This is a genomic window from Cohnella yongneupensis, assembly GCF_042655785.1.
Classification (GTDB): Bacteria; Bacillota; Bacilli; order Paenibacillales; family Paenibacillaceae; genus Cohnella; species Cohnella yongneupensis.
In genome coordinates, this window is sequence record NZ_JBHSNC010000010.1 from 112,148 (window position 1) to 169,818 (window position 57,671).

At 54.4% G+C, this 57,671-nt stretch carries 51 protein-coding genes and 1 pseudogene (1 of these 52 cut by a window edge); 12 read left to right on the forward strand and 40 right to left on the reverse strand.

The annotated features are described in order from the left end of the window. Positions 1-1,177: 1,177 nt before the first annotated feature. Both ACFPQ4_RS03325 and ACFPQ4_RS03330 read right to left on the reverse strand, forming a co-directional pair. Entirely contained in the window at positions 1,178-1,390 is a 213-nt protein-coding gene (locus ACFPQ4_RS03325) for an Acb2/Tad1 domain-containing protein (protein WP_378110324.1), read from the reverse strand. Between the two features lie 296 nt (positions 1,391-1,686). After that, complete coding sequence (locus ACFPQ4_RS03330) at positions 1,687-1,998, reverse strand: hypothetical protein (RefSeq protein ID WP_378110325.1); 312 nt, start codon at positions 1,996-1,998, stop codon at positions 1,687-1,689. 96 nt (positions 1,999-2,094) lie between these two features. On the opposite strand from ACFPQ4_RS03330, the gene ACFPQ4_RS03335 reads away from it, so the two are divergent. Beyond that, complete coding sequence (locus ACFPQ4_RS03335) at positions 2,095-2,292, forward strand: hypothetical protein (RefSeq protein ID WP_378110326.1); 198 nt, start codon at positions 2,095-2,097, stop codon at positions 2,290-2,292. A 33-nt stretch (positions 2,293-2,325) separates the two neighbouring features. On the opposite strand, the gene ACFPQ4_RS03340 is transcribed toward ACFPQ4_RS03335, so the two are convergent. Both ACFPQ4_RS03340 and ACFPQ4_RS03345 read right to left on the reverse strand, forming a co-directional pair. Next, the gene (locus ACFPQ4_RS03340) at positions 2,326-2,616 is read right to left on the reverse strand and encodes a YolD-like family protein (protein WP_378110327.1); all 291 of its coding nucleotides are present in this window, start codon (positions 2,614-2,616) and stop codon (positions 2,326-2,328) included. Positions 2,617-3,055: 439 nt separating this feature from the next. Then, entirely contained in the window at positions 3,056-3,409 is a 354-nt protein-coding gene (locus tag ACFPQ4_RS03345; RefSeq protein ID WP_378110328.1) for a hypothetical protein, read from the reverse strand. An 878-nt stretch (positions 3,410-4,287) separates the two neighbouring features. Here ACFPQ4_RS03345 and ACFPQ4_RS03350 point away from each other — a divergent pair. Next, on the forward strand, positions 4,288-5,934 hold the full coding sequence (locus ACFPQ4_RS03350; protein ID WP_378110329.1) for a recombinase family protein: 1,647 nt from the start codon (positions 4,288-4,290) through the stop codon (positions 5,932-5,934). Between the two features lie 3 nt (positions 5,935-5,937). Here ACFPQ4_RS03350 and ACFPQ4_RS03355 read toward each other — a convergent pair. The 9 genes and pseudogenes from ACFPQ4_RS03355 to ACFPQ4_RS03395 all read right to left on the reverse strand — a co-directional run. Then, a pseudogene (locus tag ACFPQ4_RS03355) lies at positions 5,938-6,027 on the reverse strand (helix-turn-helix domain-containing protein); the annotation flags it as partial. Positions 6,028-6,224: 197 nt separating this feature from the next. Further along, positions 6,225-6,824 carry a YhcN/YlaJ family sporulation lipoprotein gene (locus ACFPQ4_RS03360; protein WP_378110330.1) on the reverse strand — a complete coding sequence of 200 codons (600 nt, stop codon included), beginning with the start codon at positions 6,822-6,824 and terminating at the stop codon, positions 6,225-6,227. A 113-nt stretch (positions 6,825-6,937) separates the two neighbouring features. Then, the gene (locus ACFPQ4_RS03365) at positions 6,938-7,669 is read right to left on the reverse strand and encodes an SDR family oxidoreductase (protein ID WP_378110331.1); all 732 of its coding nucleotides are present in this window, start codon (positions 7,667-7,669) and stop codon (positions 6,938-6,940) included. 139 nt (positions 7,670-7,808) lie between these two features. Further along, positions 7,809-8,306 carry an SRPBCC family protein gene (locus tag ACFPQ4_RS03370; protein ID WP_378110332.1) on the reverse strand — a complete coding sequence of 166 codons (498 nt, stop codon included), beginning with the start codon at positions 8,304-8,306 and terminating at the stop codon, positions 7,809-7,811. 208 nt (positions 8,307-8,514) lie between these two features. Beyond that, a complete protein-coding gene (locus tag ACFPQ4_RS03375) occupies positions 8,515-10,587 on the reverse strand; it encodes a LuxR C-terminal-related transcriptional regulator (RefSeq protein ID WP_378110333.1) in 2,073 nt (690 codons plus the stop codon). Positions 10,588-10,780: 193 nt separating this feature from the next. Further along, positions 10,781-11,251 carry a DUF2269 family protein gene (locus tag ACFPQ4_RS03380; RefSeq protein WP_378110334.1) on the reverse strand — a complete coding sequence of 157 codons (471 nt, stop codon included), beginning with the start codon at positions 11,249-11,251 and terminating at the stop codon, positions 10,781-10,783. Between the two features lie 56 nt (positions 11,252-11,307). After that, positions 11,308-11,730 (reverse strand): beta-xylosidase family glycoside hydrolase, encoded by a 423-nt coding sequence (locus ACFPQ4_RS03385; protein ID WP_378110335.1) that lies wholly within the window; start codon positions 11,728-11,730, stop codon positions 11,308-11,310. Positions 11,731-11,807: 77 nt separating this feature from the next. Next, positions 11,808-13,265, reverse strand: coding sequence for an alpha-L-fucosidase (locus ACFPQ4_RS03390; RefSeq protein WP_378110336.1), 1,458 nt, complete (start codon positions 13,263-13,265; stop codon positions 11,808-11,810). A gap of 79 nt (positions 13,266-13,344) precedes the next feature. Beyond that, a complete protein-coding gene (locus tag ACFPQ4_RS03395; RefSeq protein ID WP_378110337.1) occupies positions 13,345-14,199 on the reverse strand; it encodes an AraC family transcriptional regulator in 855 nt (284 codons plus the stop codon). Positions 14,200-14,430: 231 nt separating this feature from the next. Here ACFPQ4_RS03395 and ACFPQ4_RS03400 point away from each other — a divergent pair, with 231 nt between their 5' ends. Next, the gene (locus ACFPQ4_RS03400) at positions 14,431-15,456 is read left to right on the forward strand and encodes a ketoacyl-ACP synthase III (RefSeq protein ID WP_378110338.1); all 1,026 of its coding nucleotides are present in this window, start codon (positions 14,431-14,433) and stop codon (positions 15,454-15,456) included. A gap of 46 nt (positions 15,457-15,502) precedes the next feature. Here ACFPQ4_RS03400 and ACFPQ4_RS03405 read toward each other — a convergent pair whose 3' ends face one another. The 14 genes from ACFPQ4_RS03405 to ACFPQ4_RS03470 form a co-directional block, all read right to left on the reverse strand. Then, positions 15,503-16,957, reverse strand: a complete 1,455-nt coding sequence (locus ACFPQ4_RS03405; RefSeq protein ID WP_378110339.1) for a glycosyltransferase family 4 protein — start codon at positions 16,955-16,957, stop codon at positions 15,503-15,505. Beyond that, a complete protein-coding gene (locus ACFPQ4_RS03410; RefSeq protein ID WP_378110340.1) occupies positions 16,954-18,054 on the reverse strand; it encodes a CgeB family protein in 1,101 nt (366 codons plus the stop codon). The genes ACFPQ4_RS03405 and ACFPQ4_RS03410 overlap by 4 nt, the downstream gene beginning before the upstream one ends. A gap of 36 nt (positions 18,055-18,090) precedes the next feature. After that, complete coding sequence (locus ACFPQ4_RS03415; protein ID WP_378110341.1) at positions 18,091-19,194, reverse strand: CgeB family protein; 1,104 nt, start codon at positions 19,192-19,194, stop codon at positions 18,091-18,093. Positions 19,195-19,380: 186 nt separating this feature from the next. After that, positions 19,381-19,668 (reverse strand): hypothetical protein, encoded by a 288-nt coding sequence (locus ACFPQ4_RS03420; RefSeq protein ID WP_378110342.1) that lies wholly within the window; start codon positions 19,666-19,668, stop codon positions 19,381-19,383. A gap of 33 nt (positions 19,669-19,701) precedes the next feature. Further along, positions 19,702-19,998, reverse strand: coding sequence for a hypothetical protein (locus ACFPQ4_RS03425; RefSeq protein WP_378110343.1), 297 nt, complete (start codon positions 19,996-19,998; stop codon positions 19,702-19,704). Next, positions 19,995-20,330, reverse strand: coding sequence for an alpha-helical endospore appendage domain-containing protein (locus ACFPQ4_RS03430; protein ID WP_378110344.1), 336 nt, complete (start codon positions 20,328-20,330; stop codon positions 19,995-19,997). The genes ACFPQ4_RS03425 and ACFPQ4_RS03430 overlap by 4 nt, the downstream gene beginning before the upstream one ends. 28 nt (positions 20,331-20,358) lie before the next feature. Beyond that, positions 20,359-20,661: a nucleoside-diphosphate sugar epimerase gene (locus ACFPQ4_RS03435; protein WP_378110345.1), complete on the reverse strand. Its 303-nt coding sequence runs from the start codon at positions 20,659-20,661 to the stop codon at positions 20,359-20,361. A 127-nt stretch (positions 20,662-20,788) separates the two neighbouring features. Then, positions 20,789-22,210 (reverse strand): glycosyltransferase family 2 protein, encoded by a 1,422-nt coding sequence (locus tag ACFPQ4_RS03440; protein ID WP_378110346.1) that lies wholly within the window; start codon positions 22,208-22,210, stop codon positions 20,789-20,791. A gap of 14 nt (positions 22,211-22,224) precedes the next feature. After that, a complete protein-coding gene (locus ACFPQ4_RS03445) occupies positions 22,225-23,232 on the reverse strand; it encodes a GT-D fold domain-containing protein (protein ID WP_378110347.1) in 1,008 nt (335 codons plus the stop codon). Positions 23,233-23,243: 11 nt separating this feature from the next. Further along, positions 23,244-23,969 carry a sugar phosphate nucleotidyltransferase gene (locus ACFPQ4_RS03450; RefSeq protein WP_378110348.1) on the reverse strand — a complete coding sequence of 242 codons (726 nt, stop codon included), beginning with the start codon at positions 23,967-23,969 and terminating at the stop codon, positions 23,244-23,246. Between the two features lie 27 nt (positions 23,970-23,996). Further along, entirely contained in the window at positions 23,997-25,031 is a 1,035-nt protein-coding gene (locus ACFPQ4_RS03455; protein ID WP_378110349.1) for a hypothetical protein, read from the reverse strand. Between the two features lie 45 nt (positions 25,032-25,076). Next, positions 25,077-25,955, reverse strand: coding sequence for a glycosyltransferase family 2 protein (locus ACFPQ4_RS03460; protein WP_378110350.1), 879 nt, complete (start codon positions 25,953-25,955; stop codon positions 25,077-25,079). 336 nt (positions 25,956-26,291) lie between these two features. Beyond that, entirely contained in the window at positions 26,292-32,615 is a 6,324-nt protein-coding gene (locus ACFPQ4_RS03465) for a WIAG-tail domain (RefSeq protein WP_378110351.1), read from the reverse strand. A 98-nt stretch (positions 32,616-32,713) separates the two neighbouring features. Next, positions 32,714-33,859, reverse strand: coding sequence for a glycosyltransferase family 4 protein (locus tag ACFPQ4_RS03470; RefSeq protein ID WP_378110353.1), 1,146 nt, complete (start codon positions 33,857-33,859; stop codon positions 32,714-32,716). 166 nt (positions 33,860-34,025) lie between these two features. On the opposite strand from ACFPQ4_RS03470, the gene asd reads away from it, so the two are divergent. Continuing rightward, positions 34,026-34,817: an archaetidylserine decarboxylase gene (gene asd, locus ACFPQ4_RS03475; protein WP_378110354.1), complete on the forward strand. Its 792-nt coding sequence runs from the start codon at positions 34,026-34,028 to the stop codon at positions 34,815-34,817. Positions 34,818-34,891: 74 nt separating this feature from the next. Here the strand turns inward: asd and ACFPQ4_RS03480 are convergent, their stop codons facing one another. Next, positions 34,892-35,677, reverse strand: coding sequence for a helix-turn-helix domain-containing protein (locus tag ACFPQ4_RS03480; RefSeq protein ID WP_378110355.1), 786 nt, complete (start codon positions 35,675-35,677; stop codon positions 34,892-34,894). A 168-nt stretch (positions 35,678-35,845) separates the two neighbouring features. On the opposite strand from ACFPQ4_RS03480, the gene ACFPQ4_RS03485 reads away from it, so the two are divergent. Then, positions 35,846-37,147 (forward strand): aminotransferase class I/II-fold pyridoxal phosphate-dependent enzyme, encoded by a 1,302-nt coding sequence (locus ACFPQ4_RS03485; protein ID WP_378110356.1) that lies wholly within the window; start codon positions 35,846-35,848, stop codon positions 37,145-37,147. A 500-nt stretch (positions 37,148-37,647) separates the two neighbouring features. On the opposite strand, the gene ACFPQ4_RS03490 is transcribed toward ACFPQ4_RS03485, so the two are convergent. The 6 genes from ACFPQ4_RS03490 to ACFPQ4_RS03515 all read right to left on the reverse strand — a co-directional run bounded on the left by ACFPQ4_RS03490 (position 37,648) and on the right by ACFPQ4_RS03515 (position 44,172). Beyond that, on the reverse strand, positions 37,648-38,913 hold the full coding sequence (locus tag ACFPQ4_RS03490) for an ABC transporter permease (RefSeq protein ID WP_378110357.1): 1,266 nt from the start codon (positions 38,911-38,913) through the stop codon (positions 37,648-37,650). Next, positions 38,906-39,682: an ABC transporter ATP-binding protein gene (locus ACFPQ4_RS03495; RefSeq protein ID WP_378110358.1), complete on the reverse strand. Its 777-nt coding sequence runs from the start codon at positions 39,680-39,682 to the stop codon at positions 38,906-38,908. The genes ACFPQ4_RS03490 and ACFPQ4_RS03495 overlap by 8 nt, the downstream gene beginning before the upstream one ends. Before the next feature lie 133 nt (positions 39,683-39,815). Further along, complete coding sequence (locus tag ACFPQ4_RS03500; RefSeq protein ID WP_378110359.1) at positions 39,816-41,126, reverse strand: S-layer homology domain-containing protein; 1,311 nt, start codon at positions 41,124-41,126, stop codon at positions 39,816-39,818. A 167-nt stretch (positions 41,127-41,293) separates the two neighbouring features. Next, positions 41,294-42,817: a DEAD/DEAH box helicase gene (locus ACFPQ4_RS03505; RefSeq protein ID WP_378110360.1), complete on the reverse strand. Its 1,524-nt coding sequence runs from the start codon at positions 42,815-42,817 to the stop codon at positions 41,294-41,296. A gap of 21 nt (positions 42,818-42,838) precedes the next feature. Next, complete coding sequence (locus ACFPQ4_RS03510; protein ID WP_378110529.1) at positions 42,839-43,615, reverse strand: SDR family NAD(P)-dependent oxidoreductase; 777 nt, start codon at positions 43,613-43,615, stop codon at positions 42,839-42,841. Positions 43,616-43,725: 110 nt separating this feature from the next. Next, complete coding sequence (locus ACFPQ4_RS03515; RefSeq protein WP_378110361.1) at positions 43,726-44,172, reverse strand: chemotaxis protein CheX; 447 nt, start codon at positions 44,170-44,172, stop codon at positions 43,726-43,728. Between the two features lie 244 nt (positions 44,173-44,416). On the opposite strand from ACFPQ4_RS03515, the gene ACFPQ4_RS03520 reads away from it, so the two are divergent. Together ACFPQ4_RS03520 and ACFPQ4_RS03525 are read left to right on the forward strand one after the other, a co-directional pair. After that, a complete protein-coding gene (locus tag ACFPQ4_RS03520; protein ID WP_378110362.1) occupies positions 44,417-45,361 on the forward strand; it encodes a zinc dependent phospholipase C family protein in 945 nt (314 codons plus the stop codon). A gap of 73 nt (positions 45,362-45,434) precedes the next feature. Continuing rightward, positions 45,435-45,704, forward strand: coding sequence for a hypothetical protein (locus ACFPQ4_RS03525; RefSeq protein ID WP_378110363.1), 270 nt, complete (start codon positions 45,435-45,437; stop codon positions 45,702-45,704). Between the two features lie 230 nt (positions 45,705-45,934). On the opposite strand, the gene ACFPQ4_RS03530 is transcribed toward ACFPQ4_RS03525, so the two are convergent. The 3 genes from ACFPQ4_RS03530 to ACFPQ4_RS03540 form a co-directional block, all read right to left on the reverse strand. Next, positions 45,935-47,191: an MFS transporter gene (locus tag ACFPQ4_RS03530; RefSeq protein WP_378110364.1), complete on the reverse strand. Its 1,257-nt coding sequence runs from the start codon at positions 47,189-47,191 to the stop codon at positions 45,935-45,937. Positions 47,192-47,310: 119 nt separating this feature from the next. Next, on the reverse strand, positions 47,311-47,898 hold the full coding sequence (locus tag ACFPQ4_RS03535) for a PadR family transcriptional regulator (protein ID WP_378110365.1): 588 nt from the start codon (positions 47,896-47,898) through the stop codon (positions 47,311-47,313). 5 nt (positions 47,899-47,903) lie between these two features. Further along, the gene (locus ACFPQ4_RS03540; protein ID WP_378110366.1) at positions 47,904-49,493 is read right to left on the reverse strand and encodes an MDR family MFS transporter; all 1,590 of its coding nucleotides are present in this window, start codon (positions 49,491-49,493) and stop codon (positions 47,904-47,906) included. 201 nt (positions 49,494-49,694) lie between these two features. Between ACFPQ4_RS03540 and ACFPQ4_RS03545 the strand changes: the two genes are divergently transcribed. From ACFPQ4_RS03545 to ACFPQ4_RS03560, 4 genes are all read left to right on the forward strand, one after another. Then, positions 49,695-50,597, forward strand: coding sequence for a LysR family transcriptional regulator (locus ACFPQ4_RS03545; protein WP_378110367.1), 903 nt, complete (start codon positions 49,695-49,697; stop codon positions 50,595-50,597). 19 nt (positions 50,598-50,616) lie between these two features. Then, positions 50,617-51,429, forward strand: coding sequence for a histidinol-phosphatase (locus ACFPQ4_RS03550; protein ID WP_378110369.1), 813 nt, complete (start codon positions 50,617-50,619; stop codon positions 51,427-51,429). A 298-nt stretch (positions 51,430-51,727) separates the two neighbouring features. Next, complete coding sequence (locus ACFPQ4_RS03555; RefSeq protein WP_378110370.1) at positions 51,728-52,696, forward strand: cation diffusion facilitator family transporter; 969 nt, start codon at positions 51,728-51,730, stop codon at positions 52,694-52,696. A gap of 117 nt (positions 52,697-52,813) precedes the next feature. After that, entirely contained in the window at positions 52,814-53,122 is a 309-nt protein-coding gene (locus tag ACFPQ4_RS03560; protein ID WP_378110372.1) for a winged helix-turn-helix transcriptional regulator, read from the forward strand. Positions 53,123-53,182: 60 nt separating this feature from the next. On the opposite strand, the gene ACFPQ4_RS03565 is transcribed toward ACFPQ4_RS03560, so the two are convergent. Then, the gene (locus ACFPQ4_RS03565; protein WP_378110373.1) at positions 53,183-55,174 is read right to left on the reverse strand and encodes a methyl-accepting chemotaxis protein; all 1,992 of its coding nucleotides are present in this window, start codon (positions 55,172-55,174) and stop codon (positions 53,183-53,185) included. Positions 55,175-55,341: 167 nt separating this feature from the next. On the opposite strand from ACFPQ4_RS03565, the gene ACFPQ4_RS03570 reads away from it, so the two are divergent. Further along, positions 55,342-56,193 carry a M15 family metallopeptidase gene (locus ACFPQ4_RS03570; RefSeq protein WP_378110374.1) on the forward strand — a complete coding sequence of 284 codons (852 nt, stop codon included), beginning with the start codon at positions 55,342-55,344 and terminating at the stop codon, positions 56,191-56,193. Between the two features lie 288 nt (positions 56,194-56,481). Here ACFPQ4_RS03570 and sdhB read toward each other — a convergent pair whose 3' ends face one another. After that, positions 56,482-57,246: a succinate dehydrogenase iron-sulfur subunit gene (gene sdhB, locus ACFPQ4_RS03575; protein ID WP_378110375.1), complete on the reverse strand. Its 765-nt coding sequence runs from the start codon at positions 57,244-57,246 to the stop codon at positions 56,482-56,484. A 3-nt stretch (positions 57,247-57,249) separates the two neighbouring features. Then, on the reverse strand, positions 57,250-57,671 hold the final stretch of the coding sequence (sdhA, locus tag ACFPQ4_RS03580) for a succinate dehydrogenase flavoprotein subunit (RefSeq protein WP_378110376.1). It continues 1,336 nt past the right edge of the window; the window shows 422 of its 1,758 coding nt (coding positions 1,337-1,758); its start codon lies beyond the right edge, outside the window; it ends in the stop codon at positions 57,250-57,252.

Genomic DNA, 57,671 nt, shown 5'->3' on the forward strand with positions numbered 1-57,671 from the left:
GATCACCACCTTTCAAATTTTTCACTAAAGGCTAGGGCAATTTCCCGTATTTTTCACGCACGTGAGGCGGCGCCGGTCTAGAGCCGATTTTCGCTTGAGGATTTGCACCCCCCTGCCCCTCCGCACTTGTCCGAGTGGGTTCGCACTGGGTTGGACTAACGCGCCTCTACACGGCTCACAGCGCGTCAAAATGAGCAAAGAAAAAAGCCGCTCAGTTGAGCGACTTGTGTCAAATGGTAACTTGCGCTGCGTTCTCTGGGTCTGTGCTTAACGCCGCACGTTTTCGGGGACCGGAGTTATCGCGCAAGTTTTATTCATAGTGGGCAAGGATTTGCACCTTGCATAGTAACGACTCGACCGCACACCTGTGTCGTTTACCGCGCCAGCCGTTTTTAAGCAGGTGCGTATGTCTACCTATTCCACCACCACTATCCTTAATTATCTCACTTTATTGCCAAACCCTCCATCCTCAGTCGCAGTCTTCCGATCGTGACATCGCTTAGCCATCGGTTGATGGTTCATCGGATCCCAGAACAGAACAGGATCTCCTCGATGCGGTACGATATGGTCTGTCACATTAGCCGCCAGCGGTACGACCAACAACTTGCAGTCAGCGCATGCACACAGCGGGTTCTTCTTTAGGTACCGTCTGCTGTACTGCTGCCACTTATAGTTGTAGCCCCGGTCGTTAGCCGTTCCACGTTGCCTCTCTTGCTTCTTCTGAACCAATGCCGCGCATTCGGTACAATAGCGCTCAACAGTTAGGTTGGGGCAGCCGGCTTTACCGCATGGCCGTGGGTTTCTTGCTGGCATTCGATCACGTCCCTATACATTGTTCGATCGCTTACGTTTGCAAGATCGACTCCAATAAACAAACCGTAGTCACATGCGCTTATACTTGATCCTCCAGGATTTGAACACCATCGCTGTCCTATTGAATTACCTAGCAATGTAGCTCCACATTTAGGACATCGTTCGGTCGTCCATTCCCCGCGTAGATCCTCATTAGGTTCACTCATGCGCATTCTCCTTTCAACGTCGTACCTTATCGAAAGCCTTCTCGATCCTATCCAATAACCAATAAAGCGCTCGATGTATCCTCGTTGCTTTTATCAGCGCCTTTACCGCTTTCCGCAGCTCTTCTTGTCGAGCGATAAAGCTGTCATGGTCCATATGATCACTCATTCCTAGCAATAGCTGCATTAGCCCAGAATACCGACTGTTCGAGATTGGTGATCGACAATGCTCTTTCTCGAGAGTCAGGCGCTAGATCGGCAATGAGATAAGCGAGCTCCTTTGCCTTATCACGAATAGCCTCGTACTTCAGCGGTTGCCCTTCCTTTGGAGCGTGATAACTGAAATTATTCTCGATTACCAGATTCGGTTTCATTGAACATTCCTCCTAATGGGATATTTGTATATGAAAAAAGCCGCCCTTAGAGGACGACTCGAATTATCGCTTTTTGCACGTATTATCAGACATATATATAAAGTTATCTTTTAAATATCTTTATAGTATATATCTTTGTCCTACAATTGCAGTACAAAGTGTCCTACAAATACAGGACGCAAACTGTACTACAAATACAGGACAGACTGTCCTACAATTACAGTACACCTCTACTGTCCTACAATTGCAGGACAGATGCGGTTAAAATGATCAAAATAAAAAGCACCCGAAGGTGCCTAGAATGATCCATTAATTCTTCCCAAGAGAAGAGTTATATTCTTAATATCAGAAAAATTAGCAGATTCAATTTCATTTTTCTTTTCGTTCAAAAAAGTAATTCTCTCTCGCAACTTCGCCAAATATCCACTATATTCTTCATACACTGGACCTTCTTTGGCGCCTTCACTTTCAATAATCGAGTATAAGTCTTTATGTTGCTCGAGATTCTGCAATTCTTCTCGAATATCAAAGGACTTCCCATCTGCAAACGTGTATATACTTTTTAATCTCGCATTAAGTTGCTCCTGTACCCTACTCAGTTGACTCAATCGTCTCACCTCCCACCACAACTATACAACATCTTCCAATTTTCTGCATAGTGTGATATTTTCAGGGAGAAATAACAAGATGACTGGAGGTCAATAATGTTACGTCTCGTCGGTAAGATCCTTAAGACAAATGAGCAGATCCAAGATGCGATCGATAACCAGATTGCGGTTAACGTCTGGCAGAACGGCAGCTATATTGATCAAGGTGGTCTTATCCAGCGTCAAACAGATGATGTTGTAGTAATCGATGGAGATTTCTTTTTAAAAGCCACTTGCGAGTTTCGTACTCGCTAAGTGGTTCTTTTTTTGCAAAGAAAAAGCGCCCGGTTAGGCGCCAATGATAGATGCTCCGATTATGTCATCCACCTTAAACCGCTCGCCATCAATCAGGAATGTGCGAGTGTACGGATCCACCTTATCGACTACACCGATCGCCAAGCAATCCTCGTATTCATGGTATAGCTTAAACTCTGCTACCGAACGCAGCCCGAGCGACTCCATGAGAACCCTCATAAACTCCTCGAGCTCTTGATCATCAAGTGTCGGGCGAGTGCGTCGCGGCTTCAAGTCCGCATTGTTCAGCGCGATGATCCGCTCCTTGTGCTCCGGCAGCATCATTCGCGATGACTCCCAGAATCCATTACCTTCGAGTTTGTGTCCCATGAGATCACCCTTTAGAGATTTGGTGTTCTCATTATACACGAACAAACGTTCTTGTATCCAATCTTATTTTTCGATACATCGAAACCGTCAAAAAGCACTCAGCTGCATTGGCTTAATCAGGCCGCCGCCTTGATGCGAACCTTCCGGATTGGTTGTCGTTTAACGGCTTCGATCTAAGAACGACCATTACCCCAGCAACCATTACCAGTGGCGGCCAGAGCCTCAGAAAGGAGTGTGCACCTCGCGCTCTGGTTTTCCCCTATCCAGAAACGTCATGTCGTCGAGGTGTCTTGGGGCAGGTGTGGAGTAACGAATATACGAGAGGTGCATGACGCCGGCTCAACGCCCGGTCAGGATCTCTCAGGGATAAGCAATGGAGCGGCCGGCGGGAACCCTAGCCTGAAATTCTTTCTTTCCAGTGCAGTTTTCTATGGCAATTAGAACAGAGCACACAGCACTTTTCAATCTCAGCTAAGATTGATTCTCTTCCCTTGCCAAGCCTGAGGCACTGAGCTATGTCAAAACTTTTTGTTGTAGGATCTCGGTGGTGAAAATCCAAGGCAGCGGGATGATTCTCGGAGCATAACTCACATTTTAGCTTAGACTTATATTCCTCAAGCCACCGTTTAATTTCATTTTTATATTCCTTCGCCTTGCGCATCACTTCGCGTTTATTCTTTTCGTAGTGTTTTCTCTTGTATTCGATTTGTTTTTCTTTATTAGCTTCCTTCCATTCCCTAGAAGACATAAAGTATCTCCTGCTAGTACCTCTGTAATAAGCCGACAGCGTTCCATCGTGGGCCGCAGCCCTCCGGTATACGCTGCCGACCTAAAGCCTCGTATGCCCTCCTCTCATGGATCGTCGCACACAATACATTGACAAGTTACATACGAGATCAGGAAACCGCCGTCGGAGCTTTCACCGCAATAGAAAAAGCCGACCTATTGGCCGGCTCGGTTCGTGCGCCGCGGATCGTGTCCGCGAGTCGCAACCAGTATGAACGGGGCATGCATGCCCCCGCGGTGTCCTCTGTTCGGTTTCCCGATGATATAAATATAACAGGTTAAAAGTCCAACAACACGCAAGTAACCCGAATTAATTCAACAAAAAAGCATCACGAAAAAAAATTATATTATAGGGTACTGCGGAGAATTGTTGTTGCCATTGATTTTGAATAATCGTTTTGCTTCGATATTAAAGCATCGACGGCACAACTTGAATTCCCGTCTAGAATGATGATCCCTATGGAACCCGACTGCTGCCTCGATTGCAGAAAAGCCAATCCAAGCTGTATCGTATATGTAATCCATCGGATCGTTGTTCTCGTCATACTCCTCGTAACTCTTCGCAAGAACCACTAAGGAGCAGCTATCCTTATGTAATGTAAGACGATTGGTCCGTTGCTCGTATTTAAGCCAACAATTGATCGTCATGGGAATAATCACTCCTCATGTCGAATGGTACCACAAATTTAGATTTCAAAGAACAATATATGTAAAGGGGAGCGTTCGACGGCCTGTTCTGCTTGCATGGGAATAATAGGAATTGATACCGTTTGTTTGGTTGTCTATAATATCAGTTATCAACCCAAAGATCGAAAACCAAATGCAAGCGGAGGTATTGAATTGTTAAACCCAGACTATCTCTCGAAGCTCGGCATCGAAAACATCGTCAACTACAATCGCAAATCACGCCAAGATGAAGAACTAGAGAAGCGCACAGGTGAGGACACGCTCAAATCGATTCGCGATTTGATGGATCGCGTTCTTGCACCTCTGGGGATCCCATACGACCAAGAAGATGAGATCGGATCTGGTGATAAAATCTCGAGCCGCCCGGTCTTTCAAGATGTGCTTGTTAAGCTGCGGGAAGGTAAATATCAAGCGATCGCGGTAAAAGAAATTACCCGGATGGGCCGCGGCAGCTACACCGATATGGGTGTGATTTACGATCTTATCGTCGATAAATGCATTTTCATCATCACACCTTGGAAGGTGTACGATCCGAGGAATAATGCCGATCTACGTCAAATCCGCTTCGAACTGTTCCTGTCTCGTGAGGAGTTTGAGACTACTCGGGAGCGCCTAACAGGCGGACGCTATAATAAGGCTCTGGAAGGACGTTGGATGGCCGGCAAGCCTCCGTTCGGCTATGACCTGAACAAGAAGACACGAAAGCTTACAGTCAACCAAGACGAAGCAACAATCGTCCGTTTGGTCTATGACCTGTACGTGAATGGAATAGCTGAACAGGATGGAACTCGGCGCGACGTCGGTCACAGGGCTTTATGCACTTACCTGACCAGGAACGGTGTACCTTCCCCTTCTGGCAGCTACAAGTGGTATACTTCCGTTCTCCGATACATGCTCGTAAATGAGGTATATCTCGGTACGATGATCTACGGCGCCACCAAAGGTGGAAATCGGAAACAAACGAAGCCTATCGAAGAGCAGATTATCGTTGAGCATGCTCATCCGGCAATCATCGATGCAGAAACGTGGGCTGCATCTAAAGAAAAAGATGATGCATCGAAAGTTCCAGAATCTCAGAAGTCTAAGGTTAAGCTGGACTTTGTGCCAAGCGAACTCACCGGCTTGATTGTCTGCAAAGTATGTGGAAACCGAATGTTGAAGCAGTTCACGAAACAGCGCTATACGCGCAAAAAAGATAACGTCCAGATGGAATACACCAAAGAATTTCTATGGTGTCGCAATCCCGGATGCACATTCGTGAAGTACAGAGCGATCGAAGAAGATCTCCTGTTTACCATGCGTCATCTGGTATCACTGGACAAAGCCAGCATGGAGACGACATTGCAGCAGCTCGCTGACCAGGAGACTAAGAAGCGATCGAATGAAGATGATCTGAAGGTATTGCATGAAAAGAAGCTTCAGGATCTCATGACCAGACGATCATTCATTTTGGAGAAATACGAGAGCGGCATGTATTCGGATGAGCTTTATCGCGAACGTATGGAAGAGGTCGAAAAGCGGATCAGTGAGTTGAATAAATCTGCTCAAGAAACTGAGATCAGCTACGTGAAGAGCGAAGCCCGACCAGATATATCACTGATTCAAGGTCAAATCAGCAGCCTTGTTGACACATATACTAATGCGACGAACACAGCACTTAAGAATGAGATCCTACGTAAGGTATTCAGCTATGTGGTCGTCGAAGTAATTGAAAAAGGGCGCGGCTCAATCCCCGCGAAACACAAGGTTTATCCAGCCCTGAACCCTCAAATAGCATCCTTCGATTTCTTAGTTGTATGAATACCTAATCGTTTTGTCCTGCACAAGCAGTTCAAAGACTTCGCGTTCCCGAATGGTTAGGAGAAACTTACTTTTGTGGTCGCTGCCTTTCAACGTGTGTCACCCCTCCTTGCCCGGGAATGTAGTGAATACAAGGTATAGGGATACAGTCAACTTTATCATATGAAAGGGCTTTTCGGTCGGTGCGGAGGACGAGGAAAATGGGCGGTTAAAACGATGGGGACCTCGTTGAAACGCGTAAAAGCCGGCCCATCTGGACGATGGACCGGCTTGATTAAGGTTATTCGCGGTTAGCGGTTGCTTCTGCTGGATTCAGCAGGGAAGATCCGTTCGACTAGCGCGTTGAACTCCGTAATGAAGCCTTGAACCGGATGGCCGCTCCGAACGTCTTGGGCGAAGCCCTGCATCCGGCTCATGAAATCCGGATTTTGCGTGACGTAGACGTTCTCGGTCGACGGCGACATCGATTTGACTTTGTCGGCGATCTTCGTCTTCGTCGCGCCGGACAATTCAGTCGCGCTGTGGGCGTGCATGCCTCCGCCTTGTTCCTTAACCGCCACGTACGCGTTGCGGTCCGTCATCATGACGTAAGCGGAATCGATGCCGGGCAATGCTGCCACCTTGTCGGCGATTATATCGCTCATCTGCATATGGGCGTTGCCGTGCATGCCTACGACGTTATTGTTTGCCCGACGTTCGCCGTTGATTCTGTTCATTGCGTTCCGTTGATCGTTAGCGAATCGCATTTTGTTCGTGCCGATGATCCCGTCGTTGCTCACGGCGTTCGGTCTTATGTTTTTATTGCCGAGATCGCCGGTTTTCTGCAAACATCCTGTAACCGTCAGCGCAGTCGATAACAGCAACGTACCCATGACCAATCCTTTGCGCATTTGCTGAATCCCCCTCTTGGTGTAATAGGCATATGCCATTACACGTTAAGATTCGCAAGTTGGCGAAACGGTATTCATGGGGGACGATTACGATATATCGCTCGCGAGTACTCTTACCACGGAACAGGGCCATCCTCGTTATAGAATACGCCGGTAGGGCCGTCAGGCGGGAGTGTGGCCAACCGTACCGCTGCGATCGCCCCTTGTGCAGGACTTCTCGAACCGGCATGGCCGGTCATATCCGTTGCGCAATAGCCGGGATCGGCAGAATTGACTTTAATCCTGGTGTTCTTTAATTCATTCGCGAAGAATACGGTTAGAGCGTTGACGGCCGTCTTGGAGGAGTTATACCCGAGAACCAAGAAAGAAGCGAGCTCGAAGCCGGGGTCGCTGTTCAGAGTCAGGGACCCTAGGGAGCTGGACAGGTTGACGACCCGGCCGTTGTCGGATTTCCGCAGCAATGGCAGCATTGCTTTCGTGGTCCGAAATACGCCGAATACGTTCGTGTCGTAAACTTGCAACAAGGTGGCGACGTCGTTCTCGCTCGGCTCTTTCTCCTGTAAGAAAATACCCGCGTTGTTAACCAGAATGTCTAGCTTACCGTACTTTCCTTCGATAAATCCTGCCGCCTGATCGATCGACTGATGGTTAATGACATCCAGCCGAATGAACTCGGCCGAGATTCCCTCCGCTCGCAGCCGGTTCGCCGCCTCTTGGCCCCGCGCCTCATCCCTTGCTCCCAATAACACCGTGACGCCTTCCTGTTGACCAAGCTGCCTGGCGATTTCCAAGCCAATGCCTTTATTCGCCCCGGTGATTAAGGCTATACGTTCGAATCTAGCCATTTCTCATTCGACCTCCGCAGCCACATAATTTACAAGCTCCAACCGAGTTGATTTTGTATGATGCCGTTAGCAGTTCAGCCTTATTTAACCATCTAAATTGTCATCGCGGACAGTGACCCCAGTCACCATAACTGTCACATTATGCCATGGCTTCATTGCCGAGCATTTGCCCTTTCTTCGCGTCGGCTTCGGCTACTTTCTTTAACAGCTTCAGGCTTTGCTCCGTCGTCCGCGCTAGATAAGACTGGTACATGAATCGGTCGGCGATTCGTCCGAGCAAGGTGTCTTTCGGGGTGAAATTCTGCGTGGCCCGGAACCGACACCGCGAATCGCCGAGCTCTTCGTACTTCCACGTGCCTCCGCCTTTCACGAAAGGCATTCCCTTCGAACCGACCAATACGACAGCGCATTTGCTGCCGGGTTCGAAGACGACCGTCTCCAGATCGAAGTAGAACGGTCTGCCCCACGCCTTACCGAGCGTTCGCATAATCGTTCCTTTCTTCTGCGTCTTCGCGTTCAACAGCTCCACCCGATTCACCCGGCCGTCCCACTCCGGCCTGCGCTCGGCGCTTTGCGTGAGCGCCCATACGATTTCGATGGGGGCATCGATATCGATGGACGTATCGTATTTTGCCATGCGTAACAACTCCCTCTTCCTATGATTGTGACTAAATATATCACCTGTCTAGGAAGCGTTCTATTCTACGAAAGTAGAAGATGCGGTAGACTTTCGTCGATTTCCATCGGATGTAAGCGCGCGGGGCGATCATTCGGCGTCAAGGAACAGCGAAGACCCGCTCGGCTGAGCGGGTCTTCGCAAGGGGAGCGTTCCTCTTCCTCGACTGTTACCGGTTCGTCTCTTGCCGGCCGATACGCATGGCCAGCTGGCTGCGGCGCTTAAGCCCAAGCTTCTCGAATATGGTCGAGAGATGCTTCTTCACCGTCGCTTCGCTAATGTACAACTCCGTCGCAATATCGGCGTTGGACAGCCCTTCCGCCGCAAGCAACGCCACTTCGCGCTCCCGCGCGGAAAGGATCTTCGCAATATGATCGGCGTCGGCCGAAGGCTCCGCCGCGCGCCGCCAGGCGATACCCGATCGGTTCAATAGCTGCTCCAGCAACCGAGCCAGTCGTTCTCCGCGCGTATCGAGCACCAGCATGGGGGCAGGAATTCCATCGTAGCATACGTGTTCCGAGCCGACGGCCGCTTCAAAACCCATTCCTTCGTGCGTGCGCATGAACACCTCGATCGGCGGCGGACAGCAAACAAGAAGCTTGCCCGAGCACAGATAGCCGAACATGAGCGAGAAGATTTCCGTATAACTGAGATGATCGGCCCAATCGCGATAATCGATGGAACGAATGAACCAACCCGCCGGATTGTCGGGCGAAGCCTCCATGGACCGGCGCACGGCCGTAGATAGAGTAGCCAGGAACGGAGCGCTGAACGGGTCCCGGTTCATATAGGCAAGCGTCCCGGCATGAATCGGCAATATGGCAGCCAGTCCGACAACCTCCCGGTTATGATCGCGAAGTAAATGAAGGCTTCGACGGTCCATCTCGTACCACGCTCGCGGAACCAGTCCTTGCAGACTGGCTTTCGGCATCGCGTCCGAAAACTCTGCGCGAACCTCTTGCCCGCTATCGGGTTTGATCGCGACAGCCGAGATGATCCGGTCAGGCGCAGCGAACCGATGCTTGATGTATTGTTCCGCTTCAATAACCGTCTCGCTGTTCACCTGCTCCCACAGCGAATAGGTACGGGCGTTGCGGTAAAAGGCGGCTATCGTCTCCCCGCCGACGAGTTGATAGAGCTCGCCAACTTCGGGAGTTACGCTTCGCGTCCCCGAATATTCCAGAATCCGATCGGCGAAATAGCTGGCAAGTCTGGCGGTAAGCGCTTGGTGCCGGTCCGGTTCGCGCTCGCGAAGGTAGGCGGCGACCGCATCCCGCATCAGATCGTGCATGGCCCAGCCTTTCTCCGCCTTCCGAATGAACGAGACTCGAATCAGTCCATCGAACGAAGCGGGCGGAAGCTCCGGAACGTTCAATGCCGCAGCCAGAATGCTCGCGTTAAACCTGGCGGGCAGCGACGCCGCTTCTACGAGAAGACGCAAGTTCGGATCGGCGGCCTCCTTCAACCAGACGTCCGCCATGACATGGAACCAGGAACGGCTGTCCATGGCATCCGCATTCGTGCCGATGCTCGAGCGGTGCGCCGTGGCTAGCGACATCGCGAGCGGATGACCGAGAGAAGCTAGCCATACGCGATCCGCTTCTTCTCCTTGCGGCAGACCGCAGCGTTCCGCATACTCCTTAGACTCCTCTCGTGACAGCGCGCCCAGATGAATCGGGTTCAGGCGCTCCCTCCAAGCAGGGGACACGGTCCATGTTCCGCCAAGCGGGAATCGGCCGGCCGTAATCAAGAGAACGCAGTCCGCAACCCGGGCGAACAGCCTCTCGCGCAGCCAGACTTCCAAATCGGAGAACTCCTCGAACGTATCAAAAGCGAGAATCACCCGGCGCTGATTCGCGATCTCGCGCAGCGCTCCGATACACGCTTCCGTCCACGCGGATATGATGCTGTCGCTTCCCGGCATCCGATCCGTCGCGACTTCCAGCAACGCGAGGATTCTGCGGCATACCTCGTCCTCCCGATGAGGAAGATCGCGGCTGTCGACCAGCACGAATACGGCCCCGGCACGCTCGGCGTCCCGGCGGAATGCGGATAGCAGAGACGTTTTGCCCATGCCTCCTATTCCGCTGACGCTCCAAAGCGTGCGTTGCTCCGTCCGACCTGACAAATAGTCGCGGAAGCGTTGACGCTCGGCGTATCGACCGACAAAATAGTAATCTTCCCGTTCAGCGAAGCTTTGTTCCCTCTCTCCGGTTCCATCGTTCTCGAAACTTGTCGTCAATCGCGTTCACCGCCCGCACTCGTGGATATCGTTGTCTACTAAGAGTATAGGGCTTTTTCTGGCTTGGGCATAGCATTCTCGGAACGCCGGCGCGCGGTTGCATCGCCAGACAAACGAAAGAGCGTCGGGAGCCTAGTACCCCCGGCGCTTTGTTCGCTTCTTGTGTTATTCGATCTTCCGAACTTGAATACCCTTAGAACGAGTCCGGCTTAACGATCATGAGAATAAAGATGATAAGGCCGAGGCCGGAAGCCGTGTACAACAACCCGCTAGCCCGATTGACCCATTGCTGCTGCTCTGCCGGAAAAGCGTTTACGTGCTCATTCACGGGATCGGATAGCCAGGCGCCTATTTTCTTAAGAACAGGACCGATTCCCGCGATCATCGTAATCTGAATCAGAACGTAGATCACTAGCGTTCCGTACATCCAGATTTGGGCGAAAGTCCCGTAATTCCCCGACAGAGCAAGGCCGAGGCCCGATAGAACGGCGATGCTGCCTCCGATTTTCGGAAACATTTCCATTCGGCCTACGAAGCTGATCGACGAGCGATATTGCTGTACGCTCTGGTTTCGCCGAAGGAACACATGTCCGAGATACGTAGGTCCGATTCCGATCAACGCCGACAGAACATGAACAACAACTAAAAATTCCCATCCATTCATTCGATATAATCCTCCATTCGCGCGAGCATGAGGCCGTCGTCATGGCCCCCTCTACTTTAGCACCCGCGAAGAATAGAGGTAATTATACGAAAGTTGTAAATTTGTAAATGGCGCCGATCTCGCGGGTCGAGAACATAAACAAGCCTATTCGGCATCCCATGAAGTGATCCAGCTTGTAGATCATGCGATGAGCGGGCCCGATCCGTTTCCATTCTCCGCGGTCGAGATAGGAGAACTTCGGTTGCCGGCCGATCGTCGACAAGGTTACCGAAGATCGACTCGTCTTCGCTGTCCCGTGCCAATACGACCAAGTAAGCTTGCCTCGATTCCTTGGTTAACGCGATTAAACCGTAGGTGCCGATCAGGAAGCATAACCCTGCATAATCCCCGTCATTCAGTTCGCTGGCATCTAACGTTACCGTAGCTTCGCATGCAGGTCCCATTGCGCGCTGCGTTAAAGTATTTACCGCGAACGTCAAGTTCGGGCTAATCCGACTGGAGGAAACCCGGTAAACGCCCGGTTTGGGACAGCCCCTTATCGCGGAATACTAGACGATTATTCCATTTGGATCTTGAAGACGATCGGGCGAGAACTCTTGACCGTTGCCGTCCGAATCGTAAGCGCTTCGTCGTCGCGGTCCCATGACGGCTTCTCGTCGAATCCGAGCGCGCGAATATCCCGAATGAGCCCATGATAATAGGGAGATCTCTCTCTTAATGAACGGATATGCACGACGCCGTCTTCCGGGCACGCCATAACCGTGGCGTATAAATAGCTTCCCTTGGCGGTGAACCGGATGTCCGCGCTTGTAAAAGCAGTAGCCGTTCCGTCCGTAAATTGCCCTTCTTTGATTTCCGTCGGACCTTCGCCGAACGTTTTCCAATACGACGTGCCGTAAATCGATTCGCCGTTAACCCGCAGCCAATCGCCGATGGCTAACAGAATCGCCCGGTCCTCTTCGGGGATCGTCCCGTCCGCCTTTGGCCCGACGTTTAGAAGCATACTGCCGTTTTTGCTTACGATATCGACCAGGTTCTGAATGATCTCTACGGGCGATTTGTATTCATTATCGGAAGTATAGCACCAGGAGTTTCTAGCAACGGCCGTACAGGTTTGCCAGAAGTACGGCTTCAATTCGGCGAATTGGCCTCTTTCCACGTCGAGTACGGCGGTGCCGAGCATGAAGGCGTCGTGCTTGTAATTGATCGCGACGGGATATCCCCACTCATCGCCCTTGTTATAATAATACGCCGCGAATTTCTTCAGATACGGCTTGAACGCCGTCGTTTGAATCCACCAGTCGAAATAAAACACTTTCGGACGATAACGGTCCACGAGCTCGCAGCAGCGAAGCAGCCAATCCTCAAGAAATTCTTCACTCGGAGGGGATCCTGACAGATCATGATGATCGGGCTCCGGCATCGCCGGCCAGTAGAAGTCGCCGCGTGCAAGAGGTTCGTGAATGTCCGAGTCGAATTGTTTGCCATGCGACATGAAGAACCAATGCTCCGCGCGGTGGGAAGAGACGCATAATTCCAGCCCTTTGCCTTCGAACGCGGATTTCATTTCGGCGAGAAGATCCCGTCTCGGGCCCATGTCATAGGCATTGAACCTCGAAAGCCCGCTTCGGTACATCTGGAACCCGTCATGGTGCTCCGCGACCGGCATCACGTATTTGGCGCCGCTGAGGCTGAACAATTCCGCCCACTCTTCCGCGTCGAACCGCTCCGCCTTGAACATCGGAATGAAATCCTTGTATCCGAACTGCTTGTGATCTCCATAGGTGCGGATATGATGCTCGTATTCCTTGGAATCCTTGATGTACATATTGCGAGAATACCATTCATTCGAAAAGGCGGGGACGGAATATAAGCCCCAGTGGATGAAAATTCCGAATTTGGCTTCTCTGTACCATTCCGGAACCCGGAATGACGCGAGGGAGTTCCAATCTTCTTTGAATCGGCCTCTTGCTATCGTGTCCTCGATCGCTTGCAATTTGTTCGTCTTGTCCATTTGGCCCTGATCCCCATTTCGGTTGTTCTCTCTCTCAGGATATCGTGATGACCGATGGGGAAGAATCGATAATATTCATTTATTCTTGTAATTTATTAACTTGTAAAAGGTGATTCGATTGGCGGTAGGCGGATGGAGAGAAGCCCGTCATCGTTTTGAACAGCTTGGACAGGTAAGAAACGTCGGGAATGCCGACCGACCTGCCGATCTCGGCAAGCGTGAGATTCGTCGTCGTCAGCAACCACTTCGCTTCCTCTATTCTTTTGTTGTTGACGAATTGAATAGGGGAGGTGCCGAAGTGTCGTTTGAATACGCGGATGAAATAATTCGGATGCAAATGTACCCTATCGGCCAAATTCCGGACTGTCAGGTTGTCGCGATAATGAGAGTGAATGTAGGCAATGACCGACTGGAGCGGCTCGAATGCCGCGTCCAGCCGAATGCCGTCTTCGCTACCGTATGCATGCTCCAAGTAGTAAGCAATCAGATTGTAAAGAGAGGCTTTAAGCAGCAGAGGAGAAGTTGCGAAATCGGATGTCCAGTTTGAAAGCAAGTCGCGAAATAACCGCTCGGGTTCCCTGTCATTGCAAGTATCGATGAAGTAAGGCGTCTTTAGCAAATCGAACAGGTTGTTTTCCCCGATTTTGGCCGTAAAGTGGCACCAGTATTTCGTATAGCGAGGTCCATCCGTGACGGAGTACGATTGCTTCACTCCTTGCGGCATCAGGAACCATTGCCCTGGTATGGGATAGTATTCCGATCCATCGATCTTAAGCCAGCCTTCCCCTTCGCAAATCAAATAAAATTTGTTGTAGTCCGGCGTGTAGTCCAGTTCACGCCAATCGGACCAAACCTGGTTGTATGACATTGCGGTCACGTTAACTTGAAGGTTAGCGAGAAAATGCCGGATCAATCGATGTCGAGAATGGTTCATGAGCGTTCTCCGATCATGAGAAGTTGGGGTGTTTAGCCTGCATAATAACTCGTTATCCATACTATCACAAACTTTGCAAACGTTCTCTAGAATGCTGACGCCACACTTATTGATCTTGCTCTATCGCGAGCTTGACAGGACATACTCTGAAAGCCATAATAATATTTAATACCAGGTACTAATACTATGTACTAAGATAGGCGAATGAACGAAGAAGAAGGAGGACTTCCCATGGCTTCTCTAACGAACGCAACCGCCGGTGCCACGCGCATTGCCTCCAACGCAGTAATAACTGCTATCGGCAGCTATGCGCCGGAACGTGTAATAACGAACGCGGATTTGGAACGCATGGTAGAAACCGACCACGATTGGATCGTTCGGCGTACCGGTATCGTTGAACGGCACCAGGCGCGGGACGATCAATATGCAAGCGATATGGCCATCGCGGCCGCCCAGGATTTGTTCCGGCGGTTCCCTATTGCTCCGGAGGATGTTGACGCCATACTTGTCGCAACGACGTCACCGGATATGGCTTGCCCATCCGTCGCTTCGCGCGTACAACTGGCGATCGGCGCTGCTAGCTGTTTAGCCGTCGATATGAATGCCGCATGCGCGGGCTTCGTGACCGCTCTGCAAATGGCTAACGGTCTTATCCTGACGAACGCTTACCGCAAAGTGCTCGTCATCGGCGCGGAGACGCTTACGAAGCTAACGGACTATACCGATCGATCGACCTGCATCCTGTTCGGCGACGGCGCCGGCGCCGTCCTCGTGGAGCGCGCGGAGATAGGGTCGATGCTCGCTTCAAACGCCGTAACGGACGGCGCCGGAGGCTTCCACGTGTATGCTACGGGGCTATCCAAAGTAGGTGACGGCGTTCCGTTGCAAGGCGACGGCAAGCTTGTCCAGAACGGCAGAGAAGTGTACAAATGGGCGCTCTCCACCGTGCCCGAAGGCGTACAACAACTGTTGCAAGCCATCGATGCGACGATCGACGACGTCGATTGGTTCGTTCCCCATAGCGCGAATTTGCGGATGATCGAGGCAATCTGCGAGCGGCTTGGCTTGCCGATCGATCAAGCGCTGCATAGCGTTACCCAATATGGCAATACGTCTTCCGCGTCGATTCCGCTTGCGCTGGACGTTGCTTACAAGGCAGGTAGACTAGCTCCTGGGCAACTGATCGTACTCTATGGCTTCGGCTCGGGCCTCACGCAATCCGGCTTGGCGCTGCGTTGGGAACTTTCCTCGAATTAAATCGATAAAGGGATGCGCGTTCTATATGCGACGCGCATCCCTTTCCTTATCTCTTCGCACGTCTGCGAACCGATTTATGCCTTCTTGCACGACCGACCGCACGCGTCGTTCGGCTGGATCTGCGTCTGACGGGATGAGCGCGGCCAGTAGGCCGATGTAAGTTCCTCCGCGCGGTCGGTCTTGTTTTCTTCCGCTTCGATATCGTTCGAATTTGTCTATTTGAACGTGCGCTGATCGTACGCGCGCGACTTGGTGTCGGAGCCGGCGCATCCTGCGGCGCCGTCAAGACCGGAACCGGAATCGGCGGTCGATTTTTCGGGATCACATCGATCATGGCCATCAATGCCGACAGCTTGACGCGGAAGCGGTCGACTCCGAACTCGCGCAAAGCCGCATCGCTGTTGCGCTTAGCAATAACGAGCCGATAGGTCTCGTCTTTGACTAACCAGCGTACACGTTCCGTAAGCCCGGATATGTCGCCTTTAGGGACTAAAAACCGCTCGTTGCCCGTGGCGGTCAATATTTCCGCGAGGCCGCCGGAAGAATAAGCTACGACTGCTTTGCCGAACATCATCCCTTCGAGCGACGTCATGCCGAAGCCTTCCGTCATCAGGCTCGGGACGACGACGATATCCATTGCCGGATAAACTTGATGAATATGTTCCGCGAACGGATAAAACACGAACCGGTCCTCGAAACCCGCCTTGAGCACCCGCGTGCGACAAGCCATATAATGGCCTTCGTCGACTTGGCTGCCGACGATGAGAAATCTCGCGTTCGGATTTTCCGCGGCGATCGGCAGCATCGCTTCGACGAATTGAAGCTGTCCTTTGTTCGGATAGATCGTAGCCGCTATGAAACCGACAACGCAATGCTCATCTTTCCAGCGATACAGCCTGCGAAGCTGCGTTCTAGCCTGCGGCCACACGCCGGGCACAAGCTCATCTAGCTTAAGATATGGCGGCATCTTGTACGTCTTGCGCGCGTGTTTTACCCCTTGAAAAGGCTTGAGCACCGTTCGGGACATCCCGACGATAATATCGCAGTTGGCTGCGATGAAGGCTGCACATTTATCCCGATGCACCGTATCGTATAGGGTCTCCATTAATAACCATACCGTCGGTATGCCTCGCGAGTACGCGGCCATCGCGGGAAGAGGATGAACGGACGTATTCACCATGACGACGTCGGGACGCTCATGAGCGAGCAGAGCATGTACCGTTCGCCATGCGGGCTGTTGCTTCAAAGTTTCGATCTCCTGGAAGACGGAGGGCGCGCAAGTATATAACGAGAAGCATAGCGGAATATCGAGCACGACCGTCCGGATGCCTATGGACTTAGCTTTATGCGCGATCGCGCCGAACTCCGGCACGATCATCACGCAGTCATAGTGAATCACCAGCTCCTGCAAAAATAAAGAAAGTACTTTCTCTCCGCCCGTAACGAGCACCGGGTTGCAAATATGCGAGAAAATGAGCAGCTTCGGTTTCGTCCGGTTCATGGCGACATCGCCACGTCGAACAGTTGATTCAGTCTCGACGCATACGTATGGTCCCTCATCGTTCGATAAAGCCCCCTGAGCGCGATCTCCTGTCGCTCCGATTCATGATGTAAGTAATACTCCGCTTTATTCGCCAAATCCTGAGGCGAGTCGTAAGTAACCACCTCTACCCCCGGCACGTAAAATTGTTCCAGGTCCTGCCGCATGTCGGTCATCTGAAGCGTACCCGAAGCCGAGATTTCGAACGTGCGCGGATTCGGCGATACGGCTGCGACTTTGGCTTTGTTCATATTGTAAGATTCGTCATCAGTCGAGCGATGCGCGTTAATGACGATCTTGTTGGCGTTGTATCTCTCGCACGTTTTCGAGGGATCTTGCCAGGCTTGATGATCGAAGTGCCCCTTATACTTCGTATAATTCGATAGCCGATCCCACCACAAGCCGGAAATGTACAGTTTATGTCGCGCGATAAGCGGAATAAGCCGTTCGAAAAAATACACCCTGTTCCAATAGGCGGAACCGATAAAGGTAATGTCTCCGCGAAGCGCTTGCCTCGGGTTGAACGGACGGAAGGCCGGCGGGAATACTCCCAGCGGCAAATAGTATACGCGCGCGCAGCCCAGGGTTTGATAGAATGGCAAGCAATTTCGTTCCAGCGTAAACACGCAATCGTAATGCGGGGCGATGCCTGCCGTGATGTCCGTATAGTAGGGATCGTCGGTAAACCAGATCGCGGTCTTGATGCCTAGCGCTCTTACGGCGGTCACCTTCTCGGGCGGCAAGTTCATTCCGTCCAGCACGAGCATTAGATCCGGCCTCGCTTGAGAAGCGATGAATGCGATGTCCTGTTTCGGTTCGGCTATCGTGACGCGGGTCGCGACTTCTTTCAACGTCTCCTGGATGGCAAAATCCAGCGGGCTATACGGATAGCCTTTGCCCGAGGTCACGTACATGACGTGCAGTGGGCGCTTGACGACAAGTGGCATCGCTCGCTGCCTGGCGACTTCGCACCTTCCGAACCAATGGCCGTGGCTCCATCCGAGCGCATAGGCATCGCTTCGCGCCTGTCTTCGCGAACGTATCCTCCATGCTGCCATAGCAATCCCTCCCGCGCTAAGATATAGTACCGAGTCTTATCGGATTCCGATTATGTCCAATAGCCTTTTGATTCGATCGTCGAACGTATGATGCTTTCTCGTGCGCCGGTAACCTCTCGCGGCAACTTGCAGTCTTTCGGAATCGTGTTTGAGATAATGATCGATTTTCTCCATCAAATCTTTGGCATCGCGATAGACCGCAAGCTCCGAGCCGACCGCGTACAATTCCGGAAGCTCGCTTCTCGCATCCGTTAACTGCAGCGTACCGCATGCCGACATGTCGAAAGTACGGGGATTGATGGACTCCGCGGGCCAATCGATTTTGTTGCGATTCTCGGGGCTCGCCCCAGGGACACGATGCAGATTGATGACGATTTTCGCACCGTTGTAGTACAAGGCCGACTCAGGAACCGGAACGCCGTTTTTGTTGAGAAAACGTTCGATGAGCGGATAGTTTTTCATGCGGTCCCATAGCGCGCCGGCGATAAACACCTTCTTGTCTTTCAAATAAGGAGCGATCTTATCGAACAACTCAATCCGGTTCGGAAAGCCCGTGCCGATGAAGCACACGTCCGTGTCATACGTTCTAGGCACCGGCATCGGCCGGAACATGCCGAAGTGCGCGGCGAGAGGCAGATGGTGTACGTTCGCGCAGCCGATCGATTGATATAAACTTACGCAGGATCGTTCATGCGTAAAGACGTAATCGTAATGAAGCGCCAGCTTCACCGTATTGTCGGTTACATAAGGATCGTCGACGAACCAGACAACGACCGGGATGCCCATCTGATGCCGAATGGCGTCGATCTGTTCCAAATAGTCTTTGGCGAACAGATGAACGCCGTTCAAGACGACGATCGCATCCGGTCTGTGCTGCTCCGCTTGACGTTTGACTTGATCGTTGGAACCCAAAATCACTTCCGAAACGTTAGCTTGCAGGGCTTCGAATATTCCGGCATCGATAGCTTCGAAGCCCTGCGGAACATAGAGCACCCGCCCGTTGCGTATCGGTCCTGCTTCCGGGACGATCGACTCGTCGATCCGCCCGCAGGCGCCGAGCCGCCATCCTTGCATCCAACCGCTGCGGAACGCCGATTCACGTTCGCTTTGTCGTCCCATTGCTTCACGATGTGTCCGCATCCTCATCACCCGCAATCAATATATGCACATTAGCGGGGATGGACTTGGATACATACCCGCCCGAAGCGCGAATTTAGGCACAAGCATGGACGTTTGTCCCGCCACCGCGACTAACCGGACAACAGCAAGGGATGGGGCATCCTTCTTAGCCCCATCCCGGTATTAGGCAACCCTATCTATCTCCGTTCACGCTTGCTGTTCGTAAGCGATCTGATGGCCGTCCTCGAAGCCTTTGCTGAACCCTGCATTATATCCTTCGTTATAAGCCTGGGTCAGATCCGCGCGCGGCCTCTGCAACCTGCTTGCTATACGCCGCCTGCGACCGCGAATGAGACTTCTGTTGCGGAGTTTGCCGATGCCGCTTCTCGACTTCCGTCGTCTTGTCGTCGGACGTTTTCGCGTACCGCTTCCCCTTACCTTCGCCTTCCCTCCGACTCGCTTGCGCAATCGAGAGCTTCGCTTTTTCCGCTTCATTACGAGGCACCTCCTGGAAGTATGTTCCTCCGGTTATCGCCGATTGCCGGCCGTATGTTGTCGGCGTTGCGAAATTTGTTCCGATAACCATGGAGAAGCCGGCGTACCTCTTACGGGCGGGCGCCAACTGAATCCGGTAACCATGTGCAGCAAAGCACCTTGCATGCCCGTAATGACCCTCACGTGCTCTTGCAACGTCTCCGGAGTTACGCCCGTCAGATCAGTGACATTCGCCGCGTTCTGCAAAATTTTCGCCAATGCTTCCTGACTTCTCGCGATGGAGCCCATCAAGCTAAGCTTGATCGTCCATTCCTGCTCACGCCGGCTCATTTGCTTTTATCCTCGGACCCGAATCCGCTCATGAACGACGACATGGCGTCGGAGTTATCTTTTTCCGGATTGATGATTTCTTTAAGGTTCCGGCTTAGACCATTACATAGCTTTACGAGTCCGTCGATTACTTCGACGTTTTGCTCATGAAATTGCAAACAGGTCGTCAGTTGCTCGCTATGCGCTTCGTAAGTATCGTTCGTAACGTGATGAAGCAGCCAATTCCGGACTTTCTCGGCTTCCGTAGCTTTCGCTTCGAGGATCATCGCTACGTTCCATTGCATCTTGGCGATCGCGTCAAGCGTAATATTATAAGCATCTTCGCGCGTCATTGTCGCCCTCCTTTCCAGGCCGGTATCGTCACTCTTCGTCCCCTGAATTCCCGATCGCTTTGAGCACGTGCGTCATGCTATCCGCTACAGCTTCCTCGAGATCCGCTATGCTGTTCAAAAAAGAGATTACGCTCTTGGTCACTTCGGTGGAGCTATCGACCAATCCGCTCAATCCGTTCAGATGAGGATGCTCGTTCGGCAACACGTCGATCAGCTGCGCCATTCGGACGGTCACTTGCCTCTTGGCGCTCAAAATTCTTGCCATCTGCTGATGGGAGTGAGACAAGTGGATGACGATCTCCGTCAATAGCTCCTGTTGCATTTGTTGCATGCGATCCGACTCCTCCCGTCGCTCTAATCATCTATAGCATATGCCGCCTCGCGTCGCTTGCCACAGCGGCGCCGAACAACAACTGCCCGCTCGGCGGCAGGCAGGCGGCCGAGCGGGCAGTGCGTCTTTATAGCGATTGCTTCATGACAGGCGGGGCAATGATCGGTAAACCGACGTGCAACCTGGATAATTGATCGGACGATATCGTCTTCTCGGGTTTGAGGTGCAAACTCCAACCGCGTAAGGCAGATTCGCCTTGCAGCTTGCGAATCGTGCTCCCCTCGATATAGTAAAGCGCTCCGTCCGGCATCTTAACGGTGCAAGTTGTAGCATCGGCCGCATCCGCTCCCGATTGCCCGAACCATCGGCGTTCCGCTTCTCCAGCTTGTATCGGTTCCCCGATCGGCCAGCGGAGCAAATCGACGTGCGACACTTTGACGACGGGCACGTTCACGACCCCGTTCACGAGTCTTCTCGTCCCCTGCTCGATCCAAAAATAGTCCGCGCCGACTCCCCTTACGATGATGCGTTCCGGATATAGCGCTGCCGTACCCGCTGGCATGGCTCTAGATACGGCGTGTACTTTTAGAGACTCCATTAGCTCGCCGATTCGGGGCCATTTGCGATTATAGAACGCCTCGTTCTGATTGTTTACCTTTACCATGCGATCTCCGACCGCTTTGATGCTCACGCTGCCGATATGATGAATGAAGGAATCGTCGGCGATCATCAATTTTTTGCCAAGCAGCTGTACGCGGACGCTATAATCGTTATCTTCGTAATTGCCGATCTCGAATCCCTCGTCGAAATAACCGACCTCTTCGAACAGCTCCCTGCGGAACAGCAAGCAGAACCCGATTAGCTTATCCGTTTGCCGCCAGCGCGATGGATCCGAACGGTTGTTGCGCCTAGCGAACTCCGGCATCTCCCTAAGCGATTTGTAGGGAACCTTAACGAGCTGGCTTCCGCTGATGTAGTTGGTAATCGGACCGACCATGCCGATGCGTTCGTCGCTGTTCAAGCAACGCAGCATATTGGTCAGCCAGTTCGCCGTAACGATCGTATCGTTATTAAGCAGGACGATGGTGCGTCCTTTCGCCATCATCAGACCGACGTTGATCGCCCCGGAAAAGCCGTAGTTTTTGTCCAACACGCGAGATCGGACCTCGCCGCATACTTTTTGTAAATAGGCAGCCGTGCCGTCGGTCGAAGCGTTGTCCACGACGATGATCTCGTAAGGCTCCGGCGTGTTCCACTTGATCGTCTCGATGCATTGCTGCACGAGCGCCGCTTGGTTGTAGGTCGGAATGACGATGCTCGTGCCTTCGAACGGCACCGGATACCGCTGTATCCCCGTCTGAACGCCAAGCTGATAGCCTTGTTCAAAACCTTCTTTGAAAATCGCGCCGTAACCGTCATTAATCGGTTGGTTAGCTACTCGGACTTGGCGACGGCCGGCACTTCCTCTTGCGGTACCGTTCCTTCGCCGCCCGCGTTGCCCGGCGGATCGACGATTGTTCCGATGCGATGGGCTACGGGACGCCGCCATGCCTCTCACCTCTCTTATTCGCTTTGAATCGCGGCGATTCTCGTTTTGATCCCCGCTATTTGATCGGCCAAATGGCCGAAATCGATCGCTACTTTGCCCGTAAGCTCAGCAATGCGCGCGACGATCGGAACGGCCGGGATGCCCGCCGACACGATCGCGAGATCGAAGTCGTGCGTTACGGCCTCGGCGACGACGCGCCCGACGTCCGGATATCCTTTGACCGGGCAGACTATCCCCGCGACGTTATGGCCTTGAGCCTTCAGCGCCTGCGCTAGTTCCGCCGCGACGTTGCCGACTAGCAGCAGCCTGCGTCCCGCAATCAACCGTTGCAGGTAACCGTGCTCATGGAGCGCATAGTTCATCGTCGAGGTCGTGAGCTTGAGACTAGAGCATGCTATGCCGTGCGCTTGAAAAACGCGAAATAATAACGGTTGAAAATGCGGTTGCCTGGAAATAGGCACGCCGACGAGATTAACGGAACGAATGATCCGGGCTAGCTCGTCTCGCGCCTCGAGGTCCGGTACGACGATACCCGCGTACGGCAAATAAGGACTGGACGCGCGAACCTCGGACACGGGCAATACGACGTTCTGGGCGAGCGTCATTAATTCGCCGTCCCCGAGACGGACGAACGCATAGGGACGCCGGTTCCGAATCGCGTCCTCCAACTCCTCGAAGACGCTCTCCATTCCGAGCAAAGGCAACGCCCTTGCTTTTAACGCTTGGACGCCTGCCGCCATCGCCTCCGTCGCCGTGATCCCGGGAATGATGGCATCGGTAGGCAAATGTTTCTCCAATAATCTCTCCGCGCCGTCTATCATCCCGCGCTTGTAGCCGAGTTCGTATTCGGAGCTGAAGGAAGCCCCGTATCCGGAACCCGCATTCGTCGGTAGCTGGCTAACCGTCTTTCGCTTGGGCGACCGCAACGATGTACGCCTAATCGAACGACGGTGTTTGCCGGTACGGCGTACGCGGATTTTGCTGCGGAATCGCTTCGACTGTCGAGAAGACCGAATAGCCATAATGAGGGCTTTTATGAGATCGCCCCCTTTAGTCTCCTTCCTGCCTCCTCTAGCGATTCGAACGTACCCGCGTCCGTCCACCAAGCTTTCAGTTCTTGGTAGGTCAGCACTCCAAGCTCCGCGTAGGCGTTGTTCACGTCGGTAATTTCAAGCTCTCCCCTGCGGGAAGGCTTCACGCCGTCGATAAGGTTGAACACGCTGGTATCGTAGAAATATAACCCCGTCACGCAGTAGTTCGACTGCGGAATTTCCGGTTTCTCTTCGATGTACGCGATCCGCCCGCTTGCTTCATCCAGTTTAGGCACGCCGTATCGGCGAGGATCCGCTACCTTCTTCAGCAGCAGCATCGCCCCTCCGTTTTGCCGTTCGTATAGTTCGCAGTAAGGCCGCAAGCTCTCTTCGAACAGGTTGTCGCCGAGCAGGACGACGAACTTCTCTTTGGGCGCCATAATCGGTCTCGCCAACTCAAGCGCCTGCGCGATGCCTCCCGCTTCCTCTTGAATCCGATAGACGATGGATACGCCCCAATCCCGACCGCTCCCCAACACTTCGGCGAAGCCTCCGATCGCCGACCGGTTCGTTACGATGACGATATCTCGGATGCCGGCTTCGCGAAGCTTCGCTACGCCGTAACAGATCATCGGGTAGGAACCGACCGGGAGCAGATGTTTGTTCGTCCAGTAAGTAAGCGGCTTGAGGCGCGATCCCGTTCCACCCGCTAGTATGACTGCCTTCAAGACAATACCTCCCCGTAGTTGTAACGATCATCGATCCATGTCGCCCAAAACCTCTCGATTGCGATACAGATCCGGACGCGTAAGCCTGCTTCCCTTAATCGCGATCGCAGTATGCCACGCCTCGGCATGATCCCCGGCGATCAAGCGGCTAACGGATTCGCCCGCGGGCGTCCGCGCGGAACCCGCCACCGTGCCGCCGGTAACGATACGCAGCTTGCTCAAGATGGCGACGGCATGCGCCTTCGCCGGAACGCACAACGTGGCCGCTCCGATCGTGTCCAGCGCTTTGCGGGACAACGCATAGGGCAACGCCGTTAAGGAATTCGACTTTAAATCCGGGCGATTGAGACTCGCGTTCAGAAATTCTTGCAATTTCTGAATACCCCCGCGCTCATGAAACCATATTTTTTTCATGGACAGATCGTTAAGCGCGATATCCGCCCCTCTATCGCATTCCCATAGAAACCTTGCCAAGACGCTCGCGGACACCGGTTTATTGCCGTCCACGAACAGCAAAATTTTCGCGACTGCTAGTTTAGCGCCTAGTGCCCGTCCAATATCGGGGTCCGTTACGTCCGATAAATAGATAACCGACGAGCGCGGAGGGACGAATTCCGTCAGCAACGGCTGCGTCTGAACGCCGTACACGACGACGATGATTTCCTGTAGCGGCAACGCATCAAGCTCCGCTAGCGCGCGAAATAGCGCGCCTGAAGGGTGCCGGATACAGACGATCGCGGCCGCCGTATTGCGCAGCGGAACCGGCATAATCGGCTTCGTATCCGCGCAACGCTGCAAGAATCCCGCGCCGTATCGTTCACCGAGATTAATAAGCCTTTTCCATTCAATGCGCTTTAACGCGGTTTCGGAGTAATACCGGTTGCTCCACAGGCGATGAACGGCCGCTCTTGCATCCTCGAATCCGATACTTTCCGCTTGCCGGGATTGGAGCCATAACTCGCCGTCGCGCAAACCTTGCGCATACGATCCGCGAAAGTCGGACGATGGTTGTAAGTTTGATCGTTTATAGCGAACGACCTCTCCGTGTTTTCTTACGTTCATTTTCGACGCCGCCCGCGGCGCACTGCGTCTTGTTCTCATCTTCTGTTAAGTCACCATCCAACGTTGTCGCGCTCCGTCTTCGTAGCCGCCGCGATAATCCGTCTGCTTCAGCCACCACTGTATCGCTTCCAGATGGTCGCCTACGATTAGCGGCTCCAAGGAATGCCTCCGTTCGCGTTTCCTCCTGAGCGGATTTAACCGTCCAACGTTAATGCGAACGGCTCTTTGAACCTTCAGTCCCTCGCGTATGGCCATCGTATGCGCTAAAGGAGGAACGGACAGCGCGTACGTACCTATGCGCTCCAGCGCTTTGCGGCTTATCGCATGAGGGATGGCGGTCATCGACGCGCCTTGCAAATCGGGTCTGCCGAATAATAGGTTAAGCGCATGCTTGGCAAGCACGACGCCATGTACGACTGCTTTTTTAACCGGTCCGGAATAATCGTTAAGCGCGACGTCTACGCCGTCGGAGACGCAATCGACGAACGGCCTCAGCTTCGCGGCAGGGATGACCATATCCGCGTCGATGAACAGGATGACGTCTCCTTGCGCTTCTTTGGCGCCGATCGCCCTTGGCACATCGTGACCTAACGGACGTTTGTAGGCGAGTACTTTGGCTCCGCATCTTTTGGCGATCGCCATCGACCCGTCAGTCGACCCGTTCGCAACGACGATGACTTCCGTCTTCGGATGAACGCGGAAAGCTTCGGCGATCACCCTGCTAAGCGTTCTTCTCTCGTTCATGACCGGAATAACGACCGAAACATAAGGCGACGAATGAGACAACGTCAGCTGACCGGACGTTGCGTCCTTGTCGGTCAACCGTACGGGAGGCATCGCGAGCTTCGCCGGAAGGCGCTGGTTCATGCGCCTCGAACGCGGCGCGGATGCGCGGACCGGCTTCCTCCCACGCTTGTAGGCCAATCCATCCACCCCCTCAGCTCGGGCATCGGTTTACAAACCATTGTATGTGTGACGTGTCCATTCGCAACGGCATATGTACAGGTCGGAGGAACGGCAACCTATTTACCATAAAAGAGCCAGCATAGGCTCGTCTCTTGCGCATAATCGGATAATTTGCTTTAAGGCGGTGTTGGGAGAAATGGGGGTTCGCGGCCCTTTATAACGATATCCCCTTCGCTCAGGGAGATCGGTTTTATCGGTTTCATCGGTTTAACGGTGCAGGAGAACGCTAATTTGGCGGAAAGACGACTCCCGCACAGGAAAGGCGCCGACCTAGATCGGCGCCTTTTTCCCATATTATTGCGATGACTTAGTTCCTACCGCGATCCATTGAATCCAACCTTTAGGCTCGGGTCCCAGTCGCGTGCGGATGACTTCGAGTTCAGCTTCGTTTGCTTTCTTGTCGCGCAAGTAACAAATACAGGAAGGATGATCGCACATCGCTACTAGGACGTAAGATAGATCCTCGAAAGGCTCCGCGAACGAAACCGTCAGCCGGATCGTTTCCATGGCGCCAACGAAAGCATAGGGCTGGCTACCGAACAGTAGCGAGACGCCCGGTTGCTGCGCGATTACGGGAAGGAATGACAGTTGCGCGTTTCCGATAGTACCTTCCGCGATGTGCTTGGCAGTTACGCTACCTGCTTCCAGCTCAAACGCGAAGGCGTCCGTGGTGAACGGTGCCGGTGTTGGTTCAGGTTGCTCAAATCGCGGCTCCTGGATCTGCAACTGCGCAAGTAGCTCAAGTACGTCGTCGGATAGCTTCTCTATGCCTACGCTTCCGTCCGCGATATGCTCGGAACCGACGATTTTCTCGCTAAGATGCTCTCTCGTTATGCTGCCTGCGCGTAGTTTCTCGCCATCGACCGCGCCTTCGGCCAGTTTATCCGACGTTACCGCGCCGTAAGCGAGCTTACTCGTTTCGACCGAGCCATCGGCCAGTTCATCCGACGTCACCGCGCTGTAGGCGAGCTTACTCGTTTCGACCGAGCCCTCGGCCAGTTTATCCGACGTCACCGCGCCATAAGCGAGTTTACTCGTTTCCACCGAGCCATCAGACAGTTCATCCGACGTTACCGCGCCGTAGGCGAGCTTACTCGTTTCCACCGCGCCATCTGCCAGTTTATCCGTCGTCACCGCGCCATAGGCGAGCTTACTCGTTTCCACCGAGCCATCAGACAGTTCATCCGACGTTACCGCGCCGTAGGCGAGTTTACTCGTTTCCACCGCGCCCTCCGCCAGTTTATCCGACGTCACCGCTTCGTCGGCCAAACGATCCGGCGTTATGATGGATGCGGACAACTCTAGCAGTTCTATGATTTCCGGGGCTAGCTTGCTGCCGGTGACCGCTCCATCGGAGAGCTTCGCGGACGTTACGCTGCCTTCCGCGAGCTTACTGGAACTAACACTATTTTCCGCCAGTTTGCCGGTCAATACGCTTCCGTCCGCTAGCTTGCTCGCTACGATAAGTCCTTCGGCCAGTTTGCTGGTAAGGATGCTGCCTTCGGCAAGCTTGCTAGCGATGATGCTGCCGTCCGCTATTTTACCGGAACCTACGCTACCTTCCGCAAGCTTGCTGGACAATACGCTTCCGTTCGCCAGCTTCGTGGAAACGACGCTGCCCTCCGCCAGCTTGCTGGACAATACGCTTCCGTTCGCCAGCTTTGCCGGAACGACGCTTCCGTCAGCTAGCTTGCTTGACGTTACGCTGCCTTCCGCCAGTTTACCGGCAACGATGCTTCCTTCCGCCAACTTGTCGGTTCCGACGCTTCCGTCCGCGAACTTGTCGGACGTTACGCTACCTTCTGCCAGCTTATCGGCAACAACGCTGCCTTCCGCCAACTTGTCGGATCCGACGCTTCCATCCGCTAGCTTACTTGACGTTACGCTGCCTTCCGCAAGCTTTTCGGTAACAACGCTGCCTTCCGCCAATTTGTCGGATCCAACGCTGCCATCAGCCAGCTTACTGGACGTTACGCTTCCTTCGGCCAGTTTGACGGTAACGACGCTGCCTTCCGCCAACTTGTCGGATACCACGCTACCATCGGCTAGCTTGCCGGACACGACGCTGCCTTCCGCCAGCTTCTCCGATATTACGCTGCCTTCCGCCAACTTATCGGATACGACGCTGCCTTCCGCCAGCTTGCCGGACACGACGCTGCCTTCCGCCAGCTTACCCGACACGACGCTTCCGTCCGCCAGCTTACCGGTCACTACGCTGCCTTCCGCGAGCTTGTCGGTAGTGACGCTTTCTTCCGCAAGCTTATCGGCTATTACGCTTCCGTCCGCCAGCTTACCGGTCACTACGCTGTCTTCCGTAAGCTTATCGGCAGTGACGCTTCCTTCCGCAAGCTTCTCGGCAGTGACGCTTCCGTCCGCCAACTTGCCTGTTACTACGCTGCCTACCGCGAGTTTATCCGACGTGACGCTTTCTTCCCCAAGCTTGTCGGCAATTACGCTTCCGTCCGCTAGCTTACCCGTCACTACGCTACCTTCCGCCAGCTTGTCGGCATCAACGCTTCCGTCCGCCAACTTGTCGGCTACGACGCTTCCGTCCGCTAGCTTACCGGTCACTACGCTGCCTTCCGCCAGTTTGCCTGTGACTACGCTGAACTCAGCCAGTTTGTCGGCTACGATGCTTCCGTCCGCCAACTTGCCGGTGACTACGCTGCCTTCCGCCAATTTATCGGATAAGACGCTAGCATCCGCAAGCTTACTGGACACGATGCTGCCTTCCGCAAGTTTATCGGTAACTACGCTACCTACCGCCAACTTGTCGGACGTAACGCTTTCCTCCGCCAGCTTGTCGGCTATTACGCTGCCCTCCGCCAGTTTACTGGACACGACGCTGCCTTCCGCCAACTTATCGGCTACGACGCTTCCGTCCGCCAGTTTGCCGGATACGACGCTGCCTTCCGCCAGCTTAGCGGCTACGACGCTTCCGTCCGCCAGCTTGCCGGACACGACGCTTCCGTCCGCCAGCTTACCCGACACCACGCTTCCGTCCGCCAACTTGTCGGACACCACGCTGCCATCGGCCAGCTTACCCGACACGACGCTGCCTTCCGCCAGCTTACCCGATAACACGCTGCCTTCCGCCAGCTTATCGGACAGGACGCTGCCTTCCGCCAACTTGCCGGACACGACGCTGCCTTCCGCCAGCTTGCCGGCTTCGACGCTTCCATCCGCCAGCTTGTCGGCTACGACGCTTCCATCCGCCAGCTTAGCGGCTACGACGCTTCCGTCCGCCAGCTTGCCGGACACGACGCTTCCATCCGCCAGCTTGTCGGCTATGACGCTGCCTTCCGCCAGCTTACTGGACACGACGCTGCCTTCCGCCAGCTTGCCGGCTATGACGCTTCCGTCCGCCAGCTTACCGGACACTACGCTGCCTTCCGCCAGCTTGTCGGACACGACGCTGCCTTCCGCTAACTTGCCGGATACCACGCTGCTTTCCGCCAGCTTACCCGACACTACGCTGCCTTCCGCCAGCTTACCCGATAACACGCTGCCTTCCGCCAGCTTATCGGACAGGACGCTGCCTTCCGCCAACTTGCCGGACACGACGCTGCCTTCCGCCAGCTTGCCGGCTTCGACGCTTCCATCCGCCAGCTTGTCGGCTACGACGCTTCCATCCGCCAGCTTAATCGACGTAACGGCATAGTCCGTCAAATGACGCTCGTCGACCGCAGCCGACTCGATCCGTTCGGCGTTTACGCGACATTCGGCCAGCTTGGCGATTTCCAACAAATCCGGGGCCAAATGCGTAAGAGAAATCGTATTTTTACGTATATGGAACCCGTGAACGGACTCGGGACGCAAGTGCTTGCCGCCGATGCTCTCCAGCTGCACATGACCTCCGCCGACGCTGCCCTGAGCAAGCTTCGCTCCCGTAACGCTCTCGTCCGCCAGCTTGCCCGTCGTTACGGAGCCTTCGATGAGCGCGGATTCGTCGACGCTATCTACCGCCAAATGCTCGGTCATAATGCTTTCTTTGCGAAGATGAATCGAATCGACGGATTCAAGCTGCAAGTGAACCGAAGACACCGCTTGGCTCGCGATATGTCCGTATCCGATCGCGCTTGGCCGCAGATGCTCGCCATTGACGCTACCCGACGCCAGCTTAGCCGAAGTCACGATACCGTCGTTAAGATGCTGCTCCCGTATGCTGTTATCCGTCAAATGCAAGCCCACTATGGACTGCTCCGCCAAATGAATTCCGCGTACCGCTTCTTCGGCCAGATGATTCGCCTGAACGGAGCGGTCGGCGATGCTCCTGGAAGTAATCGCTCCGTCCGCGATCGCACTGAAAGTAACGGCCCCGTCCTCCAAGTGATAAGAACGAACGGCTTTCGGTTGCAAATGAGGGGCGTCGATCGCTCCCTCCGCCAACGCTCGACCGGTAACCGAACCGTCTTGCAGCGCTCTCTCGTACACCGCGTATTCGTCCAATTTGTCTGCGGTGACGCTAGCGTCCGCCAGCTTTGTCGAGGTGACCGAGTAATCCGCGATTTTGTCCGTCGATACGCATTCCGGAGATAATTTCAAGGACGTGATCAAATGATCGGCGAGATGATGCGAAAATACGGAACGTATGCCGAGCTGACGTTCCCCTACCGCTCCCGGGGCAATGACCCGCTCCGTTACCGATTCGTGCTGCAACGCATAGGTTCCGACGGAGCCTCCGGTCAAGTGCTCGGCTTGAACGGCATTCGCGCGAATATGCCGGCTCTCGACCACATCGGACGCGATCGCGTCTCCCATGACGATCTCCGGTCCGAAATGATAGGGTCTGAGCGCGCCGGTAGCCAATTGCTCCGCGCCTACGCTCTCCGGAGACAAATGCCTCGTTTGAATGCTGGACAAGCCTAATTGTCTTGCGCCTACCGATTTGTCCGCAAGCTTGCCTGCGCCGACCGAGCCATCCGCTAACTGCACCGGACCGACCGCTCCGTCCGCGATATGCTGCGAGTCTACGGACCCTACGGACAATTGCTCCGAACCGACGAGCTTATCCCGCAGATGCTCCCGTCCGACCGACCGAAGCGCAAGATGCGCGTTCTCTACCGACCGCTCGGTGAGATGACGCGACTCTATGCTTCCTTCGATCAGCTTCTCGGAGCCTACGCTGCCTTTAGCCAAATGACGGAACTGAATCGCTTCGTCCGCGACTTTGCCGGAGACGACGTTCTGGTCCGCGATCTTGGTCGAAGTAACGGCGTGGTCTACGAGCTTGAGCGTCGAGACGGATTGCTCCGCCAGCTTGGAGGCGATAACCGCCCCGTCGACCAAGTGCTTCGCCTCAACGGCCTCTTCTGCTAGATGATCGCTTTGTACGGCTCCCTTGTGAAGATGCTCGCTTCCAATCGACTCGGAGGCTAGCTTTATTCCTGATACGGACCGGTCGGCCAACTCTCGGGTACCGACTGCCCCGTTCGCGAGGTGCTCCGCCTCTACGGCGTTCGGGGCCAAATGCTTTCCCTGCAATTGCCCGACGGCGACATGGTCCGCCAATATAAGTCCGTCCGTCAGGTGATAGGACGCTAAGGAACCGCCCGCGAGTTTATCCCCGGTTACCGATCTGTCTCTCAGCTTGGAAGCCGTAACGGCGCCGTCCGCGAGCTTCGAGGTGTCGATGCTTTCATTCGCCAAGCTGTCGCTGCGGATCGCTCCGCTGCGGATTTTATCCGAGGTAATGCTTTTATCTTGCAGTAAATCCGACGTAATGATTGACACGCTCAGGTGCTTCGACTGTATCGATCCCTCAGCCAGCTTGTCGGCGCTAATCGTCCGGTCCGCCAGCTTCTCGGACGATACGCTGCCGTCGCGGATTTTATCTCCTGTTATGGAACGGTCGCGAATCTTTTGCCCCGAAATGGCGTTCTTGGCGATATGATCGCCGAGGATCGCTTCCGTCGCGAGCTTGGAACTCGTAACGGCCCCGTCCGCCAGCTTGATCGCCGTTACCGAGAAGTCGGCCAACGCGTGCCCGTCGACAGATTCGGCGGCAAGCCTCGAAGCGCTAATGGAGTATGGCGCGAGCTTATCCCCGGTAATCGATTCGTCGGCCAGATCGTCCGTGTATACAAGCGGTGCGGGACGGAAAGGCGAGCGTTTCTCTTCCAGCTTGGACGCGCGCAGTTCGCGGGAATTAAGCAACGCTTCCGCTTCGGCTTGCGTCTCTCTCTCGTCCTCGATGATCAGCGCGACGATCGCGTCCGCGTCCGCTGCAGCCTCCTGCAACTTTACCTGCAGAGCCGTGTTCTCCGGCTCCGATGTCGCGACGGCAACGATTTCGTCGATCTGGAGAGGCGTGGATACGTACTCGTAAGCGGCGTTGAATTCGGACGGCTCCGACAACCGGTGCACCTCAATCGGGATAACGTTGGCGAAATTTCTGCTTCCCGTTCTCGCTTTCGCGAGGTTTAATCGGCTCTCCGCTTGCTCATTCGCATAGCCTTCCACCGGCTCGGCGCCGTGAACCGTAATCGGCTTATCGCTTGGCCTCTTTATGTCATCCAGCCAGTTCAGCTCCAGATTGTTCGGGTTATCGACGTAATATAGCGGTCGGCGCGATTTGGGCTGCGACTTTGGCTGCTTTGATGCCCTCTTCTTTTTCATGTCCGTCTCCTTCCTATCCATCGTAATCTCCAGTATCATATGCATTCACCCATGGGCACGTCACGAGGATGGGCGGTTACCCCGTAGTGTACGGGCATTCATTCTCTAGTAAGCTGCAACCATCGCTGTGCGGTATGCTCCCACAGGAACCTATTCATGACGCGTTCCCGACCTCTTTCACCCATCTCGTATCGCATGTCCTCGTTGCCGAATAGCTCCGAAATGCGCTCGGCAAGCCCGCGGACGATTCCCGGACGCTCCTTCGTTACCAAAAACCCCGTCACGCCGTCTAAGACGATTTCCTTCATGCCGCCCGCCGTCGTCGCGACGACCGGAAGTTCTGCCGCCATGGCCTCGACATTGACCAGCCCGAACGCTTCGTTGCCGATCGAAGGGACGACCGCGAGATCCGCCATCGCGAACCAACGAGGAATTTCGTTATGAGAAACATAAGGTTGAAAATGAACGTGATGGCGCCATGCCTTAGCCTGCCGATGCAAGGAACGCGCGTAACGCGTCGTTCGGTGGGAGCCGTAAAGCGCGCTGCCGACGATAACGATAAGCGCATCCGGATGTTTGGCGACGATCTCCGGCACCGCGGCCAGCAGATGATGTACGCCCTTCTGGGGCACGAGCCTTCCGACGAACAACGCGATTTTGCGCCCGACCCATCCGCGTTCGACACGTCCGATGGCGCGTAAAGCCTGCCCTTCGAACGTCGAATGGCCCGGAAAACGAAAAGCTTCGACGCCCAAGTGGTTGACGTGGATTTTCATCCCCGTGTTCGGCACGTTCCGTAAAATATAAGACTTCAAATAATCGCTGTTCACGAAAATCCGATCTGCCGCCCTCAGACACCGCCCGCGCTCTTTTTTGCGAAGCTTGGAGCCCGAGATGAACGTCGTCGAGTGCAAGTTAAGCCACACCCTGCATCCCGGAAAACGCCGCTTAAGCCGCGGGACCCACTTCGGCCGATTTTCCACTTGAATGATGTTCGGTCGAAAGCGCTGCAGTCTGCGACATACGCTAGCAAAATACTTTTCCTTGCTGACGGCCGGAAACCGTTCGATCGGCACATAGTTCAGTTCCCCCCGCGAGGTCAGCCCTGTGCCGGTTCTGCTGTAGATGACTACGTCCAATTCCGGCGCGAGCCTAGGCACGACCTTCTCGACGACGCGCTCCACTGATCCGCCCATGGCTGAAGGTACGGGGAATGCCCCCGGCGTGACAAAAGCCGCCTTCATATATGCCCCATCTCCTCGTTGGCCCCTTCTGCTCGTGACAGCATATACAATTGCCCTCCGCAGGGCGATGGGCGCGTGACATGGAAACCGCAACTATTGCACTTTGCGTACCGATATGTCACACTGTCTCAGAATTCAATTTGACTACAAAGGAGTGCACGGCCGCATGAAACGCTCGCTGCTGCGCATGATGACGGAGCTGTCCTCACGCAAATTCATTTCCCGAATGACGGGACGTTTCGCTAAATCCTCATTAAGCCGCAGGTGGATTTCAAAGTTCGCCTCGATGTATAAAATTCCGGTGGAAGAAGCGGAGAAAAAGCTAGAGGAGTATCGCTCGTTGAACGAGTTTTTCACGCGCAGGCTGAAACCCGGCAGCCGTACCGTCGACATGTCCGCCGGAGCGCTCGTTAGTCCGGTAGACGCCAAAATCACCGCGTGCGGCACGATCGCGGACGGGCTGATGCTGCAAGTGAAAGGTCAAGATTATACGATCGAAGAGCTGCTGAACGGTTCTCCGCGCGTCGCTCAATATTTGCACGGCTATTACTGGGTGCTCTACCTGAGCCCGACCGATTACCACCGCATTCACTCGCCTTGCGATGGCGACGTGGTTGAAACCGAGCATATTCCCGGCCGCGTCTATCCCGTGAACGAATTCGGATTAACGTCCATGCGCCGCGTCCTCTCCCGCAACGAGCGGCTAGTCACCTACATCCGTCACGACATAGGCGAGGCGGCCGTCGTCAAAGTCGGCGCGCTGAACGTCAGCAGCATCAAATTCGTCGAGCCTCAGCCGTCTAAGCTTGAACGCGGCCAAGAGCTTGCCTACTTCGAGTTCGGCTCCACGATCGTCCTGCTAACGCAAGACGGCACGCTATCTCCTCGCACCGACCTTAAAGTCGGAGACAAAGTACGCATGGGCGAGAAGCTCGGCATTTTGACTAAGGTAGAGTAAAGGAACTCCCCTTACGCAAAAACGCCTCCATCCTTCGCTATTAGCGGGAATGGAGGCGTTTTTCTATTGAACGATTAGCGAATTTCCGAAGGACTCTTGCCCGTGTATTGTTTAAATTGACGACTGAAGAAGAAAATATCGCGATACCCGAGCGCGTCCGCCACTTCGGTGACGTTCATGCCGGCATGAATGAGCAGATGCTGCGCCCGCTCGATACGCGACCTAATCATGTACGTCTGCACGGATACGCCGATCAGTTCCTTGAACTTGATCGAGAAGTAACGAGTGGACAGCCCCGCCCGGGCAGCCAAATCGTCGACCCGATGCACGTTGCCGGGATGTTGCTGGATATAATTCGCGATCTCGTGAATGCTCTCTGTTAATTGGTTGCTTGCCCGTCTTTCGACCGGCTCGTCCAAGTCCGCGCGGAGCAAGTGGATGACCAACTGCTTCAAAATCAATCTAGCCTCTTCCTCCGCCGCGAACGTGCGAACGAGGAACAAGCGGACATAGCGGGACAGCAGCTGTTCGAAATCGAACGTGTCTTCCAGAACGCGATACGGCTCCGGCACGGCTTCCGGCCGCTCCTTCGTATCGAAATGAATATACGTTAACACGAGCGGCTTTTGCGGATTATGCGTTGCGCTCGTATGATCTCCAGGTCGAAACAAGAAGCAACTGCCTTTGCCGACCGCATACGGTTTGCCGTTCAAGACAACTTCCCCTTCGCCGCTCCATACATAGAATAAATCGTAATTGGCCAGCGGCTTTTCCCGCTTCTGCCATTTCCAGCCCGGCTCGCACACGATTTTGGCGAATGCGCTTAACAATACGTACGATGAAGGCGCCAAACTTAGCATACGACACAATCCTCCTCAACCGTTGCAACTCGTCTTCTAGCTTGAATTTAAATGTGTTGGCCGCTTCTGTCAATCTAGATGACGGTGTCCGCCCGTTGGTGTATAATATCTCCTAATGACAACTGGCTCCAATAGGCCTGATTACGTTTATTCGGAAGGAAGAACACGATGAACACGCTCGCACAACAGTTAAACGATACGATTGCAGCGCAATCTCCCAACGTATTGAACATGCTGTCTGGCCTGGGCAAAGCGATCTATTTCCCTAAGATCGGCATTCTAAGCCAAGGAGCCGAAGCCAAGCAAAAAGCGAACCGCTATAACGCGACGATCGGAATGGCTACCGAAAACGGCATTCCGATGCACCTCGATATCATTCAACGGACGTTATCCGCTTACGATCCCAAAGATATTTACGAATACGCGCCGCCTGCCGGCAAGCAAGAGCTTCGCACCGTATGGCGCGACAAGATGCTGAAGGAGAACCCCTCGATGGTCGGCGTCAAAACCAGCCTGCCTATCGTGACTAACGCGCTGACTCACGGCCTTAGCATCGTGGCGGATCTGTTCGCGGACAGCGGCGACGCCATCGTCATCCCGGACAAAAACTGGGAAAACTACGAGCTGACCTTCGGCATTCGCCGCGGAGCGGAGATGGTATACTATCCGCTCTACAACGCGGATAACCGCTTTAACGCGGACGGTCTGCGCGACGCTTTGCTCGCCCAGAAGAGCAAAGGCAAAGCGATCGTTCTATTGAATTTCCCGAACAACCCGACCGGTTATACCCCGGACGCCGAAGAAGGCCGCGAGATCGTCGCCGCGTTGAAAGACGCCGCGGAAGCCGGCATTAACGTTGTCGCGGTAACCGACGACGCGTATTTCGGGCTGTTCTTCGAAAATTCGTTGCAAGAGTCGTTGTTCGGCCAGCTGTGCGGCTTGCACGAGCGCATTCTGCCGATCAAAATCGACGGCGCGACGAAGGAAGAATACGTTTGGGGCTTCCGCGTAGGCTTCATCACTTACGGCGGATTGCCGGAAGCGGTTCTGTCCTCGCTCGAGCAAAAGACGCTAGGCATCATTCGCGCGACGATTTCCAGCGGCGCTCACCCGTCGCAGACGTTCGTGCTGCACGCGTTGAAGTCTCCCGAATTTGAAACGCAAAAACAACAGAAGTTCGACATCATGAAGGGCCGCGCCAACAAGGTCAAGCAATTGCTTGATAGCGGAAAATTCGGCGACGACTTGCCTTACTACGAATTTAACTCCGGCTACTTCATGTGCTTGAAGCTGGCGGTAGACGCGGAGTCCGTGCGTCAAAGACTGCTCGACGCCTACGGCGTCGGCACGATCGCGCTCGGCTCGTCCGATCTGCGCGTCGCCTTCTCCTGCACCGAGGAGTCAGATCTGGAAGATTTGTTCGATCGCATCCATCAAGCGGTGCTTGACGTGAAGTCCGGCAAAGCTTAAGCGAATTAGCCTAACGATAAATCGCCCGAGCCGTTCTCTTGAACGGCTCGGGCGATTTTTTTTGCTTTGGGGGCTTTTTTAATGATATCCCCTTCGCTCGGGAGAATATCTTACCCTATTTTCCTGAATCTCAGCATGGGCTTACCTCAGCTTAAAACATTAACTCTGTCTCACCGCGTTATCCCGCAAAACCAAACGTTCTCTCGCACAATAACTCGGTCCCGTCGCGTTAACTCGTACAATCGAGTCTACTCTTGCGCAATAACTCGGTCTCGTCGCGTTATCTTGCACAAACGGGTCTACTCTTGCGTAATAACTCGGTCTCATCGCGTTATCTCGTACAATCGAGTCTATTCTTGCGCAATAACTCGGTCTCGTCGCGTTATTTTGCACAATCGAGTCTACTCTTGCGCAATAACTCGGTCTCGTCGCGTTATTTTGCACAATCGAGTCTACTCTTGCGCAATAACTCGGTCCTGTCGCGTTATTTCGCAACGCGCTCAGTCCAAGTCCTCGGTCGGTTTAGCAATTCTTCGCGGCAGCAGCCAGCCCGTCCATAACAGCCCTACGGCGAGTACCGTCGCATCAACCGTCGGTGAGAAATCGCCGCCAGCTGTCGCCGCAGCCACGCAAGCAAGCGCGACGGCCGCCGTCAAACCGAGCATGCGCGCCACGGACGCCGCGGCCGGCAGACGCTCTTCCGCCGGAATCGGCAGCGCGTCCGCGGTCTCGACGAACCTTACGCGCTTCAGCTCGCTAAGCTGCATCCCGCCTACTAGCAACGCTATAGCGTAGACAACGGCATCTACGGTCGGATTGTCGGATGCCGCCAATACGAACGCCGCGACGATGATCCATCTGAAGAATGCGCCGAACGTCTCGCCGCGCAGCAACGTCAGCGTGTACAAATAATGCCATGCTCGGCTTTGACGCCAAGCCATCCTATCCGCGATCCACGTAATCCATTTGCGCCGATACGTTTTAACGGATTCGGTCGGCACGTCCACGAACCAACCTAGGAAAGCCATCCACCTGCGCCGAACGGCTTCTTCCTCCGCGATTAGCCGCTCCCAAGGCAGCGCATGCTGCGAAGACAGTCGCCACAATAACGATGGAATCGCCATGCAGAGCAGGACGAACGGAATCGCCCATACGAGCGGCTTAAGAAGCACCGCGGTAATCGCCAATACGGTCAAGCCCCAGCGTACCGCACGCAGCGGCAGCCGCCAGCTAGCCGACGCCAGCTGCCGCTCCCGCCATCCGCCATAGGCGTTTAAGCCTCCGATTAGCGATACGAGCAGCGCCACGATAGCCAATTCCATCGGTTGCTCGTGCGCTACGCCTGCCAGAGCTTCGGACCGGACATAGATAGGCGCATAGAGCGCGAAGACGAGCAAGCATCGCACGAAGCCCGAAGCATTCGCTTTGCCTATGGCCGGACCTATGTAGTGGCGCAATAACTGCGTTTCCATCGGCAATAGGAACACCGTATCCGCCGAACGCATGTAAGTCCTCAGCGGAGATATAACAGCCGCGGTACTGAGCGTAACGATGCCTACCGTCCTCACGGGCCAGTCTGCCGGCACCGCTTTAATGAGATCCACGTACCAGATGAGCGCAGCGAAAAAACAGGCCGATAAGAACAAACCGAAACCGCTCTGAAAGACGTAACGGAAATAAGGCACGATCTCGCCGCGAAAAGAAGACGCCCGATTAGCGCGGAGCGAGCGCAAGAACTCGGCCTGCTCCTTCATTCGGTCACCCACGGCGGCTGCCTCCCTCGGCAGCCGTCACGAGCGCTTCGAACGCGTCGTCCAGCGTCGATTCGCGCGCCTGCGCCATTACGGACGACGGCGTTCCCTCCGCGATGACGTGCCCGCGGTGCAGCACGATGAGCCGATCGGCTCTACGCTCGAGCGCGGGCAAAATATGCGAGCTTAAGAGGATCGCGCTCCCTTTCGCCCTCGCGTCTTCCAGCGCCGCAAGCAAGCCTTTGATCGCAAGCGGATCCAATCCCAAAAAAGGCTCGTCGATAATGAGCAGCGGCGGCGAGACGAGCAGCGCGTTCATAAGCATCACTTTCTGCTTCATCCCCTTGGACAGCGTTCCCGGCAGCGCGCCGAGCGCTTCGGTCATCCGGAACGTGTCCGCAAGCTCGGCCATCTTCCGCTCGGAGGATTCCTTGTCCAATCCGTAAGCCATCGCGGTCCAGCGCATGTGCTCCCTTACCGATAAGTTCGGGAACAGGGAAGGCTGCTCGGGGACGTAAGCCGTCATTGCCCGGTACTTTTCACGGTTATCCGCAAGCGTAGCTCCCGCGATTCGCACTTCCCCGCCGTGCGGCACCATAAGTCCCAATATATGCTTGATCGCGGTGCTCTTGCCCGCGCCGTTCAACCCGATCAGTCCTACCAGCTCTCCGGGATGAACGGTCATCGATACCCCGTGCAGCACCGGCTTGCGCGTGCTATATCCGCCAGTCAGCTGCTTCATCTCCAGCGCCGGAACCGTCGTTCGTTGTTGCGGCAACGCCATTCGCGAATCCCCCTCGGCAACCATTCACTCTATCCCTTCATTATACCGACCAACTTCGCTCCGCACAAAAAAACAAAGCGATCGGCGCGGCCTTCCCCGCGCGATCGCTCTGTTGTATCCAACGATATTGTTATTAGTTCTGAATCTCGATTGCTTTAACGATGCTCGTATCGCCCTTCACGACGATGACAGAGTTTATCGCAAGCACACCGTTGCCGCCCGTAATCGTAACGTTCGAATCCACGTTGTACGTGACGGATTGATCCACGCCGTTCACTTGCTTCGTCACCGTGACGGTGGCGATTTTCGCTTGGTTATTCAGCGTGAAGTTGGTCAGCTTGCCCAAGTCGGTGAACTGAATGCTCGCCGCGGCGACCTTCGTCACCTCGATGAACACCGCTTTACCCTCGAACGTACGGAGAAGTACTTCGTCCCCGGCGACGATCGACGAGATCGGCGCTTTAACGTCGTTGCGGAAAATAAAGACGTTCGGAGCTGCGGTAACCGCAACCGACTTGCCGTCCGCTTTTTTCACGGTAACGATGCCGTTGACGACGCTTTGTACTACGCCGGTGATAGCCATCGCGTTCTGTTCTTCAGGCAGTTGCTCGTCCACGCGATCGAGCAATGCAGCCAGCTCGGCGCGAGTTACGGGCTTGTTCGGCATGAATATCCGATTGTAGGCAACGGATTCAGAGCCCTCTTGATCGTTATCGTCGCCGTCTTCTTTGTCCGAATGGTGACCAGAACGATGATTATCGTCATCGCTCCATTTGGAAGCGGGAACCTCGTAACCCGTGATCAGGTTTTTCTCGAGCGCAACCGCGACGTAACCCACGGATCCGGCCGGAATATCGCGCGCATCGCGGAACGGCAGCTCCGTACCCATTTTCGCTTTCGCATCGGCTTCAAGCTTCATCGCTTTTACCAGCAATACGGAAGCCCACAGGCGGGTTGCCGGTTGTTCGGGATTGATGGAGATATCGTTCTCGGAGAACAAGTCGTTCTCGAGCGCTACCGTAACATATCCGACTGCCCAGCCGTATTTCGATTTCATCTTATCGAAATCTTTGAAGTTCAATTTCGCGTTCATGTTCTCTGGCTTCTCCGCTTCGGCTTGCAAGCCTAGCAGGCGAACAGCCGCTACCAAAGCTTCGATGCGAGTGATCTTCGCTTGCGGTTTGAAGCTGCCGTCCTCGTATCCATTGAATACGCCTTGCGACGCCAAGCGGATAATGTGCTCGTAAGCCCATTTCCATTGCTTGTCGTTCAGATCCTTGAAGTTGAGTTCGATTTTATGCGAAGAAGATTTATCTTTGCCTTTACCGTGGGAGTCTTCGTTCTTGGAATGGGCGGATGCGATTCCCACCGCGCTTCCTGCGAGCATGCTTGTCGCCAACAATGCGACTGCGGTTTTTTTCATGATAGATGGTGCGTGTGTCATTTGATAACACTCCTTCTGTCAAGGTATTTGTGCGGCGATTAACCGTCTGCCTATAACATTCGGGAGCATGGTCGAATATAAGGCGGTCCTAGATGAAATTTAAGACCAAAGTATGAAAAAGGACCTACCCTCGCCGACAAACTCGTGAGAATAGGCCCATAAATCGTTTATTTATTATTCGTGTTGCCTTCGCGCTTCTCTTTCAGCCATTTCGGCGCGCCTTTGTTTTTGCGGTCGCGTTCGCGGTCCGCTTTCGGCTTCGGTTTGGCGGCTGCAGATTTAGCTGCTTGCGGCGGCGTGCCGGGTTTCGATACAGTGCCGGATTTGGTGACATTGCCAGGTTTCGCCGAGTTGCCCGCTTGCGGAACCGAAGCGAAACGCGCCGCAGGTTTAGCGCCGAACAACGGCTTGCCGCCTAGCGAAGCTTGCCCCGGCTTGGCGCCCGGAGAAGTTTCCGCTCCCCCTTGCGGTCTTGCCGGGCGGAGGTCCTTCCGGTCGCGGTCGCCTTCGCTCAGCTTGCGCTCGAACTCCCTGCTTTTGCGAACTCCAGCTTCCTCGGGAGCCACGATACGTCCTTCGGACAGCATCTTCGGCGCGACTTCAATGTTCAACTGCTTCTCGAGCTTATCGATGATGAACCGCTCCTGCGGCGTAATGAGCGTAATCGAGGTGCCTTCGCGTCCCATTCTAGCCGTTCGTCCCGCGCGATGCACGTAATGGTCCGCGTCGAGCGCCGGCTCGAGCTGGATAACGATCGGCAATCCCGGGATATCGAGCCCCCGCGCAGCGACGTCGGTCGCGATCAAGAGCGACGTTCTGCCTTTGCGGAACCGCTGCATCACTTCCCCGCGCTCGCGACCCGGCGTATCTCCGTACAACGCATCGACGGAGAATCCCTCGTAGCGCAGTTTCGAGAGCAACTCTCCGATCTTTTCCGTATCGTTGACGAACAATAACGCCGAAGTAGGCTTCATATGCCGAACGATTTTGCGGATCATGTCGATCTTATCTCTGCGGTCGCTGAGGAAGTACCAATGCTTAAGCGTCGGCGACAAGCCGTTATCGTTGCCGCTGGCCGTCTCGTCCGCGACCCACGGCTCCTTCTGCCACTTGCGCTCGGCTTCCTTCATCGCATCGGAGCGCGTAGCCGACACGAACACGGTTTGGCGTTCGCGCGCGCAATGCCTCATCATATGTTCTACGTCGCTCTTGCCTCCGAGCGCGAACACCCGGTCCGTCTCATCGACGACGACGAAGGAGACCGCATGCAGCGAAAGCTTCTTCGTCTGCGAAACTTCGCGCACCCGTCCCGGCGTACCGACGACAAGCGCCGGCTTAGTCTTCATCCGCTCAAGCTGGCGGGAGAGCGCGGCTCCGCCGATAAGCGCCACCGCGCGAATGCCAAGCGGTTCGCCGTACGTCTGCGCTTCGCGCATAATTTGCATCGCCAGCTCTTGGGTCGGCGCAAGCACGATCGCCTGCACCTCGCGGCGGGAGCCGTCGATCTTATTCAATAACGGGAGCAAGTACGCAAGCGTCTTGCCCGTTCCCGTCGGGGAGACGATGACGCCGTCTTTCCCGGACACCAGCTCCGGAATCGCCGCTTTCTGCACGTCGGTCGGCTCGGCGATTCCCGCTGCCGCCAAACGCTCCGCCAGCTCTATTTTCAACCCTAATTGTTCGAAACTCATCTGCACAACTCCTTAGACTTCCTACTTCTTATTCAAAAATTTTCCGAACACCGCATCGAACGCACGAGGGAACACTTGCGCGAACTTCGCGCCGACTCCCGCCGCCCACGGCAAGTCCAGCTCCTGCTTGCGCCGCTCCATGACGGACACGATCGCGCTCGCGACGCGGTCAGGCGACAAAATGTACTTGCGAACGTTGCGGACGTACGTGCCTCCCGGGTCCGCCCGCACGAAAAACGGCGTATCGATCGGTCCCGGATTGACCGCCGACACGAACACTCCGCTCCCGCGAAGTTCTCTTCTAAGCGCGTTCGTGAACCCAAGCACCGCGTGCTTCGTCGCCGCATAACCGGTAGACTTGGCGGTAGCCATCTTGCCCGCCATCGACGCGACGTTGACGATGTGTCCGCCGCCCGCTTGCAGCATGTACGGCAGTACGGCGTGCGTGCAACGCACCGTGCCCATATAGTTAACGTCCATCATCTCTTGGAAATGCCCCAAAGGAGCTTCAAGGAACGCCATGAATTCGCCGTAACCGGCATTGTTGAGTAGAATATCTATTTTACCATACCGCGCATGAACTTCCGATACGACGCTAGCGACTTGCTCCGCCGACGTGACATCCATCTCGTAGAAGGCATGCTCGCCTCGGATTACGCCGGACAGCTGCATCAGCTTATCCCGGGATCTGGCCGTGAGCACAGGAATCGCCCCCCGCTCGGCGAGCAGCTTCGCCGTCAAAGCCCCGATCCCGCTAGAAGCGCCGGTAATGAGAACGACTCGCCCGCGCAACGATATCATATTAATTCCCCTCTCTTGCCGATATAAGCATGCGTAACCATAGAAAAAGCCCCTGACGGGGCTAATACGATAATCATAGGTTGTGATTACCTTAATGGAAGTACGCGTTAGGCGATGAGCACCTGAATTTCCATCTCGCCGATTCCGTCCATAATGAGCGGAACCGCTAGCGCGCGGCGCGTGCCGAACGCGGCGTTCACGAACTTCGGCGGCGTAATGTCGACGTGCACGCCTTGGTTGTACAGCATCGTGCTCGCGTTGCCGCTGATCATATTGCCAAGCTCGGATATCGCGCTCTTGCCCATCTCGTCGATCTCCGTAATGACGTAACCGCCCATCATAGCCGAAATCATGCGCAATGCGACGGGCTCGCTGAGACCGAATACGATGTCTCCCGTCATATGACCCGTTAGTCCGATCTGTATCCATACATGGTTTTCCGTGAATTTAATGTCCCGGATCGCCAATTGGCCCGTACTAGGACGGATCTGCATCATTTGTTCGATGACCATGCGCGCGGATTCTAAAAATGGGTTGATGTATTCAGCCTTCATGTCTGAACGCGCCCCTTTGTATATATAAATTGAAACCGCTACCGTAACCGCTTTCTCCCATTATACTGAAATCGTACGGACAAGTATACAGCTTTTTGTTGCATAAGAGGGACTTCGGATGTAGCACGCGGGAGTTTCTGTCTAGTCCTTGTCGAAAAAAACGTTGTCATTCCGTGCTGTCTTTACGCCTGCGCATAGGCGAGAATACCCGCCGGTGATACAATGGGGGCATGAGGTGATCGCAATGCCTAACCTATGGGCGCATATTCAATTCGGACGGGAATTGTTGACGGAGCTAAGGCAAGACGAAGCCCTTCGAAAGCCGGAATGGAAAGTCGCTTTCCAGCTCGGCTGCCAAGGGCCGGATTTTCTATTCTATCATCATTACTTGCCGTGGCAGTCTTCCACCGCGCTCAATCAACTAGGAACGCTACAGCATAACGTGCGATGCGGGCTTTTCCTGCTCTCCTTATTCGAAGAATCGCGCGATCGGGAGTTTACGGATCCGGCCGTCGCTTATACGCTAGGTTTCTTGCTTCATCACGTGCTAGACCGTCATCTTCACCCGTTCGTGTTCAGCCTGTCGGGCTTCCGCAAATGGCACCATCAACGCTTCGAGACGACGATGGACTCCGCGATCATGCACCTTCGCGCGGGTATCCATACGGGTCGCGTTCCCGTCGCTCCCGAGATCGACACCGGCGACGGACTGCCTGGCGGTTTAAGCGGCGCTTTCGCCCGCATCTCGGCCGCGCATTATCCGGCGTTAGCGGACCGCGTTACTCCGGCGCTTCTCGATGAAGCGGTTCGGTCGATGGTAAGCGCGCAGCGGTTGTTCTTCGATCCTACCGGCATTAAAGGCCGTCTAACCTTCGGGCAAATCGCTCCGTTCTCCCCGCCCAAGCGGCAACCGGATTGGGATGTGCTGAACGTTGCACGCGCCCCGTGGATCGATCCGTGCGATCGTACGATCGTCCATCGCGAGAGCGCGCTCGAGCTGTGGGACCGGGCGTTAGCCGACGGACGCGAAGTGATGGCTGCCGCGATCGCATGGCTCGCCGAGCCTGACGCGAGTAAAGCTTCCTCGTTGCGCGCCACGTTCGCCGGGCTGCTCGGGGACGTCTCGTACGAGACGGGCAGAACTTGCGGCACGGCGTGGATCACGTTCGCAGAGTCGATCGTGCCTTAACGACCGCCGATTGGAACTGCCCGCATCATTCGAACGTATAGAGTAGTAACAAACCTTCGGATCGGGGTGCCGCATGCGCTTACTGGCCTTTTTCAGACGGATAAGCTATACGCTGTTAACTTACTTTCACAAATTTCAAACCGTTATTTTATCGCTTATGGTCATCGGCATCGTCGACTATTTCTTCCTTTACGAAATTCTGTTAGCTATATCTCCGATGGCGCTCGAGGCGGCTCCGGTCATCCTACTCATCCTATCGATCATCGCGGTCAGAGGCGCCGTTAAGTACACCAAGAAGAAGGCGAAGGAAAAGAAGCATTATTCGTTCATGTCTATAGGTTGAACCAAAGAAACAATTGGAGCGTATCCGGTGTTTACGTGCGCGTTTAGGCGAAGCTGCATGATTATACGTTACATTTTATCGTATAGCTTGAACCTATCGGCAAAATGATGAGTCTTTAGCGCTTATCTGTTATTTTTCATCCTATATTCGCGTCAAATTCGAGCATTCCCAGATTATGCGATATTTTGTAGCGTATAGCTTTGCAATGAAGCTTCGATTCTTTCCCCCTGCTAACTCGCTTGCAAAGCTTCCCGTTCACCCTTCGCGAGATTCACGAAAGACAGCAGCACCATCCCCATCAAGAAGAAGAACGCAATCGCTAGCAGAGCTGTCCGGCTCGAATCGGTGAAGATGCGTACGAGCGCGAACACGAGCGGCCCGCCGAACGAGAAGAACCGGCTCGTGAAAGTCAGGAACCCGTTGAACTCGGCCGCCCTTCCTTCCGGCAGCAGCTTGCTATAGATCGAACGGGCCGTCGCTTGGGAGCCGCCTTGCACGAGTCCGACTAGCGCGGCAAGGATGTAGAAGTGCGTAGCGTTCTGCATGAAATAGCCGAGCACGACGATGACTAGATAAAGCGCCTGCGACGCGACCAGCATCCGTCTAGGCCCGAACTTGACCGCGAGGTTACCGAAGATGTACGTCGCCGGGAAGCCGATGAACTGCGTAATGAGCAGCGCCGTAATGAGCGGCCCCGTCTCTATGCCGATCGACTTGCCGTAGCTCGTCGCCATGACGATCACGGTGTTGACGCCGTCGAAGAAGAACCAATAAGCAACCATGAACTTCCATAGCTCGGGATACTGCCGAATGCGGGAGAACGTCTCGCGCAATCGCGATAGACCGACCCGGATCTGTTCGCCGACTTTGGCGCTCGTTTGGGCGGCCGTCTTCTCCTGCTTCAGCCGAAGCAGCGGAACGGAGAAGATCAACCACCAGAGACCGACCGACAAGAACGACACCTGAGATCCGCCGGTGCTGTCTTGAAGACCGAACCATTCCGGCTTCTGGATGACGACAACATTCAATGCGAGCAGAATGCCGCCGCCCATATAGCCCATCGAGAAGCCGCGGGCGCTCACCTTTTCCCGTAAGCCGGGAGAAGTGATGTCGTTGAGAAGCGCGTCGTAGAACGTATTGCCGGCGCCGAAGCCGATCATGCCGACGATAACGATCAACGAGGCCAGTAGCACGTCCCCTTTGCCCGGAAACGCCAGCAGCAGGCTCGCCAGCGCGCCGATTAGCGTGAACGCGCGCAAGAACGAAATTTTATTGTTCGAATGATCGGCGATCGCGCCGAGCAAAGGCGATAAAAGCGCAACGACAAGACCGGCCGCCGACTGGGTGAATCCCCACCCCGCATCCGTGCCTCCGATCGCGTCGATGTAATAAATCGGCATGACGGCAGCCATAATCGTCGTCGCAAACGCAGAATTCGCCCAGTCGTACATGACCCAGGACTTGATAGTTTTCGGCTGATCCCGCAAGATGAATGCCCCTCTCGTCGTAAACGACTTATGACGGAAACATTCGACTCGGGCTATCCGAATTCCTGTCTTATCCTGGCCCGTACGATGGGCGAATTCAAAATTTATTAGCTATTAAGTTAATCCGGTTCGGGGCTTCCGCCCTGACAATCGATTCCGCTGCCCGCGTTCAGCCGGTCGGACTTGGCGTCCCTGAGCAAGTTCTCTAGCCATAATCGCTCCGCCACGCTGAAGGTCTTCATTCCTTCTATAAGATGCGTGGCGCCTGACGGCAGTAGGGAACGCTTCACGTCCAGCACCGTTTGAAGGCGTTCGATTCTGCAGGCGCAAGCCTCTAGATGCTTCTCGACTAGAGCTTCTACGGTGCGCGCATCGGCGTACTGAATGAACGGCAACGCGGCGAAAATCGGATGCTGCGGATACGATTGCTGTTCCATTTGATGAACCATCAAATCCATGAACTCGGCTTTCCCTTGCTCCGTAATCCGATACACGGTCTTGTCGGGACGGCTGTCCCCCGGAACCGGAATTACCTCGATCGCCTCGATCAGGCCGTCGTTCCGCAGTTGGTCAACCGCATAATAGAGCGACCCGTCTCTTAGCTTAAAGGAAATGTTCCAATTCCGCTGCTTGATCGTCTGCCTGATCTCGTAGGGATGCTGGTCTTTCTCCATCAGCAGCCCTAGGATGAACAGCTTCATGGACATATCGCTTACCCTCTGTCGTAGGAAGGTTCCGGTTTACCGGCAGCTCCGCCGCTTTGCGGTCCGTGCGCGCCAGGCGCTCCTTGCGTTCCCGGTTTTGCGATTTCCATGCGCGCGCGTCCCATCAAGAAGACGAATACGAGCGCCAATACTGGCAAGATCACCGACCATTGGAAAATAAACAGGATCGAGTCGGACAACTTAGGAATTAACGAGTCAAACATGCCGTTCGGTAGCGCCTTTTGGAAATCCTCATTAAGAAAATGTCCTTCTTTGATATTTGCGAGCACTTCCGCCGGCAAGTTCTGAATCCCATTGATCTCTTTGATGCCATTCTGGAAATGATGCTTCTGCAACGTGCCAAATACCGCAATGCCAAGAGCCGAACCGATCGTCCGGAAGAACACGATAAGCGACGAAGCTGAGCCTTTGTATTGCGGCGGAACGGCATTGAGCGTCGAGATGTTCAGCAAAGAGAAAGAAACGCCGATGCCAAGACCGATAATGACCATAAACAGCGTAATTAACGCGCGGCTGGTGTCCGGACCCATGACAAAGCCCAGCAAAGTCGATCCGCCGATCAATACTAACGCGGACAACAGCATAACGTCGCGATAACGGAACTTGATGGCGATCCGTCCGCCGAGCTGCGCGCTCACGACGACGCCGAGCATCATCGGTGTAAGTACGGTACTTGTTTCGGTTGCAGTCTTATGGAACACGCCTTGGATAAACAGCGGAATGTAAGTCGCGCTGGCCATCATGACGCCGCCATACAGGAGGCTGATGCCCATGCTCCCCGTGAACAACCGGGTTTTGAACAAAGTGAGCTTGATGATCGGATCTTTCGCGAAACGCTCTACGAGCAAGAAAGCTACGAACAGCACAACCGCAGCGACGAACAACGAAATCGTTTTGCCGGAGTCCCATGCCCAGCCTTCAGTACCGCCAAGTGATAGTCCGAACATCAAGAACAAAATCCAGCCTGCGAGCAGAATCGCTCCCGCCCAGTCGATCGATTGCTTCTTAACGACCTTGGATTCATGATAGCCGCGAAGGATAAAGAGCACCGACAGAATGCCGATCGGCACGTTAATGTAGAAAATCCATCTCCAACTCAAGCTGTCCGTGATCGCGCCGCCCATGATTGGACCGAAGACGCTGGAAAGACCGAACACGGCGCCGAACAAGCCCATCATTTTGCCGCGTTTCTCGGCAGGGAACAAGTCGAAGATCATCGTGAACGCGATCGGCATCAATGCCCCGCCGCCGATCCCTTGAAGCGCGCGATAAATGATCAACTGATCCATATTCTGCGCCGTACCGCACAGGATCGAGCCGATGAGGAACACGACCAAGCCCATTAGGAAAAAGTTTTTGCGGCCGTACATATCCGACAGCTTGCCGAGAATCGGCGTAGCGACGACCATTGCGATCATGTACGCGGAATAAACCCAGGTGAAGTTACCAAATCCGCCTAGCTTCTCGATGATCGTCGTCATCGCCGTCGACACGATCGTCTGATCGAGCGCAGCCATGAACAGTCCCAGCAGCAAGCCGGCGACCACGAGGTTTATGTTGCTTTTTTTGTGATCCATGTCACTACTTCCTTCCACGTTCCGAGTAGGCAGATAACTACTCAAATTTGATTACCTAAAACAAGATTATACTCAAATTTGAGTAAGTTTCAATCCCCTTTGCGACGAATCGCGAAATCCCCTATAATGAGGCTAATGACAAAAGGTTTTTATATCCTTTGATAACCTTGATAAATATATTCAATGTCGGGAGGCGATCACTTGAACATTAGCCAACTGGAAACGTTGCTCACGATCTCCAAGACGCTTAGCTTTCGCAAAGCCGGCGAGCTGCTCAACCTGACGCAGCCTGCTGTATCCGCGCAGATCAAAAGCCTGGAAGACGAATTCAGCGCCGTTCTCGTAGACCGGAACCACCCCGTGGCGCTGACGGACCGGGGCAAAGTATTTCTGGAGCATGCCGAGCAAATATTAGCCGTCGTGGAACAATTGAAGCAGAAGCTTTCGGACTTGAACCACATTCCGCAAGGACACATCGTGCTCGGGACGACGACATCGATCGCGATACAAATTTTGCCGCGGGTGCTATCCTATTTTCAAAACCAATTTCCGCTTATCAAAACCTCGATCCTCTCGATGTCGTCCACTCAAGTGCTTAGCCACGTGGAGAACGGTACGGTTGACGTAGGCATCGGTTATTTGTCCGACCGCAGCCCGCAGGTGGAGACGTCCGTCCTCTATTACGACACGTTCGAATTCGTCGTATCGCCTCGGCATCCGCTCGCGTCCGTTCCTCGTGCAACTATAGGTATGCTTAAAGATATACCACTTATTCTATTGTCGCCGGATACGCTCGGCCGGAGGTTCGTGGACCGGATCTTCCGCGAGAACAATCTTCAGCCGAACATTGTCATGGAACTCGGAAGCAGCGAGGAAGTGAAGCGGATGGTCGAGCTTAATTTAGGCGCAGCCATCGTCTCCAAGCTCTCGATCGCGGGCGAACTGCGACAGGGAACGCTGAAAATGATCCCGGTAGACGAGCTCGAGACCAGCCATCCGGTAGGCGTAATGACCAAGTCGGGCCGATACGTTAATAGCGCCATGAGGCAATTTTTGAACGACCTGAAGGGGATGCCCGAGGATCAGTTCATCAGCAGCGAATGATTGAAGGGAGAACCTAAGGATGAAATTTGACCTACACACGCACCACGACAGATGCGGACACGCGAGCGGAACGATCGAGGACTACATTAAGTCCGCGATAGAGGCAGGCATTACGGCGATCGGAATATCGGACCATTCCCCTTATTTCGCCCATGAGAAAGACCATCCGCAGCCCGGAATCGCCATGGCCAGAAGCGAATTTCCGAATTACATCGCGGAAGTTCTCCGGTTGAAGGCGCAATATGAAGGACGCATCGAAGTACTGCTCGGCGTCGAATCCGACTTCTACCCCGAGCATATCGAGCTGTACCGCTCTTCTTACGCGCTATATCCGTTCGATTACATTATCGGGTCCGTGCACCAGACGCGCGGCGTAAGCATATTCAATCGCAATAGGTGGAAAAACCTTGCCGAAGATAAGCATACCGACGAAAAACGCCACTATTACGAGCTCATCCGGCAATCCGCCGACAGCCGGTTGTTCCAGGTGCTCGGACATATCGACGCGATGAAGGGATACTACCCAAGCTTCGCGGAAATCGCCGGCGCGGAAGCGGAAATCGACGAAGCGCTGAAAGCCGTCGCGCGTAACGATATCGCGATCGAGATCAATACGAGCGGCAGCACGAAGGATTGCGGCGGTTGGTACCCTACCGATGCCATTCTCGAGCGCGCGTTGCACTTCGGCGCCGACGTAACGTTCGGATCGGACGCCCACGTTGCGGGCCGCGTCGGGGACGAATGGGAGCTCGTGCAGACGCGGTTGCGCGAGATCGGCTTTAAGCGCTGGGTATTCTATCGGCAAAAGGAGAAAGTACTCGTCCCCATTTGACTTCAGGGACGCAACGGCTAAGCAATCGCGGCTTTCAGGGTCTTTCCCCGGAAAGCCTTTTTTATTTATGCATTTATTTATAATAATTACAATGTTATAATTCATATAAACAATTCGATCGATACCCCCTGAACAAAAAAAGGAAGCCTACCAACGGTGGCAGGCTTCAACAATATAAAAAAGGGGGTCTTAAGAACAATTGTAGCCATCTACTGCGACAGCACCGTAACAGGTATATTGCAATTGTGTAACAAATCTAGCTTTCGCCTACATTTCAGACCGATAAGGAGTGTTCAACATGCATCAACATGCCGGTCCCGACTATGATTATCATCATCTGCAGCACGTCAAGGAGCAATCCCGTTCCAAAAAAACATTGTGGATAACGTTACTGCTGACGTTATTTTTCACGATCGTCGAAATCGTCGGCGGCTTGCTATCAAACTCTCTCGCGCTATTGTCCGATTCCGCGCACATGATTTCGGACGTTATCGCGCTCGGCCTTAGCATGGCGGCGATCTATCTCGCGACCAGACCCCCTAACGCGAAATATACGTTCGGTTTTTTGCGCTTCGAGATCATCGCGTCTTTCTTGAACGGCTTGGCGCTATGCGTCATTGCCGTCGGAATTTTCGCGGAAGGTATCCGGCGGTTCATTCATCCGGAGGAGATGGATTTCAAGCTGATGCTGGCGATCGCCTCCATCGGTTTCGTCGTTAATCTCGTGCTCACCATCGTTCTAAGCCGCAGCATGAAGGAAGAAGAGAACTTGAACGTCCAAAGTGCGCTCTGGCACTTCATCGGCGATCTCTTAAGCTCCGCGGGCGTCATTATTGCCGCAATCGTTATTTATTTTACGGATTGGCTGTTTTTCGATCCCTTAATCAGCATCGTGATCGGCGGCATTATTTTCGTGGGCGGGGGCAAAATCATTAAAGAATCGACCGTCGTGCTCATGGAGTCCGTCCCTGAGAAGTTCGATTTGGATGAAATACGTGCGGCTCTCGCAACCGTCGAAGGAGTCGAAGACGTTCACGAGATGCATCTATGGGCGATTTCCACGGACCATTATTCGTTAACCGCCCACATGTTCGTCCGGGCGGATATTCAGCCCTTCTGTATCATCCTCGCCGTGAACGAATTACTGAAGACGCAATACGGCATTACACACTCGACCATTCAAATGGAACATGCCAACATTCACCCGCACGGCGAGTACGGCAAGCAATTTTTGCGACAGCAAGAAGGGAAGCTCCTAAACGTGTAGGAGCTCTTTATTATTCCAGTAACTTACTTATATGTAGTTACACTCAATAGACCAGTGATTACTTACTTTTCTGAAGTGGGTATGCTACAATAGGAAGCGAAGAAGGGGGAAATCCGAATGGACTATTCCAAAATGTGCCCCAAGTACGAATCGGCCGCGGAACTTCTAGGCAAAAAGTGGACTGGACTCATTATCCGCGTATTGCTTGGCGGGCCTAAACGGTTTAAGGATATTAAAGAACAGATCCCCGATATGAGCGACAAGATGTTAACCGACCGCATGAAGGAGCTGGAATCGCTCGGGATTCTGACCCGAACCGTATATCCGGATATGCCCGTGCGCATTGAATATGAACTCACCGAGAAGGGTCGTAATTTGGAGGAAGTCATCCTGTCGATTCAGTCTTGGGGAGAAAATTGGCTTTGATTTTGATTAAACGAAAGCGGCATCGCCAGGAGTATTCTCCCGCGATGCCGCTTTTGTTATTTACTGAAAACGGTTGGCCGCTTGCTCGAGGTCGCGAATGCGATTCGAGAGCGTTCCCATCGCTTCCGCTACTCTACGTACGGCGTTCATCTGCGCTTCGGCAATGCCCGCTACGTCCTGCGAACGTTCCGCGCTCGATTCCGAGATCGCCTCCGTCTGGGTGACGAGCGAAGCCAGTTCTTCGACGCGGGCGCCGATCTCTTGGCCGGAGGCGGCGATTTCGCGCAGCTCCCCTTCCATCTCCGCGATCCCCGACGAAATGCCTTGGAAAGCCGATCCTGCATCTTTGACGAGCGTCGTCCCGCTCTGTACTTCACGGAAACCTTCTTCGATCGTTCGCATGACCTCAATTATCCCCGTCTGAACGTCTTCGATTCGACCGGTTATTTCGTCCGCCGTCTTGTTGGCTTGCAGCGCAAGCTTGCGAACTTCGTCAGCTACGACCGCGAACCCGCGCCCCTGCTCTCCCGCGCGGCTCGCTTCGATATTCGCGTTAAGAGCCAATATGTTCGTTCTGTAGGCGATCGCGGCGATCGCCTCGACCATTTGACCGATTTGCGCGGATTTGTCGTGCAATAGACGCGCGTCGTTGACCGAGGTTTCGACGGCTGAGGCAATACGCTCCATCTGGCCGACCGCTTGTTGAATCGTCTCGTTGCCTTCTCCCGCTTGCTTCGTCGCTTGCTCGGCTACGGCGGCAACGGAAGTCGTACGGTCTCCGATATGCATCATTTGATGCTGGATTTCACGCGTAACGTCGGTACCGCGTCTCATGCCTTCGCGCTGCGAATCCGCGCCAGCTGCCACCTCGCGCATAGATTCCGCGATCCGATCGGCGCTCTGCGCCGCTTGGTCCGCATCGCCCGTCAACTGTCCCGCGGCCGTCGCGGAAGCGGTTGCCGTCGACCGTATGCTGGACACGAGCTTCTGCAATTGACCGGACATCTCCAGGAGCGACTTAGCGATCGATCCGATTTCATCCGAACGCTTGGCGTATCGGTCAGGCAACGAGCCTGAAAGCTTGCCTTCGGACACTTCCTTCAAGTAACCGTCGAACTTGACTAGCGGCAATACGATCCGACGGCGCAAAATCATCGAAATCAACACGATGAGCGCGATGACGAGTACGGCAACGATGATGCTGATTCGGATCATCTCGCGCTGCACCGTACCGCTAGTTTCCGCAGGAACGGATACGCTGATCTCCGCAACCGAATCTCCCGCGATTCCTGGATGCGCGGAGTTGACCTCGCTATACCGCTTGCCGTCGCGCTTAACCGACCGGAAGACGGCATCCTGAGCGATCGGCGGCAACTGGGCGTCGTCGGATAATTGTCCGATCGTACCTTGATCGCTTCCGAGCTTCTGACCGGTTGCCGATTTAATGGCGATGCCCGAATTGAGCAAGTTGCCGATTCCCGCCATGGTCTCATCATTGATCAAACTCCCGAAGATCAGCACGCCGGAGGGTACTTCTTTGGACTCTTCGTCCGTTATGAGCGATGCCGCGACGACCGCGAGGCCTTTGGACGTTTGGATCATGCCGTACGTGTCCGGAACCGCTTTCAGCTTCTCGAGTATGGTTTTGTCCGCAAGCTGCCCGGTAAACTCCTTAACGTCCCCTGTTTGAGAAAGGACATTTCCTTCCGGATCGGTTGTCGCAAGGAAACTGAGATGCGGAATAATAGCGATCGACACGTTCACGTTCTCTTCGATCCAGGAAACGTCTTTATCTTTGACCGCCTGCCAGTTAGCTCTCCACTTGGAGTTCGTGATCGTGGAGCTCGACAGTTGCTCGCCGAGCTGCGTCACCAGACGATGCGCCGATGCGTTAACTTCCATGGCGTGCGATTGTTCGATCTCGTTTAAATCCGAGCTCATGGTCGAATAATAAAACCATCCGACTCCGCCCAGAGGCAAGAGCAAGACGACAAACATAATCAGTATAACTTGAATGCGCAGATATCCCCAAAACCGACGATTGCTCTTCATGTTCTCAACATTCCTCCTGTTATCTCTATCTTAAGACTTAGACAAGGACCCATCATTTTCCTGCCTTCCATTCGTGAAAATCAGACAAAATACGCTATTTTCTCCGGCAAGCGAGGTCTATAATGAGGGACACGCTTGTCATAGAACAACAGGATGGGAAGACACTTATGAGCAACAAGAGAATGTTAATCGGCTTAATAGCCGTAATCGTGGCGGTTGGCGCGTGGACTCAAGTCAATGGCTTGACGCTCAAAAAACGCGACGGCACGCCGCCCGTACCTACCGCAACCGCTTCCGCGGAACCATCGCCGCAACCGACGGCATCCGAACCTCCGCAGGATGCGCGAGTGATCGCAAGCTTACCCAACCGCACGATCGCGACCAATGACCTAGGCATAGCGGTCGTAACGAATGCGGAAAGCACGCTGGTGCTTGCGAATAAGAAACGGAACTTGCCTGCCGACTACGAACCAAGCGACCTTGTCATTCCTAACGTCCCGTTCGCTTTCTCCGACAATTCGCCGAAGAAACAGCTACGACAGGTAGCAGCGGATGCGTTGGAATCGCTCTTCGCAGCCGCAAAGGAGGACAGCATCGATCTTAAGGTCGTATCCGGCTATCGTTCCTACAAGACGCAGCAGTCTCTGTTCGCGTACTACGTCAGTAAGCATGGCGAAGAAGCCGCGGCGCGGTTTAGCGCGCACGCCGGCCAGAGCGAGCATCAGACCGGTCTTGCGCTCGACGTATCTAGCGCAAGCGTCGGATACGGGCTGGAAGAGAGCTACGGGGAGACGCTAGAAGGCAAATGGCTCGTCGCGCATGCCGCCGAGCACGGCTTCATCATCCGTTATCCGAAAGACAAAGAGGACATTACCGGCTATTCCTACGAGCCGTGGCACATCCGCTATGTCGGCACCGACGTCGCGAAGCAAGTGATGGACAAAGGAATTACGTTAGAGGAATTTTTCGACGCCGTGGCCGTGTCGGCGGGCAAATCTGCGGGGAACACAGCTAAGTAATTTCAGTCCTATTGATGAGATGAGTTTAAGGGCACATATGCCTCTATCTTGCTACTCCGTGCGTGTTCGAAGCTTTTAGGGGCATATATGCCTCTATTCCGCTGACCGGTAATCATCCGATGCATTTAGAGGCACATATGCCTCTATTCCGCTGATCGGTAGTCAAGCGACGCATTTAGGGGCACATATGCCTCTATTCGACTGGATCGAGTTACTCCAACTAACTGCCAATCACAAAAGAACACCCGCGAGCGATCCAAGGATCGCCGCGGGCGTTTTTTGCTGCTATTACATGCCCAGCCACTTTTTGAACAAGTGCTTGGTCGTGTCTTTGTTCATCGCCGCGATGGACGTCGTCAGCGGAATGCCTTTAGGGCACGAGCGCACGCAGTTCTGCGAGTTGCCACAGCCTTCGATGCCGCCGTCTTCCATCAACGCTTCCAGACGCTCGAACGCGTTCATCTCGCCCGTCGGATGCGCATTGAACAGGCGCACTTGGGAGATCGGCGCCGGGCCGATGAACGTGCTGCGATCGTTAACGTTAGGGCAGGCTTCCAAGCAGACGCCGCACGTCATGCACTTGGACAATTCGTACGCCCATTGGCGCTTCGACTCGGCCATGCGCGGACCCGGTCCCAGATCGTACGTACCGTCGATCGGAATCCAAGCTTTGACCTTCTTCAGCGATTGGAACATCCGCTCGCGGTTGATGACGAGGTCGCGAACGATCGGGAACGTGCTCATCGGCTCGAGGCGGATCGGCTGCTCCAGACGGTCGATAAGCGCGGAACACGCTTGGCGAGGCTTGCCGTTAATGACCATCGAGCAAGCGCCACACACTTCCTCCAAGCAGTTCGATTCCCAGCATACCGGCGCGGTTTTCGAACCGTCCGCTTTAACCGGATTCCGCTGAATTTCCATGAGCGCGCTGATGACGTTCATGTTAGGGCGGTAAGGAACCTCGAATTCCTCCGTATAAGAGGAGGCATCAGGCTGATCCCGACGCGTAATAATGAACTTTACCGTTCGTTTTGCCGTTGCCGTATCTGCCATCGCTTAGCCCTCCTTCTTCTTGTTCGAGGAATAGTCGCGCGTACGCGGCTTGATCAAGGAAACGTCGACTTCTTCGTACGAAATTTGCGGCCCTTCGGCCGTCCACTTCGCCTTGGTCGTCTTCAGGAACTTCTCGTCGTTGCGACCCGGGAAGTCCGGCTTGTAGTGAGCGCCGCGGCTCTCGTCGCGCATGAGCGCGCTGACCGTCATCGACTCCGCCAACTCAAGCATGTTCCACAATTGACGCGTATAAGCCGCGCCGGCATTGTTCCACTTGAGCGTATCGTTGATGTTGATTTTCGTGTAGCGTTGCTTGAGCTCTTTGATCTTGTCGATCGTCTGCTGAAGCTTGTCGTTGTGGCGAACGACGGTCATGTTGTTCGTCATCCACTCGCCGAGCTCCTTGCTGATGACGTACGCGTTCT

Bases quoted from the DNA above. Each gene is read 5' to 3' on its own strand.
- ACFPQ4_RS03325 (WP_378110324.1), bottom strand. From the start codon at position 1,390: ATGAAACCGAATCTGGTAATCGAGAATAATTTCAGTTATCACGCTCCA.
- ACFPQ4_RS03335 (WP_378110326.1), top strand. From the start codon at position 2,095: ATGTTACGTCTCGTCGGTAAGATCCTTAAGACAAATGAGCAGATCCAA.
- ACFPQ4_RS03340 (WP_378110327.1), bottom strand. From the start codon at position 2,616: ATGATGCTGCCGGAGCACAAGGAGCGGATCATCGCGCTGAACAATGCG.
- ACFPQ4_RS03345 (WP_378110328.1), bottom strand. From the start codon at position 3,409: ATGTCTTCTAGGGAATGGAAGGAAGCTAATAAAGAAAAACAAATCGAA.
- ACFPQ4_RS03360 (WP_378110330.1), bottom strand. From the start codon at position 6,824: ATGCGCAAAGGATTGGTCATGGGTACGTTGCTGTTATCGACTGCGCTG.
- ACFPQ4_RS03365 (WP_378110331.1), bottom strand. From the start codon at position 7,669: ATGGCTAGATTCGAACGTATAGCCTTAATCACCGGGGCGAATAAAGGC.
- ACFPQ4_RS03370 (WP_378110332.1), bottom strand. From the start codon at position 8,306: ATGGCAAAATACGATACGTCCATCGATATCGATGCCCCCATCGAAATC.
- ACFPQ4_RS03380 (WP_378110334.1), bottom strand. From the start codon at position 11,251: ATGAATGGATGGGAATTTTTAGTTGTTGTTCATGTTCTGTCGGCGTTG.
- ACFPQ4_RS03390 (WP_378110336.1), bottom strand. From the start codon at position 13,265: ATGGACAAGACGAACAAATTGCAAGCGATCGAGGACACGATAGCAAGA.
- ACFPQ4_RS03395 (WP_378110337.1), bottom strand. From the start codon at position 14,199: ATGAACCATTCTCGACATCGATTGATCCGGCATTTTCTCGCTAACCTT.
- ACFPQ4_RS03400 (WP_378110338.1), top strand. From the start codon at position 14,431: ATGGCTTCTCTAACGAACGCAACCGCCGGTGCCACGCGCATTGCCTCC.
- ACFPQ4_RS03405 (WP_378110339.1), bottom strand. From the start codon at position 16,957: ATGAACCGGACGAAACCGAAGCTGCTCATTTTCTCGCATATTTGCAAC.
- ACFPQ4_RS03410 (WP_378110340.1), bottom strand. From the start codon at position 18,054: ATGGCAGCATGGAGGATACGTTCGCGAAGACAGGCGCGAAGCGATGCC.
- ACFPQ4_RS03415 (WP_378110341.1), bottom strand. From the start codon at position 19,194: ATGCGGACACATCGTGAAGCAATGGGACGACAAAGCGAACGTGAATCG.
- ACFPQ4_RS03420 (WP_378110342.1), bottom strand. From the start codon at position 19,668: ATGAAGCGGAAAAAGCGAAGCTCTCGATTGCGCAAGCGAGTCGGAGGG.
- ACFPQ4_RS03425 (WP_378110343.1), bottom strand. From the start codon at position 19,998: ATGAGCCGGCGTGAGCAGGAATGGACGATCAAGCTTAGCTTGATGGGC.
- ACFPQ4_RS03430 (WP_378110344.1), bottom strand. From the start codon at position 20,330: ATGACGCGCGAAGATGCTTATAATATTACGCTTGACGCGATCGCCAAG.
- ACFPQ4_RS03435 (WP_378110345.1), bottom strand. From the start codon at position 20,661: ATGCAACAAATGCAACAGGAGCTATTGACGGAGATCGTCATCCACTTG.
- ACFPQ4_RS03440 (WP_378110346.1), bottom strand. From the start codon at position 22,210: ATGGCGGCGTCCCGTAGCCCATCGCATCGGAACAATCGTCGATCCGCC.
- ACFPQ4_RS03445 (WP_378110347.1), bottom strand. From the start codon at position 23,232: ATGGCTATTCGGTCTTCTCGACAGTCGAAGCGATTCCGCAGCAAAATC.
- ACFPQ4_RS03455 (WP_378110349.1), bottom strand. From the start codon at position 25,031: ATGAACGTAAGAAAACACGGAGAGGTCGTTCGCTATAAACGATCAAAC.
- ACFPQ4_RS03465 (WP_378110351.1), bottom strand. From the start codon at position 32,615: ATGAAAAAGAAGAGGGCATCAAAGCAGCCAAAGTCGCAGCCCAAATCG.
- ACFPQ4_RS03470 (WP_378110353.1), bottom strand. From the start codon at position 33,859: ATGAAGGCGGCTTTTGTCACGCCGGGGGCATTCCCCGTACCTTCAGCC.
- asd (WP_378110354.1), top strand. From the start codon at position 34,026: ATGAAACGCTCGCTGCTGCGCATGATGACGGAGCTGTCCTCACGCAAA.
- ACFPQ4_RS03480 (WP_378110355.1), bottom strand. From the start codon at position 35,677: ATGCTAAGTTTGGCGCCTTCATCGTACGTATTGTTAAGCGCATTCGCC.
- ACFPQ4_RS03485 (WP_378110356.1), top strand. From the start codon at position 35,846: ATGAACACGCTCGCACAACAGTTAAACGATACGATTGCAGCGCAATCT.
- ACFPQ4_RS03495 (WP_378110358.1), bottom strand. From the start codon at position 39,682: ATGGCGTTGCCGCAACAACGAACGACGGTTCCGGCGCTGGAGATGAAG.
- ACFPQ4_RS03500 (WP_378110359.1), bottom strand. From the start codon at position 41,126: ATGACACACGCACCATCTATCATGAAAAAAACCGCAGTCGCATTGTTG.
- ACFPQ4_RS03505 (WP_378110360.1), bottom strand. From the start codon at position 42,817: ATGAGTTTCGAACAATTAGGGTTGAAAATAGAGCTGGCGGAGCGTTTG.
- ACFPQ4_RS03515 (WP_378110361.1), bottom strand. From the start codon at position 44,172: ATGAAGGCTGAATACATCAACCCATTTTTAGAATCCGCGCGCATGGTC.
- ACFPQ4_RS03520 (WP_378110362.1), top strand. From the start codon at position 44,417: ATGCCTAACCTATGGGCGCATATTCAATTCGGACGGGAATTGTTGACG.
- ACFPQ4_RS03525 (WP_378110363.1), top strand. From the start codon at position 45,435: ATGCGCTTACTGGCCTTTTTCAGACGGATAAGCTATACGCTGTTAACT.
- ACFPQ4_RS03535 (WP_378110365.1), bottom strand. From the start codon at position 47,898: ATGTCCATGAAGCTGTTCATCCTAGGGCTGCTGATGGAGAAAGACCAG.
- ACFPQ4_RS03540 (WP_378110366.1), bottom strand. From the start codon at position 49,493: ATGGATCACAAAAAAAGCAACATAAACCTCGTGGTCGCCGGCTTGCTG.
- ACFPQ4_RS03550 (WP_378110369.1), top strand. From the start codon at position 50,617: ATGAAATTTGACCTACACACGCACCACGACAGATGCGGACACGCGAGC.
- ACFPQ4_RS03555 (WP_378110370.1), top strand. From the start codon at position 51,728: ATGCATCAACATGCCGGTCCCGACTATGATTATCATCATCTGCAGCAC.
- ACFPQ4_RS03560 (WP_378110372.1), top strand. From the start codon at position 52,814: ATGGACTATTCCAAAATGTGCCCCAAGTACGAATCGGCCGCGGAACTT.
- ACFPQ4_RS03565 (WP_378110373.1), bottom strand. From the start codon at position 55,174: ATGAAGAGCAATCGTCGGTTTTGGGGATATCTGCGCATTCAAGTTATA.
- ACFPQ4_RS03570 (WP_378110374.1), top strand. From the start codon at position 55,342: ATGAGCAACAAGAGAATGTTAATCGGCTTAATAGCCGTAATCGTGGCG.
- sdhB (WP_378110375.1), bottom strand. From the start codon at position 57,246: ATGGCAGATACGGCAACGGCAAAACGAACGGTAAAGTTCATTATTACG.